General features: G+C 71.9%; 51 protein-coding genes, 3 tRNA genes and 3 pseudogenes (2 of these 57 running past the window's edge). 31 read left to right on the top strand and 26 right to left on the bottom strand.

What is annotated here, in order from left to right; genetic code table 11:
• From KV557_RS17435 to KV557_RS17400, 8 genes are all read right to left on the bottom strand, one after another.
• On the bottom strand, positions 1–1,054 hold the 5' portion of the coding sequence (locus tag KV557_RS17435) for a hypothetical protein (RefSeq protein ID WP_374106639.1). Its footprint begins 179 nt before the window's first position; only the first 1,054 of its 1,233 coding nucleotides appear in the window; it begins with the start codon at positions 1,052–1,054; its stop codon lies off the left edge, out of view.
• A gap of 161 nt (positions 1,055–1,215) precedes the next feature.
• Positions 1,216–2,394 carry an LPXTG cell wall anchor domain-containing protein gene (locus KV557_RS17430; RefSeq protein ID WP_218201183.1) on the bottom strand — a complete coding sequence of 393 codons (1,179 nt, stop codon included), beginning with the start codon at positions 2,392–2,394 and terminating at the stop codon, positions 1,216–1,218.
• 328 nt (positions 2,395–2,722) lie between these two features.
• Positions 2,723–3,274 (bottom strand): flavodoxin family protein, encoded by a 552-nt coding sequence (locus KV557_RS17425; RefSeq protein WP_218201220.1) that lies wholly within the window; start codon positions 3,272–3,274, stop codon positions 2,723–2,725.
• Positions 3,275–3,358: 84 nt separating this feature from the next.
• Positions 3,359–3,937 carry a GNAT family N-acetyltransferase gene (locus KV557_RS17420; protein ID WP_218201182.1) on the bottom strand — a complete coding sequence of 193 codons (579 nt, stop codon included), beginning with the start codon at positions 3,935–3,937 and terminating at the stop codon, positions 3,359–3,361.
• A gap of 85 nt (positions 3,938–4,022) precedes the next feature.
• Complete coding sequence (locus tag KV557_RS17415) at positions 4,023–4,985, bottom strand: NAD(P)-dependent oxidoreductase (RefSeq protein ID WP_308129940.1); 963 nt, start codon at positions 4,983–4,985, stop codon at positions 4,023–4,025.
• A 43-nt stretch (positions 4,986–5,028) separates the two neighbouring features.
• Complete coding sequence (locus KV557_RS17410) at positions 5,029–5,445, bottom strand: YunG family protein (RefSeq protein WP_218201178.1); 417 nt, start codon at positions 5,443–5,445, stop codon at positions 5,029–5,031.
• Between the two features lie 229 nt (positions 5,446–5,674).
• Positions 5,675–5,935 carry a heme-binding protein gene (locus KV557_RS42695; protein ID WP_308129939.1) on the bottom strand — a complete coding sequence of 87 codons (261 nt, stop codon included), beginning with the start codon at positions 5,933–5,935 and terminating at the stop codon, positions 5,675–5,677.
• 330 nt (positions 5,936–6,265) lie between these two features.
• Entirely contained in the window at positions 6,266–6,745 is a 480-nt protein-coding gene (locus tag KV557_RS17400) for a hypothetical protein (protein ID WP_218201176.1), read from the bottom strand.
• Between the two features lie 312 nt (positions 6,746–7,057).
• On the opposite strand from KV557_RS17400, the gene KV557_RS17395 reads away from it, so the two are divergent.
• The 3 genes from KV557_RS17395 (at position 7,058) to KV557_RS17385 (ending at position 9,986) form a co-directional block, all read left to right on the top strand.
• Entirely contained in the window at positions 7,058–7,840 is a 783-nt protein-coding gene (locus KV557_RS17395; RefSeq protein ID WP_218201175.1) for an alpha/beta fold hydrolase, read from the top strand.
• A 147-nt stretch (positions 7,841–7,987) separates the two neighbouring features.
• Positions 7,988–8,602, top strand: a complete 615-nt coding sequence (locus tag KV557_RS44080) for a hypothetical protein (RefSeq protein WP_218201174.1) — start codon at positions 7,988–7,990, stop codon at positions 8,600–8,602.
• Between the two features lie 259 nt (positions 8,603–8,861).
• The gene (locus KV557_RS17385; protein ID WP_218201173.1) at positions 8,862–9,986 is read left to right on the top strand and encodes a nucleotide disphospho-sugar-binding domain-containing protein; all 1,125 of its coding nucleotides are present in this window, start codon (positions 8,862–8,864) and stop codon (positions 9,984–9,986) included.
• Positions 9,987–10,053: 67 nt separating this feature from the next.
• On the opposite strand, the gene KV557_RS17380 is transcribed toward KV557_RS17385, so the two are convergent.
• Positions 10,054–10,124, bottom strand: a tRNA-Gly gene (locus tag KV557_RS17380).
• A 277-nt stretch (positions 10,125–10,401) separates the two neighbouring features.
• Between KV557_RS17380 and KV557_RS17375 the strand changes: the two genes are divergently transcribed.
• On the top strand, positions 10,402–10,623 hold the full coding sequence (locus KV557_RS17375) for a hypothetical protein (protein ID WP_218201172.1): 222 nt from the start codon (positions 10,402–10,404) through the stop codon (positions 10,621–10,623).
• A gap of 72 nt (positions 10,624–10,695) precedes the next feature.
• Positions 10,696–11,271 (top strand): dCTP deaminase, encoded by a 576-nt coding sequence (gene dcd / locus KV557_RS17370; protein ID WP_218201170.1) that lies wholly within the window; start codon positions 10,696–10,698, stop codon positions 11,269–11,271.
• Between the two features lie 97 nt (positions 11,272–11,368).
• Here the strand turns inward: dcd and KV557_RS17365 are convergent, their stop codons facing one another.
• The 4 genes and pseudogenes from KV557_RS17365 to KV557_RS17350 all read right to left on the bottom strand — a co-directional run bounded on the left by KV557_RS17365 (position 11,369) and on the right by KV557_RS17350 (position 17,122).
• A complete protein-coding gene (locus tag KV557_RS17365) occupies positions 11,369–12,259 on the bottom strand; it encodes a metal-dependent hydrolase (RefSeq protein ID WP_218201167.1) in 891 nt (296 codons plus the stop codon).
• 107 nt (positions 12,260–12,366) lie between these two features.
• Entirely contained in the window at positions 12,367–13,314 is a 948-nt protein-coding gene (locus tag KV557_RS44465) for a Yip1 family protein (protein WP_218201166.1), read from the bottom strand.
• Positions 13,315–13,512: 198 nt separating this feature from the next.
• Positions 13,513–14,586: pseudogene (locus tag KV557_RS17355) on the bottom strand (sugar phosphate nucleotidyltransferase); the annotation flags it as partial.
• A 313-nt stretch (positions 14,587–14,899) separates the two neighbouring features.
• Positions 14,900–17,122 carry a (Fe-S)-binding protein gene (locus KV557_RS17350; RefSeq protein ID WP_218201162.1) on the bottom strand — a complete coding sequence of 741 codons (2,223 nt, stop codon included), beginning with the start codon at positions 17,120–17,122 and terminating at the stop codon, positions 14,900–14,902.
• A 299-nt stretch (positions 17,123–17,421) separates the two neighbouring features.
• Here KV557_RS17350 and dnaK point away from each other — a divergent pair, with 299 nt between their 5' ends.
• From dnaK to KV557_RS17320, 6 genes are all read left to right on the top strand, one after another.
• Positions 17,422–19,272 carry a molecular chaperone DnaK gene (dnaK, locus tag KV557_RS17345; RefSeq protein ID WP_218201160.1) on the top strand — a complete coding sequence of 617 codons (1,851 nt, stop codon included), beginning with the start codon at positions 17,422–17,424 and terminating at the stop codon, positions 19,270–19,272.
• A complete protein-coding gene (gene grpE, locus KV557_RS17340) occupies positions 19,269–19,928 on the top strand; it encodes a nucleotide exchange factor GrpE (RefSeq protein ID WP_218201158.1) in 660 nt (219 codons plus the stop codon). Before dnaK ends, grpE begins: the two co-directional genes overlap by 4 nt.
• A gap of 226 nt (positions 19,929–20,154) precedes the next feature.
• Positions 20,155–21,303 carry a molecular chaperone DnaJ gene (dnaJ, locus tag KV557_RS17335; RefSeq protein ID WP_218201156.1) on the top strand — a complete coding sequence of 383 codons (1,149 nt, stop codon included), beginning with the start codon at positions 20,155–20,157 and terminating at the stop codon, positions 21,301–21,303.
• A 16-nt stretch (positions 21,304–21,319) separates the two neighbouring features.
• Complete coding sequence (locus KV557_RS17330; protein WP_218201218.1) at positions 21,320–21,826, top strand: heat shock protein transcriptional repressor HspR; 507 nt, start codon at positions 21,320–21,322, stop codon at positions 21,824–21,826.
• A gap of 211 nt (positions 21,827–22,037) precedes the next feature.
• On the top strand, positions 22,038–23,030 hold the full coding sequence (locus KV557_RS17325) for a helix-turn-helix domain-containing protein (protein WP_218201154.1): 993 nt from the start codon (positions 22,038–22,040) through the stop codon (positions 23,028–23,030).
• A gap of 587 nt (positions 23,031–23,617) precedes the next feature.
• Positions 23,618–24,244 carry a nucleoside 2-deoxyribosyltransferase gene (locus KV557_RS17320; RefSeq protein WP_218201152.1) on the top strand — a complete coding sequence of 209 codons (627 nt, stop codon included), beginning with the start codon at positions 23,618–23,620 and terminating at the stop codon, positions 24,242–24,244.
• A 14-nt stretch (positions 24,245–24,258) separates the two neighbouring features.
• On the opposite strand, the gene KV557_RS42675 is transcribed toward KV557_RS17320, so the two are convergent.
• The 4 genes from KV557_RS42675 to KV557_RS17305 all read right to left on the bottom strand — a co-directional run bounded on the left by KV557_RS42675 (position 24,259) and on the right by KV557_RS17305 (position 28,370).
• Positions 24,259–24,456: a LuxR C-terminal-related transcriptional regulator gene (locus tag KV557_RS42675; RefSeq protein WP_308129943.1), complete on the bottom strand. Its 198-nt coding sequence runs from the start codon at positions 24,454–24,456 to the stop codon at positions 24,259–24,261.
• 186 nt (positions 24,457–24,642) lie between these two features.
• Positions 24,643–25,575: a LuxR family transcriptional regulator gene (locus KV557_RS17315; protein ID WP_218201150.1), complete on the bottom strand. Its 933-nt coding sequence runs from the start codon at positions 25,573–25,575 to the stop codon at positions 24,643–24,645.
• Positions 25,565–26,671, bottom strand: coding sequence for a LuxR C-terminal-related transcriptional regulator (locus KV557_RS44075; RefSeq protein ID WP_308129938.1), 1,107 nt, complete (start codon positions 26,669–26,671; stop codon positions 25,565–25,567). The genes KV557_RS17315 and KV557_RS44075 overlap by 11 nt, the downstream gene beginning before the upstream one ends.
• A 589-nt stretch (positions 26,672–27,260) precedes the next feature.
• The gene (locus KV557_RS17305; protein ID WP_218201145.1) at positions 27,261–28,370 is read right to left on the bottom strand and encodes a TDT family transporter; all 1,110 of its coding nucleotides are present in this window, start codon (positions 28,368–28,370) and stop codon (positions 27,261–27,263) included.
• A 70-nt stretch (positions 28,371–28,440) separates the two neighbouring features.
• Between KV557_RS17305 and KV557_RS17300 the strand changes: the two genes are divergently transcribed.
• From KV557_RS17300 to KV557_RS17285, 4 genes and pseudogenes are all read left to right on the top strand, one after another.
• Positions 28,441–29,388 (top strand): LysR family transcriptional regulator, encoded by a 948-nt coding sequence (locus KV557_RS17300; protein WP_218201144.1) that lies wholly within the window; start codon positions 28,441–28,443, stop codon positions 29,386–29,388.
• Positions 29,389–29,492: 104 nt separating this feature from the next.
• Entirely contained in the window at positions 29,493–32,099 is a 2,607-nt protein-coding gene (gene clpB / locus KV557_RS17295; protein ID WP_218201142.1) for an ATP-dependent chaperone ClpB, read from the top strand.
• Positions 32,100–32,406: 307 nt separating this feature from the next.
• The gene (locus tag KV557_RS17290; RefSeq protein WP_218201140.1) at positions 32,407–32,967 is read left to right on the top strand and encodes a YbjN domain-containing protein; all 561 of its coding nucleotides are present in this window, start codon (positions 32,407–32,409) and stop codon (positions 32,965–32,967) included.
• Positions 32,968–33,098: 131 nt separating this feature from the next.
• Positions 33,099–33,872, top strand: a pseudogene (locus KV557_RS17285) (aminotransferase class I/II-fold pyridoxal phosphate-dependent enzyme); the annotation flags it as partial.
• A 239-nt stretch (positions 33,873–34,111) separates the two neighbouring features.
• On the opposite strand, the gene KV557_RS17280 reads toward KV557_RS17285, so the two are convergent.
• Both KV557_RS17280 and KV557_RS17275 read right to left on the bottom strand, forming a co-directional pair.
• A complete protein-coding gene (locus tag KV557_RS17280) occupies positions 34,112–35,455 on the bottom strand; it encodes a sensor histidine kinase (RefSeq protein WP_256177526.1) in 1,344 nt (447 codons plus the stop codon).
• A 7-nt stretch (positions 35,456–35,462) separates the two neighbouring features.
• Positions 35,463–36,131 carry a response regulator transcription factor gene (locus KV557_RS17275; RefSeq protein ID WP_218201137.1) on the bottom strand — a complete coding sequence of 223 codons (669 nt, stop codon included), beginning with the start codon at positions 36,129–36,131 and terminating at the stop codon, positions 35,463–35,465.
• A gap of 83 nt (positions 36,132–36,214) precedes the next feature.
• Between KV557_RS17275 and KV557_RS17270 the strand changes: the two genes are divergently transcribed.
• The 7 genes and pseudogenes from KV557_RS17270 (at position 36,215) to pyrE (ending at position 43,861) form a co-directional block, all read left to right on the top strand.
• Positions 36,215–37,828, top strand: coding sequence for a COG4705 family protein (locus KV557_RS17270; RefSeq protein ID WP_256177525.1), 1,614 nt, complete (start codon positions 36,215–36,217; stop codon positions 37,826–37,828).
• Positions 37,829–38,144: 316 nt separating this feature from the next.
• Positions 38,145–39,305 carry a pyridoxal phosphate-dependent aminotransferase gene (locus tag KV557_RS17265; protein ID WP_218201135.1) on the top strand — a complete coding sequence of 387 codons (1,161 nt, stop codon included), beginning with the start codon at positions 38,145–38,147 and terminating at the stop codon, positions 39,303–39,305.
• Positions 39,305–39,448 (top strand): annotated as a pseudogene (locus KV557_RS42665) (amidase); the annotation flags it as partial. The gene KV557_RS17265 and the pseudogene KV557_RS42665, both read left to right, overlap by 1 nt.
• A 480-nt stretch (positions 39,449–39,928) precedes the next feature.
• Positions 39,929–40,459 (top strand): DUF2617 family protein, encoded by a 531-nt coding sequence (locus KV557_RS17260; RefSeq protein ID WP_218201133.1) that lies wholly within the window; start codon positions 39,929–39,931, stop codon positions 40,457–40,459.
• Between the two features lie 139 nt (positions 40,460–40,598).
• A complete protein-coding gene (locus KV557_RS17255; RefSeq protein WP_308129937.1) occupies positions 40,599–42,236 on the top strand; it encodes a polyamine aminopropyltransferase in 1,638 nt (545 codons plus the stop codon).
• Between the two features lie 90 nt (positions 42,237–42,326).
• The gene (locus tag KV557_RS17250; protein WP_218201131.1) at positions 42,327–43,286 is read left to right on the top strand and encodes a hypothetical protein; all 960 of its coding nucleotides are present in this window, start codon (positions 42,327–42,329) and stop codon (positions 43,284–43,286) included.
• A gap of 38 nt (positions 43,287–43,324) precedes the next feature.
• Positions 43,325–43,861, top strand: a complete 537-nt coding sequence (gene pyrE, locus KV557_RS17245; protein WP_218201129.1) for an orotate phosphoribosyltransferase — start codon at positions 43,325–43,327, stop codon at positions 43,859–43,861.
• 81 nt (positions 43,862–43,942) lie between these two features.
• Here the strand turns inward: pyrE and KV557_RS17240 are convergent, their stop codons facing one another.
• Positions 43,943–44,662 (bottom strand): DedA family protein, encoded by a 720-nt coding sequence (locus KV557_RS17240; RefSeq protein WP_218201127.1) that lies wholly within the window; start codon positions 44,660–44,662, stop codon positions 43,943–43,945.
• A 322-nt stretch (positions 44,663–44,984) separates the two neighbouring features.
• On the opposite strand from KV557_RS17240, the gene fbaA reads away from it, so the two are divergent.
• Positions 44,985–46,007 carry a class II fructose-bisphosphate aldolase gene (fbaA, locus tag KV557_RS17235; RefSeq protein WP_218201124.1) on the top strand — a complete coding sequence of 341 codons (1,023 nt, stop codon included), beginning with the start codon at positions 44,985–44,987 and terminating at the stop codon, positions 46,005–46,007.
• A 70-nt stretch (positions 46,008–46,077) separates the two neighbouring features.
• Here the strand turns inward: fbaA and KV557_RS17230 are convergent, their stop codons facing one another.
• Both KV557_RS17230 and KV557_RS17225 read right to left on the bottom strand, forming a co-directional pair.
• Complete coding sequence (locus KV557_RS17230) at positions 46,078–46,497, bottom strand: DUF3151 domain-containing protein (RefSeq protein WP_218201122.1); 420 nt, start codon at positions 46,495–46,497, stop codon at positions 46,078–46,080.
• 70 nt (positions 46,498–46,567) lie between these two features.
• Positions 46,568–46,834, bottom strand: coding sequence for a hypothetical protein (locus KV557_RS17225; protein WP_218201120.1), 267 nt, complete (start codon positions 46,832–46,834; stop codon positions 46,568–46,570).
• An 18-nt stretch (positions 46,835–46,852) separates the two neighbouring features.
• Between KV557_RS17225 and KV557_RS17220 the strand changes: the two genes are divergently transcribed.
• Positions 46,853–47,221, top strand: a complete 369-nt coding sequence (locus tag KV557_RS17220; RefSeq protein ID WP_218201118.1) for a hypothetical protein — start codon at positions 46,853–46,855, stop codon at positions 47,219–47,221.
• Here KV557_RS17220 and KV557_RS17215 read toward each other — a convergent pair.
• The 4 genes from KV557_RS17215 to purS all read right to left on the bottom strand — a co-directional run bounded on the left by KV557_RS17215 (position 47,218) and on the right by purS (position 51,320).
• The gene (locus KV557_RS17215) at positions 47,218–48,045 is read right to left on the bottom strand and encodes a maleylpyruvate isomerase family mycothiol-dependent enzyme (RefSeq protein ID WP_218201116.1); all 828 of its coding nucleotides are present in this window, start codon (positions 48,043–48,045) and stop codon (positions 47,218–47,220) included. The genes KV557_RS17220 and KV557_RS17215 overlap by 4 nt on opposite strands.
• A gap of 76 nt (positions 48,046–48,121) precedes the next feature.
• Positions 48,122–50,392 (bottom strand): phosphoribosylformylglycinamidine synthase subunit PurL, encoded by a 2,271-nt coding sequence (purL, locus tag KV557_RS17210; protein WP_218201114.1) that lies wholly within the window; start codon positions 50,390–50,392, stop codon positions 48,122–48,124.
• Positions 50,392–51,069: a phosphoribosylformylglycinamidine synthase subunit PurQ gene (gene purQ / locus KV557_RS17205; protein ID WP_218201112.1), complete on the bottom strand. Its 678-nt coding sequence runs from the start codon at positions 51,067–51,069 to the stop codon at positions 50,392–50,394. The genes purL and purQ overlap by 1 nt, the downstream gene beginning before the upstream one ends.
• Positions 51,066–51,320 (bottom strand): phosphoribosylformylglycinamidine synthase subunit PurS, encoded by a 255-nt coding sequence (gene purS / locus KV557_RS17200; RefSeq protein ID WP_218201110.1) that lies wholly within the window; start codon positions 51,318–51,320, stop codon positions 51,066–51,068. The genes purQ and purS overlap by 4 nt, the downstream gene beginning before the upstream one ends.
• A 470-nt stretch (positions 51,321–51,790) precedes the next feature.
• On the opposite strand from purS, the gene KV557_RS17195 reads away from it, so the two are divergent.
• The 7 genes from KV557_RS17195 to KV557_RS17165 all read left to right on the top strand — a co-directional run.
• Positions 51,791–52,108, top strand: a complete 318-nt coding sequence (locus tag KV557_RS17195; RefSeq protein ID WP_030304494.1) for a histone-like nucleoid-structuring protein Lsr2 — start codon at positions 51,791–51,793, stop codon at positions 52,106–52,108.
• 156 nt (positions 52,109–52,264) lie between these two features.
• A tRNA-Gly gene (locus KV557_RS17190) sits at positions 52,265–52,337 on the top strand.
• A gap of 39 nt (positions 52,338–52,376) precedes the next feature.
• A tRNA-Gly gene (locus tag KV557_RS17185) sits at positions 52,377–52,449 on the top strand.
• A 176-nt stretch (positions 52,450–52,625) separates the two neighbouring features.
• Positions 52,626–53,639 carry an ABC transporter ATP-binding protein gene (locus KV557_RS17180; protein ID WP_218201108.1) on the top strand — a complete coding sequence of 338 codons (1,014 nt, stop codon included), beginning with the start codon at positions 52,626–52,628 and terminating at the stop codon, positions 53,637–53,639.
• Entirely contained in the window at positions 53,636–54,463 is an 828-nt protein-coding gene (locus KV557_RS17175; RefSeq protein ID WP_218201106.1) for an ABC transporter permease, read from the top strand. The genes KV557_RS17180 and KV557_RS17175 overlap by 4 nt, the downstream gene beginning before the upstream one ends.
• Positions 54,464–54,563: 100 nt before the next feature.
• Positions 54,564–55,793 (top strand): sensor histidine kinase, encoded by a 1,230-nt coding sequence (locus tag KV557_RS17170; RefSeq protein WP_218201103.1) that lies wholly within the window; start codon positions 54,564–54,566, stop codon positions 55,791–55,793.
• Between the two features lie 41 nt (positions 55,794–55,834).
• Positions 55,835–56,211, top strand: the 5' portion of a protein-coding gene (locus KV557_RS17165) for a response regulator transcription factor (RefSeq protein ID WP_218201101.1). It continues 244 nt past the right edge of the window; 377 of the gene's 621 nt are visible here — the first part of the coding sequence; its start codon is at positions 55,835–55,837; its stop codon lies beyond the right edge, outside the window.

The raw sequence follows: 56,211 nt of genomic DNA, 5'->3' as shown, positions 1-56,211 counted from the left end.
GGATGGCCAGCGTGCCGCCGTACAGCGCGGCCAGCGCGATCCAGCTCCACCACGGCACCAGCCGCTTCTGCCCGACCGCGTCCCAGAGCAGGGTGCCGAGCAGGATCGAGGCGGTGTAGTACGTGTAGACGCTGGGGTCGAGCAGGATCCGGGCGTTCGCGCCGACCAGCACGACGGCCGGCCAGCGACCGCGCCAGACCGCGATGCTGCCGAGGCCGAGGCCGAGCGCGAACTGGGTCGGGCGGTCCCACCAGGGGGTGGACGGGTCGGTCACGCCGAACCAGCGCAGCGCGGAGGCGGGCTGGTTGGGGATGGTGAACTTGGCGGCGGCGAGGGTGTCCAGGTTGCCGAGGTAGAACGGCAGCCAGGCGACCGCCACCAGCCCGGCGAACCAGAGCGCGGTGCGCAGCCAGTTGGGCCGGGGCAGGGCGAGGATCAGCGGGGCGAAGGCGATCGCCCAGGGCTTGGAGTCCACCGCGAGCGCCAGGAAGATCGCGACCTGGGTGGGCTTGCCGCGGGCGAGCGCGTGCGCGGCGAGGGTGGTGAAGAACAGCGCCAGCACGTCGTCCAGGTGCGCGAAGCGGACCGAGACCTCGACCCACATCGGGATGAACGCCAGTCCGGCGATCAGCAGGCGCTGCTGGAGCCGGCGGTGGTTGGTGCCGGTGCCGAGGTAGTACAGGGCGGCGGTGCGGCCGATCAGGACCAGCATCACCAGGCCGAGCGCGGACATCGCCGCCTCGGCCACCAGCTGGCCGATGTGCGGCGAGAGCGGCGCGGTGAGCCGGGCGGCGGCCAGGCTGACCGGGCCGATCTGCAGCTCGGGGTGGTGGGCATAGAGCGAGAGCCCGCCGTCGGGCTGCTTGCTGAAGAGCAGCTGCTCACCCTGGCGCAGGTAGTGCCAGGAGAAGCCGCCGCTGGGCTCGACCAGGAAGAACCAGAGCACCGTCCATGCGATCAGCAGCACGTGGTGTCTGCGGACCGGCAAGCCGGCGATCCGTCCCGTGTCGGCCTCGTAGTCGGTGGTGGTCCGTGCCGTGCGTGCTCCCCGCACCTGTCCCTCTCCCCGCCGGTTCCGCCCCCCTCCGGCCGGACATCCTATGTGACGGAGGAGTACCTTCCGCGCCGCCCGGGTGTCCGTCGGACGGACGGCCGGGCGGCGCGGCGGTACTCAGAAGGCGATCCCCCGAGGTCAGCCCTGGGTCAGCCCCTGGGTCAGCCCTGCTGGGCGGACTTGCGGCGGCGCAGCACCACGAGGGTGCCGACGCCGGCCACCAGCACGGCGCCGCCGGTCGCGGCGATGGCGGTGGTGTGATCGCCGCCACCGGTGGCGGCGAGGGCCTTGTCGGCGTTGTCGGCGGCGGCCTTGGCCTTGGTGACGCCGGCCGGGGTGATCTTCGGCGGGGTGACGGCCGGGACAGCCACCGGGAAGTCGATCGGCTGCTGGGCGTCGGTGCTGCCGCCGGCCGGGGCCGGGGCGGCGGTCGAGGCGGAGGCGGACGGCGACGCGGAGGTCGGCCCGGACGGCGAGCCGGTGGTCGGGGCCGGGGTGGTCGGCTCGGTGGTCGGCGTCTTGGTGGCCGTGGCCGTGGCCGTGGCGGTGGCCGTCGGCGAGTGGCTCGTGGTCGGCGTCGCGGTCGGCGAGTGGGTGGCCGTGGGCGAGCCGCTCGCGGTGGGCGAGTGGGTGGCCGTCGGCGAGGTGGTCGCGGTCGGGCTCGGCTTGCCGGTGGCGGTCGGGCTGGTGGTCGGGCTCGGCTTCTTGATGGTGAAGCCGGCGCCGCGGATGCCCTCGCAGCTGAAGCCGCCGTTGTCGGCCGGCAGGTGGCTGTCGTCGTCGAGCTCGGCGGAGTACACCACCGGGACGACTCCGGCCTTGCCGAGCGGGGCGTCCGTGGTGAAGGAGACCCGGACCTTGATCGTGAGGTTCTTGCCGCGGTTCACGACGAGCAGGTCGTCGTCGGTGGGGTTGCCGTCCGACCCGACGCTGCCGAGCATGATGAGGGCGGCGCTGTCGTCCTGGTTCCCGCCGCCGGGCGCGACCACGCCGGTCTGCCACCCCTCGCCGGGCAGCTGGTACTCGACCTTGAGGTCCTTCGCCTTGAGCGAGCCCGCCTTGTTCTTGAACTTCAGGAACGGGTAGAAGACGTCGTCGTGCTTGCTCGGGTTGTCGATCTTGTACGTGAACTCGCGGGCGTCGCCGCCGGCGATGAAGGTGTCCGGCACACCGTGCACCGAGAGCACGAGGTTCTGCTGCGCCGCCTTGTCGGCCTGCGGCGCGGCGGCGGACGGGGAGCCGGTGGCGCCGACGGCCATGGCGCCCTGGGCACCGGCCAGCACCATCGAGGACGCGAGCGCGGCGGCGCCGGCAAGGGCAAGAGTGCGACGTATGGGCAAGGGAGACCTCACGGGAGAGTCCGGGCGCGGCCCGGGGAGCGCGGTGGGGTGCGGCTGTTCGCACCGCGAACCCCCCGCGAAGCTTGAAAGTCCGACGGAGACTACCGAACGATCCGGCCAATCCGAAAGGCAGGTGTCACCCGCTGTCCCGCTCAACTGGGACGGCCGCCCGAATCGTCCAACTCCGTCACTCGGTAAGGCTTTTGGTCTTTGCCAAATGATGACCGGAGAGTGACGGGTACACGTCCGGAGGACCGTATCGTACGGCCCTCCGGTGGCGTTAATCCGACGGTCCCAAGCCAGCCGTCAGCCGGTCGTCAGTCGGCCGTCAGCCGGCGAAGAAGGACTTGGCGGCGACCAGCGCCCGCTCGTCGCGCAGCACGTCCCCCGGCCGGGTGCCGTTGCCGAGCAGCGCGCCGCCCCAGCGCATGCCCATGTAGTCGGCGGTCAGCCGGAGCGCGCCGATCAGCGGGTCGGCCTTCTCGTCCTCGGAGGCCAGGGCGGTGACGGCCCACATCGTGCCGCCGGCCATCCGGGCCCGGAAGTCCACGCCGGGCACCCGCAGCCAGGCCGACCAGTAGTCGAGGTAGAGCTTCGCACTGGTGGGCAGCGAGTACCAGTACAGCGGCGCGACGAAGACCAGGTCGGTGGCCTCCGACGTCGCGTCCAGCAGCGTCCGTTCGTGGCCGGCCGGCTCGGGGTAGCGGCCGTCCCCGGTGTGCCGCAGGTCGGCGAAGGGCGGCAGCGGGTGCTCGCTCAGCCGCAGCCAGCGCTGCTCCGCCCCGGCCGGCAGGCTCGCCTCGGCGGCCAGCCGGGCGAGCTGCTCGGAGTTCCCGTCGGTACGCGAACTGGCGGTGAGGAACAGGAACTTGCGCGGCATGTCGGTGCCGGACGGCTGATCGGCCATCGGTACTCCCCCAGTGAGGTGGTGCGGTCGGGGGTACGAGCGCGCGCCCGGGTCCGGTTATTCCGGGCCCGGCCGCTCTGGATCGACGAACGGAATCGGCCGGTCCGCGAACAGCCGCACCGGCTCGCCGAGGGACGGGTGCGGGCGCAGCCCGAGGTCGGCCAGTCCGAGCCGCTCGACGACCGCGCGGGAGCCGGCGTTGTGGTCGTGCACCCAGGCCGCGACCGGCCGGTCCGGCGCGTGCCGGTGGGCGGCGTCGACGGCGGCGCGGGCGAGCTCGGTGGCGTAGCCGCGGCCCCAGTGGGCCGGATCCAGGCGGTAGTAGAGGTTCCAGTAGCCGGTGGCCCGCTGGAACGAGGCGCCGCCGATGCCGATCACCGGGCCGTCGGCGCCGCCCAGCCGGGCCGTCCAGTAGCCCATGCCGTCGGACTCCCAGACGTCGACGGCCCGTTCGATCCAGGCCCGGGTGGTGCCCTCGTCCAGGTGCCGGCCCTCGGGGGCGTGCGACCAGGTGCGCGGGTCGTGGTTGATCACGTGGAGCGGGGCGAGGTCGGCGCGGCCGACGGCACACAGGTCCAGCCGGTCGGTGCGGACGCGCCGGGGTGCGCCGGAGCGGTCGTCGTTCGTGAGCGTCACGCCGGGATGGTAGGCGGGGCTCGACGCGCCGGGCACGCGGTTTTCGCAGCGGCTCGGTCCCGCAGTGGTTCAGTCTGGCGGCGACTCAGTCGGGCAGACCGGCCCGGCGGCGGGCGACGGCCGCGACGGCGGCCCAGTCCTTGTCGCCGTCCCCGTGCGCGAGCGCGTCCAGGAACGCGTCCCGCAGCACGCTGCCGAACGGGAGCGGGACGGTCGAGGCGGCCCCGGCGTCCAGGGCGAGGCCGACGTCCTTGAGGCCCAGCGGAAGCCGGAACCCGGCCGGCTCGTAGCGGCGTTCGGCCACCATCGCGCCGTAGCCGGAGTAGACCGGCCCGGGGAAGAGGGTGCCGGTGAGCAGCTCGATCAGGTCGGCCGGCCGGACGCCGTTGGCCTCGGCCAGGCTGCACGCCTCGGCCATCGACTCGATCGCGCAGGCCAGCAGGAAGTTGGCGCTGATCTTGGCGGTGTTGGCCTGGCGCGGGCGGTCGCCGAAGTGCCAGGTGCGCTGGCCCATCGCGGCGAACAGCGGCTCGGCGCGGGCCAGCAGCGCAGGCTCGCCCGCGGCCAGAATGTTCAGCTGTCCGACGGCGGCGACCGGGGGACGGCCGAGAACGGGTGCGGCGACGTAGCCGATGCCGTGCTCGGCGTGCGCGGCCTCGGCCCGCTCGGCGAGCGCGAGCGAGACCGTGGCCATGTTGACGTGCAGGGTCGCCCCGGCGCCTGCCAGCAGGACGGGGTCGAGCAGCAACCGCTCGACCGCCTCGTCGTTGGCGAGCATCGAGACGACCGTGTCGGCGGCGAACGCCTCGGCGAGCGTGCCGGCCGCCTCGGCGCCCTGGGCCACCAGGGCGGCGACCGGCTCGGGCGAGCGGTTCCAGACCCGGACGGCGTGGCCGGCCCGCAGCAGGCTGCCGGCCATGCCCCGGCCCATCGCGCCCAACCCGATGAACCCGATGGTCGTCCCGGTCGCCGCACCCGTCCCGTTCGCCGTATCCGTCGCCGTACTCGTCCCGGTCATCGCGCACTCCCATCGCCGCAGCCGCCGCACTCGCGGCCGACTGTACGTCAGACGGGCTCCGGCGCTGCGGACTTCACGCGCAGGCGCGCTCGGGCAGCCGCACCACCCGGCCACGCTCCAGCTCGATGGCCACCCGGTAGCGCAGCAGCTCGTACTGGACCTGGAGCCGGCCGCGGCGGGCCGGGCGGGCGACCGGGCGGCCGGGGCCCACCAGCTCGTCCGGCCCGAACTGCTCGCGGGTGAGGTCGACCTCGACGCCGGCGGCGGAGCGGTTCCACCAGTGCAGGTCCGTCCGGACGCCGCGGACGTGCACCTCGCCCATCATCAGCTCGCCGCCGAGCAGGTCGTGCACCACCATCACCGTCGCCCCGCTCTGGCCGCGGGCGGGATTGTCGGGACGCCAGTGGGCCAGGTCCTCGGGCGCACAGGTGTCGACACCCCAGGAGGAGCGGATCGCACGTTCGATGTCGTTGAGGGTCCACGCCGTCATACCGGGAAGCCTGCCACGGGCCACTGACACCGGCACCGGCTTTTCACCGGACCGCCTCGTGTACTGCAGTGACCTTCTCGATCTTCACCCGAACGGGGAGTTCCCGGGGCACGTCGTTCCGGTCCCCGTACGGCTCGGCGACCGCCACGCCGACGCCCGCCCCGCGATCCGGGACGGGCGTGGACGTGGGCGGGCCGTGGGGAGACCGGGGGCGCCCCCAGGGGGTGCGTCACTTCGCGAGCGCGGCCACCCCGGCCTGGGCGAACTGCTCGTCCAGGTCGCCGCTGGGCGCGCCCGCGACGCCGATCGCCGCGGCCGGAGCGCCCTTGAACTGCACCGGGGCACCGCCGGCCAGGAACAGCGTGCCCGGGATGTCCTTGAGGCGCTCCGGCCTGCTGCGCTGAGCGCTCGCCCGGTATCGCTCCGTACTTCCGCAGTGATCGGAATGTCGGATTCCGGACCCCCACCCACCAGCGCACCCGGCCCGCACGCGCCCCCCGCACGACCGCCGTACGCCCTGATGCGCCCACAAATACCTGGTGGCGCGCCGTCCCACCCTCCTGCCACGATTGTGGATATTTCGTGGATCTCACTATTGACAAACCAACCACGCGGTTTGTTACCGTAAAGACCAACGACGTCCCCGGGGGAGGGGGCTCGCCGGGGCCTGTGCGGACCGCTCTCGCCGGAGGGTGCCGCCAGGGGGGAGCGGCGAGCGACCGGGGAGTCGGGGGGAGCGGCAGCGCCGAAGCCGCGCGACGAGGCGGCGCGGAGCGAGTCCGGGGGGACTCGCTCCGCGCCTCCCCCGCCGGACGCCCCGTCAGGCGATCGCACTCCAGTGGGGGCAGCACACGTACGGCAGCGGCGCCCGGCCGCAGCCGCCCACGCCCTGCGCGATCGGCAGCCGCTCCGGTCGGGCCACTCCGGGCGAGCTCGCGGTCAGCCCCGCCTCGCCCAAGTCTCCGAAGTGCAGCGACAGTTGATAGCCGTCCGAGGTCGCGGCGGCCACCCCGGGCAGGTCCCGGCCGGCATTCAGCGAGGTGATCGTCCAGCCGCGCCGCCGCCAGTGCCGCTCCACCGCGCCGACCAGCGCCCCGCGCCGGGCCGCCGAGACGATGGTGAGGAAGTCCCGCCCCCGGGTGACGTACCAGCGGGGCTCCACTCCCTCCCCCGGCAGCGGCAGCCGGGTGCCCGCCCGGGGCGTCGCGCTCTGCCAGACCGGCATCGGCAGGATCGCGTCCAGGGTGTCCTGCAACAGCGTCTCGCAGCGTGCAGCAGAGGCGAGTTGATCGATCGTCACCTCTGCTGCGGGCCAAGCGGGCGGCAGGTCCGGCGCACAGCCCGGGCGGCCCGCCGGACATCCGACGTTCAGTTCGGCACCACCTGACAGCACAGAGCTCTCCGTACTCCTCCCGGTGTTCAGCCCGGGCAGGGATTCCGTCACTGCTTCGACGGCGGGCAGGCGGGATCAGTTCCGCCCCTACCGTTCCCACACTCCGAAGTGCACTGCACGGTACAGTTGAAGCACTGATCTGCACCGTGTAGTTTACTTCTTGTCGGCGAGGCGCCCAGAACCCCGCCCACCACCACCCGCCTCATGGAAGGACCCGCCATGCCCACCATCACCGTCGGCACCGCCCGCATCCCCTACCGCGTCGTCGGCGACGGCCCCGACACCCTCGTCCTGGTCCACGGCACCGGCCCCGGCTCCGCCATGTGGGACGGCCTGCTGAACTCCTTCACCGACCGCTACACCGTCCTGTTGCCCGACCTCTCCGGCAGCGAGGCCGCCGAGGACGACGGCGCCGAGCTGACCCTCGAAACCCTCGCCGCCCAGGTCAACGCCGTCATCGACGACGCCGGCCGCGGCCCCGCCGACGTCGTCGGCTTCTCGCTCGGCGCGGTCGTCGCCACCGCGGCCGCCGCCCTGCGCCCGGACCAGGTCCGCCGCCTCGTCGCCACCGCCGGCTGGATCAGCGCCGAACAGGACGAGTACCTGCGCGTCTCGCTCGCCACCTGGCTGTCGCTCGCCGACAACCCCGCCGCCTTCGGCCGCTACGCCACCCTCACCGCCTTCAGCCGCGGCTTCCTCAACCGGATCGGCCGCGCCGCCGTCGATGCCAACACCGCCTACATGCAGCCGACTTCCGGCACCCTGCGGCACATCGCCCTCGACCTCGGCCTCGACCTCGGCGCACTGCTCCCCCGCGTCCAGGCCCCGACCCTGGTGATCGGCTGCACCCAGGACGCCACCGTGCCGGTGGAGAACACCCGTCGGCTGCACGCGGCCCTCCCGGGCAGCGCGTACGCCGAGTTCGACACCGGGCACATCGTGCTGGCCGAGGAGACCGAGGCGTTCACCAGGACCGTCCGCGACTTCCTCGCCGCGGCCTGAACCGGCCCCCCGCCGGCGGCCTGAAGGGGTCCCCGACCCGCGGCCTGAAGGGGCCCCAACCTCGGACGAACGCTCGCGGCCCGAGCGCCGGATGCGAGAGACTGCGACGAACAGCCGCCACGCAATCGCCTCGGGAAAGACCGGTTCATGACGACTCCTCCGCCCCCGTTCGACCCGCCGGGCCAGCCCCCCGTCCCGCCGCCCCCGGTGGCGCCCCCGGGCATGCCGTCCCAGCCGCCGGCCGCGGGCGCCCCGGTCTACGGCTACCCCCACCCCGCCCCGGACTACGGCTACCCGCAGCCCGCCGCCGACTACGGCTACCCGCAGGCCGCCCCCGACTACGGCTACCAGCAGGCCCTGCCCGTCCCGGCCGCCGACGGCTACGGCTACCCCGAGCCCGCCGCCGCGCCGGCCCCCGGCCAGCCGCTGGTGACCATCGGCGACATCGCCGTGACCAGCACCGGCATCATCACCCCGGCCGGCCCGATTCCCCTCCGCGGCGCGGTCTGGACGGCCACCGACCTCTCCCGCACCGAGGAGCGGATCGCCCCGGCCGGCATCGTGCTCGCGATCATCTTCTTTTTCTTCTGCCTCATCGGCCTGCTCTTCCTCCTGATGAAGGAGCGCCGCACCGTCGGCCACGTCCAGATCACCGTCTCGGGCGCCGGCCGCTACCACACCACTTCGGTCCCGGTCAGCTCCCCGAACCAGGTGATGGACCTGATGAACCGGGTCAACTACGTCCGCGGCCTGAGCATGTGACGCGTACGGGCAGCCGCCGCCCCACCCGCTCCCGAGGAAAGCCGCAGCCACGACAGCTGCGGCTTTCGCCATGTCCGGCCGTTCTTCCGTCAGCCGCAGAGCACATCACAACCCCGCTGGCAAGACCTGTGGCAGAACGTCCGATTCCCGCATGCAGCGGTCGAAAGCGAATTGACTCGACGTCACGGTGCGAGGCGAGATGGCTGTGATCGCCGGCGCTTCGCACACAAGCGCGATCAGAAACGGCAAGGAGACGACCATGCGCATACTTCTCACCGGCCCGGCCGCGGCCGGCCACCTGTTCCCGATGGTGCCCACCGCCCAGGCCCTGCGCGCCGCCGGGCACGACATCCTGTTCGCCGCCTCGCGGCCGATGGACCAGATCCGGTCCGCCGGCTTCCCGATCGTCGAGATCGGCGACGGCCGCAGCATGCGGGAGCTGTTCGAGGAGGCCAACGACGGGCAGTTCAGCTACAACGGCGGCGGCGGCCTCACCCAGGACGGGCTCTTCGACCTGGCCGCCCGCGCCTTCGCCCACGCCGCCCGCCCCACCGTCGACGGCCTGCTGGACGCCGCCACCGCGTGGGGCGCCGACCTGCTCGTGCACGGCGCCTTCCAGGCCGCGGCCCCGCTGGTGGCGGCCAAGCTCAAGATCCCGTCGGTGCTCCACAACTACGGCATCCCGACCGGCCGCGACATCGTGGAGCGCCTCGCCGCCAACTTCACCGACGTCTACGAGCAGCACGGCGTGGCCGGCCCGGTCACGCCCACCTCGCTCAGCATCGGCCCGCTCGGCGGCGACCCGGACGGCCTGCGGATGCGCTACGTGCCCTACAACGGCGGTGGCGTCGTCCCGTCCGAGTTCCTCCGCCCGGCCGACCGCCCCCGGGTCCTGATCACCCTGGGCACCGTCGTCGCCGCCGTCGACGGCGTCAGCGCCATCGCCCGCCTGGTCGAGGCCGCCGCCTCGGTCGACGCGGACTTCCTGCTCGCCGTCGACGACGCCGACCTCGCCCCGCTCGGCACCCTGCCCGACAACGTCCGCGCCCTGCCCTGGGTGCCGCTCGCCGAGCTGGTCCGCCACTCGGACGCCGTGATCCAGCACGGCGGCGCGGGCACCACCGGCACCACCCTCAGCGCCGGCATCCCCCAGCTGCTGCTCCCCCAGGGCGCCGACAACTTCTTCGTCGCCGACGTCCTCACCGCCGCCGGCATCGCCCTGCGCTCCACCTCCGACACCGTCGACAGCGAGATCCTGACCCGCCTCCTCACCGACCCCGACCTCCGCGCGGCCGCCACCCGCGTCCAGGCCGAGAACGACGCCCTCCCCACCCCCGCCGCCATGGTCCCCACCCTCGAAGCCCTGGTGACCGAAGCCCGCTGAGCCACCCGGCGCCACCCGAAAAGCAAGAAAGCCGCAGGTCAGGTGACCTGCGGCTTTCTCCGTACGGAGCGGGCGACGAGAATCGAACTCGCGCTCTAAGCTTGGGAAGCTCATGTTCTACCATTAAACTACGCCCGCCTGATGAGCCGTCAGGGACCGCTCGATCGCCTTCACTGTACCCCATCCGTGACGCCGGTTGCACGGGTGGCCAGGGGACGTGGCGGAGCCGGGTGGGGCGGGGTGGGGGGCGTACTGTTTGGGCCGCGTGAGAGTGCTCCGGCGGGTGGGGTCGGGGGCGGCGAGCCATGGTGTGGAATGTCCGGAACATCCCCTAATGTGACGCTGTCCCGGGGCTCGGTCCGCCGGGGCGCGATGAGTACGGGTGAGTACTGGGTTAGGGATGGGAAGGGGATCGATGGAGCAGCGCGCCGTCGTTCGTTGTGCCGAGGGGCACCTGTTCAGCACCACCACGTTCCCGATGCAGAACCTCGGACCCGGCCGGCTGGGGCCCGGCCGGCTGATCCGCTGTCCGCAGTGTGGACGGCTGAGGAGTTCGGTGCTGGCCGACGTGCGGGAGCTGTCGGAGCCGCAACTGGCCCGGGCGCTGCGGCTGGCGGCCGCTGAGTTCCTGGCCTGACGGCCGGCGCGAGGACGGAAGGGGCCCCGGGCGGATTCGTCCGGGGCCCTGTCGTGCACGTAACCTCGAAGCGTGCTGCTCTCTGACAAGGACATCCGGACCGAGATCGACCTGGGCCGGGTCATGATCGACCCGTTCGACCCGGCGATGATCCAGCCCTCAAGTATCGACGTGCGCCTCGACCGCTTCTTCCGCGTGTTCGAGAACCACCGGTACCCGCACATCGACCCCTCCGAGGAGCAGCCGGACCTCACCCGGCTGGTCGAGCCGGACGGCGACGAGGCGTTCATCCTGCACCCGGGCGAGTTCGTGCTGGCCTCGACGTACGAGGTCATCACGCTGCCCGAGGACGTCGCGTCCCGGCTGGAGGGCAAGTCGAGTCTGGGCCGGCTGGGCCTGCTGACGCACTCCACGGCCGGCTTCATCGACCCCGGTTTCAGCGGCCACGTGACGCTGGAGCTGTCGAACGTCGCGACGCTGCCGATCAAGCTGTACCCGGGGATGAAGATCGGACAGCTCTGCCTGTTCCGGCTCTCCTCGCCGTCGGAGCACCCGTACGGCTCGGAGCGCTACGGCTCGCGCTACCAGGGCCAGCGCGGCCCGACGCCGTCGCGTTCGTACCTGAACTTCCACCGCACCAAGGTCTGAGCCACAGCGCTGAGCCTCAGCAGAGTACACGCACGGCGGGCGGCCACCCTCAGCGCGAGGGTGGCCGCCCGCGGCGTTGTCAGGCCGCTCCGGCCTCTCAGGCCCGCTTCGGGCGGGTGACGGCGACCAGCTCGGTGCCGTCCTCCGACAGCCGCAGCTCGGTGCGGAGCTCGGCCAGCTCGCCGAGGTGGTGCAGGTGGGTGCCGCCGCAGAAGATCTGCGCGCCGCCCTCGGGCAGCTCGCAGTGCCACTGGCGGCGGGCGGTGAGCTCGGGGCCGGGCACCTCGATGCGGACCGGGGCGTCGGCGGCGACCCAGGCGGCGAGCTGCGCGTTGACGGCCTCGGTGAGGGCGGGCAGGGCGTCGGCGAGGGCCGGGAGGTCCTCGGTGGCGTCCGCCGTGAAGCCCTTCTTCTTGAGCGACTTGCCGAGCCGGTAGGTGTCCGTGCTGGCCTCGGTGTCCATCACCGAGCCGGCCATCGCGAGGCTGTCGAAGTCGGGGTTGCCGAAGGCGTCGGAGCGGCCCGGGTCCTTGCGCCAGCGCGGGGCGAGTGCGGCGTTGAGGGCGAGGGCGAGCAGGTGGCAGCCGCTGTGCGAGGCGCTGAGGGCGGCCCGGCGCCCGGCGTCGACGGTGAGCACGACGGTGCGCCCGACGAGGTCGCCGGGGTCGGTCGTGAGGACGTGCAGGACCAGCCAGGACCACTCCTCGTCGCCGCGCCGCACCGGGATGTCGGCGCCGACCAGCGGGGCGCCGCCGTCCGGGCCGACCGCGCCGGTCAGGCAGTCGACGACGGCCAGCTCGGTGCCGTCCACGGTGAGGGTGCCGAGGTCGGCGGGCTGGTCGGGCCAGGTGTGGTCGAGCGGGTGGAACGGGGTGACCGCGGTGACGACGGCCCAGCGGCCGTCGGCCAGCGGGTGCACCGCGAGCACCGGGGACTCGCCGGTCACCGCCCCGGCCGGGAAGCTGACGTGGGTGGTGGGGAGGGTCATGCCTGGCTCCGGTGACGTCGAACGAGGAAGCGGGTGGACGGGCCCCGCCGGGCGGGACCCGTCCACCATTCTGCCGTCCGGTGCTCGGCCCAGGGTCGGCAGCTTGCTCAGCCCAGGGTCGGCAGCTTGATCAGGACCAGCAGCGCGACCAGCTGGACCGCCGCGGCGGCCGCCGCCTTGCCCCAGGGCAGGTCGTGCACCCGCCGGACCATCGTGGTCAGCAGGAACGCGCAGAACGCCCAGGTGGCCCAGCCGACGACCTGGACGACCGCGCTGCCGGACGGCAGCACCAGGGCGAACAGCAGCCGCGGCGCGTCGGTCAGCCAGCCGATCAGTGCGGCGAGGCCGACCGTCGACTTCCAGGGGCCGTCCCCGCCGAGCTGGCGGGCCAGGGCATAGGTGACCGCGCCGAAGATCGCGCCGGTGACGGTGAAGCCGATGGCAGCGGCGACCATGCCGGTCAGCGCGACGGTGAAGGTCGAGTTGACGATGTCGTCGTGGGTCAGGCCGATGCCGAGCACCGCGAGCGCGCCGTACAGCAGCGAGACGGTGAGGGCAGGGAGCCAGACCTGGTGGTCGCGGACGCGGTCGAAGGTCACGGCCGGGGCGCGGACGATGCCGGTCAGCAGCTCGCGCCAGTGCGGGCGCGGCCCGGAGACGTGCGGGGCGGACTGACCGCCGGCGCGGTAGACGGTGACGTTGTCCTGGCCGTACGGCGGCTGCTGGTGGTCCCCCTGGGGGTACCCGCCGCCCTGGTCGTAGCCCTGCTCGTAGTAGCCCTGGCCCTGGTAACCCTGGGTCGGGTACTCCTCGTGCGACGGCTGCGCCGCGTACGGGTCGCCGCCGGTCGGGAAGGCCCGGGTGTTCCCGGGCCGGTCGGCGGCGTACGGGTCGTGCCCGGCCGGGCCACCGCCCGCCCCCGGGTGCGGGGCCGTGAAGTACTCCGGTCCGTCCGTCTGCCCGTGCCCCCCGGGCGCCCCCGCCGGCGGCGGAGAGGCCGACCACCCGCCGTGGGGGTCGGCGCCCTGACCGCTGTCGTATCGATTACCAGCCACGTTCCGAAGGTACCCGTCCGGCCCAGTCCGCGTCGGCCCCGGACAGAGCCGGGGCCGGTTTGCAGCGAGCCTGAGACGAACGGGAGCGAGCCTGGACCGAAGGGTCCGAAACCCCTCCCGGGGCTAGCGCTGCGCGGTGACCGCCGGCCCGTGCACCGCGGCCGCCGCCGAGGCGCCCGCCGGACAGCCGCCCGGACCGGCCGAGGTGCGGACCGCGCCGACCGGCAGCAGTGTGCCGCAGGCGATCCGGATGCCGTTCGGCAGCTCGTTGTCGGACTCGACGATCGCACCGTCGCCGATCACCGCGCCATCCAGCGCGGAGCGATCGCCGACGGTGGCGAAGGCGCCCACGATGGAGTCCTTGACGAGGGTGTCCGGGCCGATCACCGCACCCGGCAGGATCACGCTGCCCTCGACGATCGCGCCCGCCTCGACCACCGCGCCCTCGGACACCACGGTGCCGCCGCTGAGCACCGCGCCGGGGTGGACGGTCGCGCCGGGCAGCAGCAGGGCGTCGCCGGTCGGCCCGGGGACGGCCGGGGAGTCGACCTTGCCGAGCACCAGGTCGGCCGAGCCGCGGACGAACGCGCCCGGGGTGCCGAGGTCCAGCCAGTACGAGGTGTCGACGACGCCGCGCAGCAGCGCGCCGGTGGCCAGCAGCTCGGGGAAGGTCTCGCGCTCGACGGACACCTCCCGGCCGGCCGGGATGCGGTCGATGACGGACCGGGTGAAGACGTAGCAGCCGGCGTTGATCTGGTCGGTGACGATCTGCTCGGGCGTCTCCGGCTTCTCCAGGAACTCCAGCACCCGCCCGTCCTCGTCGGTCGGCACCAGGCCGAAGGCGCGCGGGTCCTCGACCCGGGTGAGGTGCAGGGTGACGTCGGCCCCGGCGGCCACGTGGCCGTCGCGCAGGGCGGCGATGTCGACGCCGGACAGGATGTCGCCGTTGAAGACCAGGACCGGCTCGTCGGGGCCGCAGGTGAGCCCGGAGGCGGCGTTGCGGATGGCCCCGCCGGTGCCCAGCGGCTCGCGCTCGGTCAGGTAGACCAGCTCGATGCCGTACGGGGTGCCGTCCTGGAAGTGGTCCTCGAAGACCTCGGCGAGGTAGGAGGTTGCCAGCACCACGCGGGTGACACCGGCGGCCGCGGCGCGGGCCAGCTGGTGCGCGATGAACGGGACGCCTGCCACCGGCAGCATGGGCTTGGGGGTGTGGGTGGTCAGCGGACGCAGTCGCGTGCCCTTACCACCGACCAGCATGATCGCCTCGGTCATGGTCTGCGCTGTTCCCCTTGTGGTCTCTGCGGCCCGGCCCGGCGGGCCGATACCTCCGTCGGTGGTCTGGATCCGTCCGGTCATCTGCCCGGATCGGGTCGACCGGCCCGGGGGCCGGTCTGGCCTACTGTATTTCCTTCCAACCGAATGCCCGTCCGGCGGCCGTGCGATTGGCATCACGTGCCTGCGGCCGATGGAGCACAGCGGATGGAGCGCAGCCGCCGCACCGAGGCCCCAAAAGCCCGGCCCGGCGGGCGCTTTCGCGGCGACCGCCGGGCCGGGCAGTTGTAGCAGAACTGTCGAACAGAAGACGCTACGCGTCCACGGTCGCGGGCTCCTCGGCCTCGGCCGGCGGGGTCGCCTTGACCGAGTCGAGCAGCAGCTGGGCCACGTCGACCACCCGCAGGTGCTCCTTGGCCGCGCCCTCGTTCTTCTTGCCGTTGACCGAGTCCGAGAGCATCACCAGACAGAACGGGCAGGCGGTGGAGACGATGTCCGGGTTGAGCGACAGCGCCTCGTCCACGCGCTCGGTGTTGATCCGCTTGCCGATGCGCTCCTCCATCCACATGCGGGCACCGCCGGCGCCGCAGCAGAAGCCGCGCTCCTTGTGCCGGTGCATCTCCTGCTGGCGCAGACCCGGAACCTTGTCCATGATCTCGCGCGGCGGGCTGTAGACCTTGTTGTGGCGGCCCAGGTAGCAGGGGTCGTGGTAGGTGATCAGGCCCTCGACCGGGTTCACCGGGATGAGCTTGCCCTCGTCGATCAGGTGCTGCAGCAGCTGGGTGTGGTGGATGACCTCGAAGTGGCCGCCCAGCTGCGGGTACTCGTTGGCGATGGTGTTGAAGCAGTGCGGGCAGGTGGCGACGATCCGCTTGACCGGAGCGTCCTCCAGGGCCGCGTTCAGCGTCTCGACGTTCTGCGCGCCGAGCATCTGGAAGAGGAACTCGTTGCCCAGGCGGCGGGCGGAGTCACCGGTGCAGGACTCCTCCTTGCCGAGGATCGCGAACTTCACGCCCGCGGTGTGCAGCAGCTCGGCGAAGGCCTTGGTGGTCTTCTTGGCGCGGTCCTCCAGGGCGCCGGCGCAGCCGACCCAGTAGAGGTACTCGACCTCGGCCGGATCGATGTCCTCGCCGATCACCGGCACCTCGATGCCGGTCTCCTTCTTGAGCTCCTTGACCCAGTCCAGGCGGGCCTTGGTGGCCATGCCCCACGGGTTGCCCTTGTTCTCCAGGTTCTTGAGCATCGTCCCGGCCTCGGTCGGGAACGAGGACTCGATCATCACCTGGTAGCGGCGCATGTCGACGATGTGGTCGATGTGCTCGATGTCCACCGGGCACTGCTCGACGCAGGCGCCGCAGGTGGTGCAGGACCACAGCACGTCCGGGTCGATGACGCCGTTCTCTTCGGCGGTGCCGATCAGCGGGCGCTCGGCCTCGGCGAGAGCCGCCGCCGGGACGTCCTTGAGCTGCTCGGACGTGGCGGTCTCGTTACCCTCCATGTCCTTGCCGCCCCCGGCCAGCAGGTACGGCGCCTTGCCGAAGGCGTGCTCGCGCAGGCCCATGATCAGCAGCTTCGGCGAGAGCGGCTTGCCGGTGTTCCAGGCGGGGCACTGCGACTGGCAGCGGCCGCACTCGGTGCAGGTGGAGAAGTCGAGGATGCCCTTCCAGGAGAAGTGCTCGACCTGGGAGACGCCGAAGACGGCGTCCTCGGCCGGGTCCTCGAAGTCGATCGGCCGGCCGCCGGAGGTCATCGGACGGAGGGCGCCGAGCGCGGTGCCGCCGTCCTCCTCGCGCTTGAAGTAGATGTTGAAGAACCCGAGGAAGCGGTGCCAGGCCACACCCATCGAGGGGTTGATGCCGATGGTGGTCGCCCACGCGAACGAGATGCAGATCTTCAGCATCGCGAACAGGTAGATCAGGTTCGCCAGCGTGCCGTGCGACAGCCCGCTGAGCGCGGAGACCAGTGGGTACGAGACCAGGTGCTCCGGCCCGTACGAGTCGACGCCTTCGAGGGCGCCCTCCAGCGCGCGCAGCATCAGGATGCAGATGCCGATGCCGAGGATCGTGTACTCGACGTAGAAGGCCTGCCAGGCGATCGAGCCGGCGAAGCGCGACTTGCGGCCGGACCTCGACGGCAGGCTCATCAGCCGGATCACCATCAGGGTCAGGATGCCCAGCGTGGTCAGGGTGCCGACCAGCTCGACGAAGAGCTGCCAGATCATCCAGCGGCCGATGATCGGCAGCGCGAACTCGGCGTCGAAGAGCTGGCCGAAGGCGTTGACGATGGTCAGCACCAGGCTGAAGAAGCCGACCGCGACGAACCAGTGGGCGATGCCGACGATCCCCCAGCGGTTCATCCGGGTGTGGCCGACGAACTCGATCGCGACGGTCTTCACCCGCTGGACGGGCTGCCCGAAGCGGGTGGAGTCCGGCTGGCCGGTTCTCACCACCTTGAAGATGTACAGCGCCGCACGGGCGGCGAGCGCGGTACCGATCACGAACGTGACCAGCGAGATGACGATCGCTGCTAGCTGCATCGGCTCTCCGTCTCCTGCGGCTTCCTGTTGAGCAGTCTCTGGGGTTCTACAAAGCGAGTGTACTCGTCGGTAACTTGCCGGGCCGACGGCCCGGACAATACCGCTCGTTAACAGTTCTCCAGAAGGTTCTCAAGCTATGGCGGCAGTCACGTAAGTCCACACTCGCCGCACACTCCACGCCACCGGGGCCACGTGACGCAGCAAAGTTGAGCGACCAGGACTCATAGCTGTTGACGCCACCCGTCGGATGGTGCATCCTTGAGCCTGTAAAGCTCAACTCTTCCGTGGAGGTATCTACGATGGCACGCGCGGTCGGCATCGACCTCGGCACGACGAACTCGGTCGTCAGCGTTCTGGAGGGTGGCGAGCCCACCGTCATCACGAACGCCGAGGGCGCGCGGACCACGCCGTCCGTCGTCGCTTTCGCAAAGAACGGCGAGGTCCTGGTCGGCGAGGTGGCCAAGCGCCAGGCGGTCACCAACGTCGACCGAACCATCCGCTCGGTCAAGCGCCACATGGGCACCGGGTGGAAGATCAACCTGGACGGCAAGGACTTCAACCCCCAGCAGATCAGCGCCTTCATCCTGCAGAAGCTGAAGCGGGACGCCGAGGCCTACCTGGGCGAGACCGTCACGGACGCCGTCATCACCGTCCCGGCGTACTTCAACGACTCCGAGCGGCAGGCCACCAAGGAGGCCGGTGAGATCGCGGGCCTCAACGTCCTGCGCATCGTCAACGAGCCGACCGCGGCCGCCCTCGCCTACGGCCTGGACAAGGACGACCAGACCATCCTGGTCTTCGACCTCGGCGGTGGCACCTTCGACGTCTCCCTGCTGGAGATCGGCGACGGGGTCGTCGAGGTGAAGGCCACCAACGGTGACAACCACCTCGGTGGCGACGACTGGGACCAGCGCGTCGTCGACCACCTGGTCAAGGTCTTCCAGTCCGGCCACGGCGTCGACCTGTCCAAGGACAAGATGGCCCTGCAGCGTCTGCGCGAGGCCTCCGAGAAGGCCAAGATCGAGCTGTCCTCGTCCTCCGAGACCTCGATCAACCTGCCCTACATCACGGCCTCCGCCGAGGGCCCGCTGCACCTGGACGAGAAGCTCACCCGCGCCCAGTTCCAGCAGCTCACCGCCGACCTGCTGGAGCGCTGCAAGGTCCCGTTCCACAACGTGATCAAGGACGCCGGCATCTCGCTCTCCGAGATCGACCACGTCGTCCTGGTCGGTGGCTCGACCCGTATGCCGGCCGTCGCCGAGCTCGTCCGCGAGCTGACCGGCGGCAAGGACGCCAACAAGGGCGTCAACCCGGACGAGGTCGTCGCCATCGGCGCCTCGCTCCAGGCCGGTGTCCTCAAGGGCGAGGTCAAGGACGTCCTGCTGCTCGACGTCACCCCGCTGTCCCTCGGCATCGAGACCAAGGGCGGCATCATGACCAAGCTGATCGAGCGCAACACCACGATCCCGACCAAGCGCTCGGAGATCTTCACCACGGCCGAGGACAACCAGCCGTCCGTGCAGATCCAGGTCTACCAGGGCGAGCGCGAGATCGCCGCGTACAACAAGAAGCTCGGCATGTTCGAGCTGACCGGCCTGCCGCCGGCGCCCCGCGGCCTGCCGCAGATCGAGGTCACCTTCGACATCGACGCCAACGGCATCATGCACGTCGGCGCCAAGGACCTCGGCACTGGCAAGGAGCAGAAGATGACCGTCACCGGCGGCTCCTCGCTGCCGAAGGACGAGGTCGACCGCATGCGCCGCGAGGCCGAGCAGTACGCGGAGGACGACCACAAGCGCCGCGAGGCCGTCGAGACCCGCAACTCCGCCGAGCAGCTCGTCTACTCGACCGAGAAGTTCATCGCCGACAACGCGGACAAGCTCCCGGCCGACGTCAAGACCGAGGTCGAGACCGCCATCGGCGAGCTCAAGGAGGCCCTGAAGGGCGAGGACATCGCGAAGATCCGCGAGGCCTCGGAGAAGGTCTCCACCACCGCCCAGAAGCTCGGCCAGGCCCTCTACGCCAACGCCGACGCGGCCGGTGCCGCCCCGGCCGGCGACTCCGCCGCCCACGGCAAGGACGACGACGTCGTCGACGCCGAGATCGTGGACGACGAGAAGCACGACAAGCCCAAGGGCGGTGCGGCATGACCAAGCCGCAGGGTGGCAAGCCCGGCGACGACTCCGCCGAGGAGGCCGTGATCAAGGCCGCCGAGGAGGCTGTCGCTGCCGGTGCTTCGGACTCCTCGGATGCCGCGGGTGCGGCGGGTGCCTCCGGCGCCTCGGGTGCCGACGACCTCGCCACCGCCAAGCGTGAGGTCGCCGAGCGCACCGCCGACCTCCAGCGCCTCCAGGCCGAGTACCAGAACTACCGCAAGCGGGTCGAGCGGGACCGGCTCACGGTCCGCGAGATCGCGGTCTCCAACATCCTGGAGTCCCTGATCCCGGTCCTCGACGACATCGGCCGGGCCCGCGAGCACGGCGAGGTGACGGGCGGCTTCAAGTCCGTCGCCGAGTCGCTGGAGACGGTCGTCGCCAAGCTGGGCCTCCAGCAGTTCGGCAAGGAGGGCGAGCCCTTCGACCCGACCATGCACGAGGCGCTGATGCACAGCTACTCCTCGGACGTCACCGAGGACACCTGTGTGCAGATCCTCCAGCCCGGCTACCGGATCGGCGAGCGGATCATCCGCCCGGCGATGGTCGCGGTCGCGGAGCCCCAGCCGGGCACCCAGACCACGGCCGGCCCGGACGCCGACGCGGCCAAGTCCGGCGAGTCGGACAAGACCGACGGTGGCTCGGACAGCTGACAACCTGTGACAGCTGACAACCAGTGCGCTGCGGAGTCGTACGCCGGCCAGTACGGCGGCCGGCTCCGCAGCGCGCTGTCGGCAGCGGCCCACGGCGGCCAGGCTGTTGACAGCGCAGTGACGATGGACATCGGGAGGTGGCGGAGGCCGTGAGCGAGCGCAGCGAGCGAACCGTCAGAAGGTGCACGTGGCGCGAAGCGGCTGCCGAGCGAAGCGAGGTGGGCGCATGAGCGGCAAGGACTTTGTCGAGAAGGACTACTACAAGGTCCTCGGCGTGCCCAAGGACGCCACCGCCACCGAGATCAAGAAGACCTACCGCAAGCTCGCGCGCGAGTTCCACCCCGACGCCAACAAGGGTGACGCCAAGGCCGAGGAGCGGTTCAAGGACATCTCCGAGGCGTACGACGTCCTCTCCGACGAGAAGCGCCGCAAGGAGTACGACGAGGCCCGCAGCCTCTTCGCCAACGGCGGCTTCCGTTCCGGCGGCCCCGGCACCGGCAGCTACAGCTTCGACTTCGGCGACCTCTTCAGCGGCAGCCAGGGCGGCGGGGGCGGCGGCATCGGCGACGTCTTCGGCGGCCTCTTCAACCGGACCGGCCGGCAGGCCCAGCCCCGGCGCGGCGCCGACGTCGAGACCGAGGTCACCCTCTCCTTCGAGGAAGCCGTCGACGGCGCGACCGTCCCGCTCCGGATGACCAGCCAGGCCCCGTGCCGCAGCTGCAACGGCACCGGCGCCAAGTCCGGCACCACCCCGCGGGTCTGCCCGACCTGCGTCGGCGCCGGCACCGTCAGCCGCGGCCAGGGCGCGTTCGCGCTCTCCGAGCCCTGCAAGGACTGCCGCGGCCGCGGCATGATCGTCGACGACCCGTGCACCGACTGCCACGGCAGCGGCCGGGCCAGCTCCGCCCGCACCATGCAGGTCCGCATCCCGGCCGGCGTCCAGGACTCCCAGCACATCCGGCTCAAGGGCAAGGGCGCCCAGGGCGAACGCGGCGGCCAGCCCGGCGACCTCTTCGTCACCGTGCACGTCGACGCGCACCCGGTCTTCGGCCGCAAGGGCGACAACCTCACCGTCACCGTCCCGGTCACCTTCCCCGAAGCCGCCCTCGGCGGCACCATCGAGGTGCCCACGCTCAACGGCCCCGCGGTGAAGCTCAAGCTGCCCCCGGGCAGCGCCAACGGCCTCACCATGCGCGCCCGCGGCAAGGGCGCCACCCGCAAGGACGGCACCCGCGGCGACCTCCTCGTCACCGTCGAGGTCGTGGTGCCGCAGCACGTCACCGGCGACGCGCTGAGCGCCCTGGAGCAGTACCGCGAGGCCACCGCCTCCGACGACCCACGAGCCGCCCTGTTCCGGGCGGCGAAGGGAGCGTGACGACCAGATGACCCCGATGACGCCCGACAGCCCGATCGGCCCCGGCCTCGGCGAGGGCCTGCCCACCGACGGCCGCCGCCCCCGGCGGACGGCGGCGCCCCCGCAGTACGTGCTCACCGAGGACACCCCGGTGTACGTGATCTCGGTCGCCGCCGAACTCTCCGGCCTCCACCCGCAGACCCTCCGCCAGTACGACCGCCTCGGCCTGGTCAGCCCCGACCGCACCGCCGGCCGCGGCCGCCGCTACTCCGCCCGCGACATCCAGCAACTGCGCGACGTCCAGCGGCTCTCCCAGGACGAGGGCATCAACCTGGCCGGCATCAAGCGGATCATCGAGCTGGAGAACCAGGTCACCGCCCTCCAGGCCCGCATCACCGAACTGGCCGACTCCCTCGAAGGCGCCGCCGCCGCCCTCCAACAGCGCGAGGCCGCCGTCCACGCCTCCTACCGCCGCGACCTCGTCCCCTACCAGCCCCCGACCCCCCAGTCGAGCGCCCTGGTCGTCTGGCGCCCGAAGCGCTGACCTGGCTGTACAGCCCTCGCCGCCGGCTCCCTCCTGTTCGGGGGGTGCCGGCGGCTTGCGTGTGGTGAGAGAGTGCTGTACCGGGCAAGCACGGTCGATCTGCCTGCGACAAGGTATCTCGCCAGCTCAATCATGAGCGCCGTTTAAGATCCTTGCCACAGAAGACGACAGTCGCGTTGACTACTTATCCGGTCAACACAAGGAGCCGAAGATGAGTGGGCGAGAGCACGCAGGGACAGTACCCAGCGCATCACGCATCCTGTCCGAGGACGCCCGAAAGCTCTATCTGAAGGCCGTGAACGAAAACGGTCGCCTCACTCGGAGCGCAAGTTCGACTGCCGAAACCCCGGCCCTTGAGGAATTGCTGGACCTCGGACTGCTGATTCCCGATAGCGATGAGCCCGGCGCACTGCTGGCCGTCGACCCGGCACAACTCGCCAGCAGTCTGAGTTCGTCATGGCAACGTCAGGCCCTGGATTTGCTTTCGAGGGCGGTGGCACTACCAGCAGATCTCAGCGATCTCGCCGAGGCCTTCCACGCTCCGGACACCACCGGCGGATCGATCGAGTATGTCCGCGGGAAAGCCCTCATTAATCAGCGGCTTCAACAGTCGGCGGCTGCCGGAGTCATGGAAGGACTTTCCATGCAGCCGGGCGGCCCAAGGCCGGCAGAAATGCTTTCCTCGTTCCTGGAGCGCGACCTCGACATCCTGCGGCACGGCGCCTCAATGCGAACGATCTACAATGCCAGCACTCGGTACCACCAGCCGACACGGGACTACGTGGCGCAGCTGACCAAGGAAGGGTGGCAATTTCGAACTCTCGACGAGCCGTACGCCCGACTGATTATCGTGGACCGCAGAGTGGCCGTCATCCCGGTCGTCGACGACAGCCTGGCTGCCTTTGTCTACGATCCGGCTGTCATCAATTTTCTGATCGAGGAGGTCTTCGAGCGGAGCTGGAGCAGGGCGCTGGAATTCGACGGCGATCGCGCCGTACCGCACCAAGTGGTATCCCGACTCCGGCAGACCATAATCGACCTGCTACTCGCCGGAACCAATCATCGGGTCATCGCACGGAGGCTCGGCATAAGCGAGCGCACCCTCGCCCGCCATATCGCAGAAATGCGGGAGGAGTACAACGTCGACTCCCTCTTCCAGCTCGGTTATGTTCTTGGCCGCTCCCCAAGGCAACAAACAGACTGAGAATCGACCACCGAGGAGAAGACTCCCGCCGTCCCGGCGAATCCCGCGCTTCTACCTGCTCCCGTCCGGCCAGGAAGCGCCTTTACCTCGATTCAGCCCCAATGCAGGTCGTCCGCAACAACCGCCATTGCGGTGATCCTGGGGGCACTGGCCTGCCCATGGTCCGGCGAGAGAAAGCCACCGGCCAGCACAGCTATGCCGAGGAGCATCGGAAGCGCAACCTTACGGACGAGTCGGCGCATGTGAGACACGGACCCACCCTCCTACTCTCAAGAGCTCTGCGAGCTGGACCAATAGCACTGGCGTCCACATGATGCCGCAAGTTCCGCAAGAGTGTCATCTCCCCTACCCCAACGAGAGCGTCATCTCTCTGCCAGGCATCCAGATGACAGGGCGGGACGCTGGACGCGACCGCAGGCACTGATAGACGATCAGTTCGCTCCCAATGGTCCAGCTCAGATAGCAGACTTGCCGCTGTACCGTCAATTATCCGCCAGATCTCCCCGGATCTTTGAAGCAGTAACTACTGTCCCCAGCGCCTGCCGGCACCGCATCCACCACCCGGTCGGCCTTCCCCCGGAGTCGACATGACCGAGCCCTACCTGCGTCACCACGACAGCCAGGCCCCCGAGGGCCGGCGTGCACGTGTGTTTCTGGCCGCGCCGCTGATGCGGTTGACCGGGCCGGCGGACAGTGTGGTGACGCTTGCCAGCCGGACGCGGCTGACGACGCTTCGCACCACGCTGCTCCGCAGCGGTGCCGCCGTGTACAGCGCGCACCACAGTGACGCCTGGACCGTCGCCGGGCGGGCGCCGGAGCCGCGGGTCCCGTCGGACTTCCGGGCGCTGCAGTCGGCGGACCTGGTGTTCGCCTACGTCGGGGCACCGCTGTCGGCCGGGGTGAGCCTGGAGCTGGGGTGGGCGTCGGCGCTGCGGAAGCCGATCGTCCTCCTCGTCGACGAGGCCATCACGCACAACCCGCTGATCGCCACCATCGAGCAGGTCGCCCCCGTCCTGCCGCTGGTCTTCGACGACACCTGGTCGCAGGAGGCCCTCAACCACACGGTGGAGACCGCGCTCGACTGGGCCGGCATGGCACTGTCCCTGCGCGAGGGCTTCTGGACCGCCCCCGGCGAGCAGTTCAACGTCCCCCGCCAGCAGCCCCCCGTGGCCGGCCGCGTCGGGTACTGGCCCTCCGGTGCCGCCACCGGCTGAGCGGTGGCGCTCACTCACCGGACTCCCCCGTCCGGGCTCCCCGCATCTGCCGGCCCAGTTGGAACAGCGTCTCCGCGTCGTAACAGCTCACGCAGCCGGGCGATGTGGCCGGCCACCGTCCGCTCGCTCAGCCCCAGGCGGCCGGCGATCGCCCGCTGCCTGAGCCCCTTCGCCAGGAGGTGGCTGACCTGCTCACCGATCCGGGCAGCCACCGAGCGCGGATTGACGGCGCAGAAGAACCCGTCCGACACGTACGGCTTGAGCAACCCCAGGTCGAGCAACGCCTGGACCGCTTCCGTGTCCCGCTGCGGACGTCGGCGATGCGGATACGGCCGCCCGCGCGCAGGACCGCGCCGTACAGCTCGCGGGCGGCGGCGTCGGGAAGCTGTCGGTCGTGGTCAGTCATCCCGCTCCCCCCGTAGTTGCCAGCCGAGTTGGAAGAGGGTCTGGGCGCCGTAGCGGTCGCGGAGGCGGGAGATGTGGGCGGCGACGGTGCGTTCGCTGAGGCCGAGGCGGGTGGCGACGGCGCGTTGGGTGACGCCGCGGGCGAGCAGGCGGCCGATGCGGATGGTGGTGGGGGGTGGGGGGTTGAGGTGGTGGTCGGCGGGGGTGGCGCGGGACCAGTCGCGTTCGAAGTGGGCGACGAGGAAGGCGATGGCGGCGGGGTCGGTGAGGAAGGCGGCCCGGGTGGCGTCCTCGGCGGCGGGGATGACGGCGACGGTGCGGTCGAAGATCATCACGCGCTGGTAGGGCTCGTTCAGGACGCGGACCTGGGCGCCCTGGCCGGTTCTGAGCAGGATCTGGCGCTGGGCCGTGCGGTCGGTGACGGTGACGGGCTGGTAGAGGATCCGCATGGCACAGCCGCGTTTGAGGAGGGCGAGGTCCTGGGCGAGGGCCATCCGCAGGACGTCGAGGGGGCGCCGGCCGGGCTGGGCGGCCAGGAACTCCTCCTTGCAGTCGGAGAGGAGTTCGGTGATGCGTTGACGGATGTCGGCGTTGCCCTCGATGTGGGTGGCCTCGCCGGTGCGGGAGGAGGCGCGCGGGACGGCGTCGTAGGCCCGGGTGAGCGGCGCGAGGGCCGTCGGGAGGCTCTCGGTGTGGACGAGGAGGCGGGTGGCGCGGGTGCGGAGTTCGGTGCCGAGGCGGTCCCCGACGGCGCGCGGGTTGACGGCGGTGTAGCCGGTGGCGGTGGGGGTGAGCAGGCCGCGGGCGACGAGGACGGCGAGGGTGGGGCGGTCGGCGGGGGCGAGGTCGTCGGGGCGCAGGTGCCCGCCGCGGCGGACGGTGGCGAGGTAGAGGGCCCGCTCGGCCGCGGTGGGCTCATCGGTCATCGCGGGAGCCTCGCATCAGCCAGCCGAGCTGGAAGAGGGTCTGGGCGCCGTAGCGGTCGCGGAGGCGGGAGATGTGGGCGGCGACGGTGCGTTCGCTGAGGCCGAGGCGGGTGGCGACGGCGCGTTGGGTGAGGCCGCGGGCGAGCAGGCGGCCGACCCGGTCGGGGGTGCTGCGGGCGGGGCCGTGGCCGAGGGCGGCGGCGGCCTCGGTGGTGTCGGCGCGGGCCCAGTCGCGTTCGAAGGCGCCGACCAGGAAGGTGATGGCGGCGGGGTCGGTGATGAACGCGGCGGTGCTGTTGTCGTCGTTGGCGGAGATCACGGCGACGGTGCGGTCGAAGACGATCAGCCGCTGGAAGGGCTCGTCGAGGATGCGGATGAGCGAGCCGTGCCGGGTGACCTCGTCGGCGTAGGCGAGGGCGGCCTGGTCGGCGAAGGCGACCGGCTGGTAGATGGTGCGCAACGAGCAGCCGCGCTGCAGGAGTTGGACGTCCTGGAGGAGGGCGACCTGGAGGGTGTCGGCGGGCCGGTGGCCGGGCTGGGCGGTGAGCACCTCGGTGCGGCAGTCGGAGACGAGCTGGGAGATCCGCTGGCGGATGTGGACGTGGCCCTCGACGTAGACGGCGCCGCCGGCCCGGCCGGGCGGGCGGGGCATGGCGTCGTAGGCCCGGGTGAGGCTGTCGAGGGCGCCGGGGAGGTTCTCGGCGCGGACCAACAGCCGGGTGGCCTCGCTGCGGAGTTCGGCGCCGAGGCGGTCGCTGACGGAGCGTGGGCTGACGGCGGTGTAGCAGGCGTCCATCGCGTTGGGCATCAGCAGGCCGATGTCGACGAGCTGGTGCAGGGCGGTGCGGTCGGTCTCGTGGACGCCGGTGAACGGGATCCGGCCGCCGGCGGCGAGGATCGACAGGTACAGCTGGCGGGCGGCCTCGTCGGGTTCTCCCGCGCCGGCGAGCCCGCCTGCGAAGGCGGCCGAACTCGCCTCCGTCAAGCCGGCCGTGCTCCCGTCCGCGAAGCCCACCGCGTTCCCGTCCGTGAGGTCCCCCGATCCCCCGTCCGCGGACTCGCCGTGGTCCGGAGCGACCGCCGGTTCCGCCGTCACGTCGCACACTCCCTGCCGGACGCCTGTCGGATGTGCTGTGCCCCGTGCCCGGCGTCCCCGATCGCGGGTGCTCATCGGCCACGGTATCCGGCGGTCGGCGGACCCCTGGGGCCCGGGTGCCGTCGCACCCGGGAGACCCAGGGGCCCGCCGTTGCCACGCCATACCAAGGCGCTTCCGGCGAGGCGGAGCAGCAACGCCTCGCCGGATCCGGTTCCGGGTGCCATCACCACACATGGCGTCCCGGCCGGTTGCTCTTCCCCCCGTTATGCAGGCACGGGACGTCCTGCATTCGCATTTGAAGAGCAAGTCGCCACCATCGGGCTGCGGTTGCCCGGACGGCTTGACGTGACTCCACCATCACAGCGTGACGGCCGGTGAACAAGTGCCACCCGAGTGCATGTTCTCGCAATTGCAGCTATCCGCACTACGGGGCTGCCGCGAGGGGCCGGGCGGTGGTTCGGATTCCGGTAAACGCCAAGGCCGGGAGGGTATACGGACGATCGCGGTGGGCGGTCAGATGCGACCTGCGCGTTCCTGCAGCAGGTCGGTTCCCGCGACCGGCGCGGGAACCGACCCCCCCAGCAGGGGTCACCGCGCCAGCAGCCGCCCACGCGCCAGCCCGGTGGCGGTGCCGGTCGCGGCGGCCGCCCAGGCGGCGGCCAGCAGCACGTACAGCCCGACGGACAGCGCGCTGAACCCGCCGAAGCCGGTGTGCCGGGCGAGCGCGGCGGTGCCGGTGACGCAGGTGCCGATCGGGAAGGTGGACGCCCACCAGGTCATCGCGAACGGCATGCCCGCCCGCCGGGCCCGCAGGTTGGCGGTGAGCGCGACGGCCAGCCAGAGCATCGCGACGCCGATCACCGCGACGCCGTACAGCTCGGCGAGGTCGAGCATGGCGGGCGCCAGCGCGGGCAGCACCGGGCGGGCGGCGTCGGCGAGCTGGTGGACGGCGGTGACGGACTGGCCGAGCGGCCCGAGCACCAGGAACAGCGACGGGGTGAGCGCGAGGGCCGGCAGCTTGCTGTGGAAGAGCCCGGTGAACACCACCGGCAGCAGCACCAGGGTGGCCAGCAGGCCGATGCCGAACAGGGCCCAGCAGCCGTACAGCATGGCCTGCTGCGGCTGGCCTGCCGGCAGGTGCGGGATCAGCGCGGGACCGGTGGCCGAGGCGACCAGCGGGGCGACCACGGGCAGCAGCCAGGTGGGGTTGGCCTCCAGCGCGGACACCGGGTGCCGGGTGATCATCAGGTACGGGATGCCGCCGGCCACGGCCAGCGCGTACAGGGTGCCGACGCCCCAGAGCACGGCGTCGACGGCGACGGCGGGGCCGGTGCCGATGACCCGGGAGCCGAGCAGCAGGGTGCCGAGGCCGACCGAAAGCAGGGCCATCGGCGGGCAGCCGTAGAAGACCGCGGTGGCCGGGTTGTCCAGCAGCTGGGCGCGGGCGGCCTCCCGGTGCCGGGTGAGGTGCACCACCCGGGCCGCGACCAGCACCAGCAGGGCGGCCAGCGCGAGCGCCCACAGCACCTCGCCGAAGCCGGTCAGCCCGGGCGGGCGCACCGGCAGGACGGCGGCGCCGTTGCCGAGGATCGCGGTGCCCATGACGGCGGCGTACCAGTTGGGGCCGAGCTGGGCGAGATCGAGCCGGGTGCGGGCGGCGGGGCGGGTGAGCGGGCGGACATCGGCCAAGGTGGACATGGACCCACCGTCCCTCCGGAAGCCGGCCACCGGTAGCGCCCGGCGTTCTATGAGGACATAGCCTGAACCTATGACCAGCACCCCGCGCACGCTCTCCCCGCGCGTCCCCGAACTCGGCGCCCTGGAGCTGCTGCTCGCGGTGGCCCGGCTGGGCAGCGTCGGACGGGCGGCGGCCGAGCTGGGCGTCAGCCAGCCGACCGCCAGCGCCCGGATCAAGGGCATGGAGCGGCAGATCGGCGTCCCGCTGCTGGAGCGCTCCCCCCGGGGCAGCCGGCCGACCGAGGCGGGCCGGCTGGTGGTCGAGTGGGCCCGGCAGGTGGTGGAGGCGGCGCAGGCGCTGGACGCCGGGATCGACGCGCTGCGCGAGCGGCGCGACGCCAAGCTGACGGTGGTCGCCAGCCTGACCGTCGCCGAGTACCTGATGCCGGGCTGGCTGATGGCGCTCTCCGAGGCCAGTCCGGGGACGGCGGTGACGCTGCGGACGGCGAACTCGGCGGAGGTCGCCGGGCACGTCCTGGCCGGGGACGCGGATCTCGGCTTCGTCGAGGGCCCGTCCACCCCGCCCGGGCTGGCCGGCGCGGTGGTGGCCGCGGACCGGCTGGTGGTCGTGGTGGCGCCCGGCCACCCGTGGACGCGCCGCCGGACGCCGCTGACCGGGCCCGAGCTGGCGGCGACGCCGCTGGTGCTGCGCGAGCCCGGATCGGGCACCCGGGAGGTGCTGGAGGCGGCGCTGGCGCCGTACGGGGGCGCGGCGCGGCCCCGGCTGGAGCTGGCCTCGTCGACGGCGCTGAAGGCGGCGGCGATGACCGGCGCGGGGCCGGTCTGCCTGAGCGAGCTGACGGTGGTGGAGGAGCTGGCGACCCGGCGGCTGGTCGCGGTGCCGCTGGCGGCGGGGCTGGACCTGCGGCGCCCCCTGCGGGCGGTGTGGCCGGCCGGGCAGCGGCCGACCGGTCCGGCCCGGGAGCTGCTGGTGCTCACCCGGCGGGCCTCCGGGCCGCTCGCCGAAAAGCAGGCGTGAGCGGAATGGAACGTGAGCTGGGGAGAACTTGAGCGGAATAGACTCAACTTAGTGCATGCTGTACCCAGCAGGACTGAAGGACGACGAGGGAGGAACCCCCAGCAGTGGACGCCAGCAAGTTCACCACCAAGACGCAGGACGCCCTGTCCGCCGCGATCCGGCAGGCCGGTGCGGCCGGGAACCCGGACGTCAAGCCGGTGCACATCCTGATCGCCCTGCTGGAGCAGCCCGAGGGTATCGCCAGGCCGCTGCTGGAGGCGGTCGGCGCGGACGTCGCGCGGACCGACGCGGAGGCGCGCCGCCAGCTGACCGCGCTGCCCAGCGCGAGCGGCTCGACGGTCGCCGCGCCGCAGCTCGCCCGGGACACCCTCGCGGTGCTCACCGAGGCCGGCAAGCGCGCCGACGACCTGGACGACCAGTACGTCTCCACCGAGCACCTGATGGTCGGCCTGGCCGCCGAGGGCGGGCCGGTCGCCGAGGTGCTGGTGCGCCAGGGCGCGACGCCCAAGGCGCTGCTGGCCGCGTTCAAGGACGTGCGCGGCAGCGGCCGGGTCACCTCGCCGGACCCGGAGGGCACCTACAAGGCGCTGGAGAAGTACGGCACCGACCTGACCCAGGCCGCCCGGGACGGCAAGCTCGACCCGGTGATCGGCCGCGACCAGGAGATCCGCCGGGTCGTCCAGGTGCTCTCGCGTCGCACGAAGAACAACCCGGTGCTGATCGGCGAGCCCGGCGTCGGCAAGACGGCCGTGGTCGAGGGCCTGGCGCAGCGGATCGTCGCCGGTGACGTGCCGGAGTCGCTGCGCGGCAAGCGGCTGGTCGCGCTGGACCTCAGCGCGATGGTCGCGGGCGCCAAGTACCGCGGCGAGTTCGAGGAGCGGCTGAAGGCCGTCCTGAACGACATCAAGCAGAGCAACGGCCAGGTCGTCACCTTCATCGACGAGCTGCACACCATGGTCGGCGCGGGCGCCGGCGGCGACTCCGCGATGGACGCCGGCAACATGCTCAAGCCGATGCTGGCCCGCGGCGAGCTGCGGATGGTCGGCGCCACCACGCTGGACGAGTACCGCGAGCGGATCGAGAAGGACCCGGCGCTGGAGCGCCGCTTCCAGCAGGTGCTGGTCGGCGAGCCCAGCGTGGAGGACTCGATCGCCATCCTGCGCGGCCTCAAGGGCCGGTACGAGGCGCACCACAAGGTGCAGATCGCGGACGCCGCCCTGGTCGCCGCGGCGACCCTGTCCAACCGGTACATCACCTCCCGCTTCCTGCCCGACAAGGCGATCGACCTGGTCGACGAGGCGGCCTCCCGGCTCCGGATGGAGATCGACTCCTCCCCGGTCGAGATCGACGAACTCCAGCGCTCCGTCGACCGGTTGCGGATGGAGGAGCTGGCCCTGGAGAAGGAGTCGGACCCGGCCTCGGTCGACCGGCTGGTCCGGCTGCGGCGCGATCTCGCAGACAAGAACGAGCAGTTGAGCGTCCTGACCGCCCGCTGGGAGCAGGAGAAGAAGAGCCTCAACCGGGTCGGCGAGCTCAAGGAGCGCCTGGACGACCTGCACGGCGCCCTCGAACGGGCCCAGCGCGACGGGGACTTCGAGCGTGCGTCGAAGCTGATGTACGCCGAGATCCCGGCTGCCGAGAAGGAACTCACCGACGCCCAGGAGCGCGCCGCGGACCAGGATGCGTCCGCCTCCATGGTCAAGGAAGAGGTCGGCCCGGACGACGTGGCCGACGTCGTCGCCTCCTGGACGGGCATCCCGGCCGGCCGCCTGCTGGAGGGTGAGAGCGCCAAACTCCTGCGCATGGAAGAGGAGTTGGGCAAGCGCCTGATCGGCCAGACCGAGGCCGTGCAGGCCGTCTCCGACGCGGTGCGCCGCACCCGCTCCGGCATCGCCGACCCGGACCGCCCGACCGGCTCGTTCCTGTTCCTCGGCCCGACCGGCGTCGGCAAGACCGAACTCGCCAAGGCCCTGGCCGACTTCCTGTTCGACGACGAGCGGGCGATGGTCCGGATCGACATGAGCGAGTACGGCGAGAAGCACTCGGTCTCCCGCCTGGTCGGCGCCCCGCCCGGGTACGTCGGCTACGAGGAGGGCGGCCAGCTCACCGAGGCGGTCCGCCGCCGCCCGTACAGCGTGGTGCTGCTGGACGAGGTGGAGAAGGCCCACCCGGAGGTCTTCGACGTGCTGCTCCAGGTGCTGGACGACGGCCGGCTCACCGACGGCCAGGGCCGCACGGTGGACTTCCGCAACGCGATCCTGATCCTCACCTCCAACCTGGGCAGTCAGTTCCTGGTCGACCCGGCCACCCCGGAGGACAAGAAGAAGGAGCTGGTGCTGGAGTCCGTCCGGGCCGCGTTCAAGCCGGAGTTCCTCAACCGGCTGGACGACATCGTGGTCTTCGACCCGCTGGGCACCGCCGAGCTGAGCCGGATCGTCGACCTCCAGGTGGCCCGCCTCGGCGAGCGGCTGCGCGAGCGGCGGCTCACCCTGGAGGTCTCCGCGGCCGCGCGCGACTGGCTGGCCCTCACCGGGTACGACCCGGCGTACGGCGCCCGCCCGCTGCGGCGGCTGGTGCAGTCCGCGATCGGCGACCAGCTGGCCCGGGCGATCCTCTCCGGCCAGGTGCACGACGGGGACACCGTCCTGGTCGAGCGCGACGAGGAGAACGACCGCCTCACCGTCCGTGCGCGCGGGCCGCTGGAGAAGTAGCCGGTAGGCACGTGCGGGCCGTCCTCTCCGGCGAGGGGGCGGCCCGTCGCGCTATGGCCCCGACAGCCCGTCAGCGCCTGCTGGTTGGCACGATCAGCTGCTCCCGGTACATGGCCGACTACCTGCAGATCTTCCGGCCGCTGCAACCCGGCGCAGGCCCGTCCGTACGCACCTGTACGGGCCCGAAACGAAGATCGGCCGACGGCCGGGTACCTCTGTGAGGCAGGGCCCGAATGAGGCAGGATGGGAGGTGGAAAGGGCGGCCTCTCATTGCCGGCCACCACGTGCACTGAGGAAGAGGACCCCCATGAGCATCGACCCGTCGTCCATCCCGTCGTTCGGCGCCCCCCAGGGCGGCCAGCCCGGCGGCCAGGGGCGGCCGGCCGGTCCGCCGCCGATCGTCGTCCCGGACCAGAACCTGGTGGCCCAGCTGCTCGACCAGATGCAGCTCAAGCACGTCGTGGACGAGGAGGGCGACCTCACCGCTCCCTGGGAGGGCTTCCGCGTCTACTACATGTTCCGCGGCGAGCAGAAGGAGCTCTTCGCGGTGCGCGCCTTCTACGACCGCGCGTACCCGCTGGAGAAGAAGACCGAGATCCTCGACCTGATCGACGAGTGGAACCGCGAGACCCTCTGGCCGAAGGTGTACACCCACACCCACGAGGACGGCGTGGTCCGCCTGATCGGCGAGGCCCAGATGATCGTCGGCACCGGCGTCAACCTGGACTACTTCGTCACCACCACCGCCAACTGGACCCAGGCCGCGGTCGGCTTCGAGCAGTGGATGGTCGAGCGCCTCGGCCTGCAGAACGAGATCGAGGGCGAGGAGGGCGACGGCGAGGCCCCCGAGGGCACCGACGAGGCCTGATCCCGCCCCAGGGCATCCCCAGGGCATCACGAACGGCCCGCCACCGAGTACACACCCGGTGGCGGGCCGTTCTTGTCCCGGGCCCCCGCCTGCCCCAGGATGGGGCCGACGACCACGCGGGAGGAGCCGTAATGGGTACGAGGCCGCTGCTGAACCGCCGGCTGGCGGGCATGGGGACGACGATCTTCGCCGAGATGTCGGCCCTCGCCACGGCCACCGGGTCGATCAACCTCGGGCAGGGCTTCCCCGACACCGACGGACCCGACGAGGTCCGCGAGGCCGCCGTCCGGGCGCTGCGCGAGGGGCGCGGCAACCAGTACCCGCCCGGCCCCGGCATCCCCGAGCTGCGGCAGGCCGTCGCCGAGCACCAGCAGCGCTTCTACGGGCTGTCGTACGACCCCGACACCGAGGTGCTGGTCACCGCCGGCGCCACCGAGGCCATCGCCGCCGCCCTGCTGGCGCTGCTGGAACCCGGCGACGAGGTCATCGCCCTCGAACCCTTCTACGACTCCTACGCCGCCTGCATCGCCATGGCCGGCGCCACCCGTGTCCCGCTCACCCTGCGCGCCCCGGACTTCCGCCCCGACCTCGACCGGCTCCGCTCGCTGATCACACCGCGCACCCGGCTGCTGCTGATCAACACCCCGCACAACCCCACCGGCCTCGTCCTCACCGCCGACGAGCTCGCCACGATCGCCGCCCTCGCCGTCGAACACGACCTCCTGGTGATCACCGACGAGGTCTACGAGCACCTGGTCTTCGGCGCCGCCCACCACCCGATCGCCGCCCTGCCCGGCATGCGCGAGCGGACCGTCGCCATCTCCTCCGCCGGCAAGACCTTCTCCTTCACCGGCTGGAAGGTCGGCTGGGTCAAGCCCTGTTCGCCTACCTATTCGCTGGCGAGGTGAACACGCGTCCGCAGCTGTCAGAGCGCGACCTTGGCCGCGCCCGACGAGCCTGAGCCGAGAGGCTCATGCCCCGCTCAATGCCGAACCGTGCGACGGAGGTGATCGCATTCGTCGCTCCCCGCGATTCGTACCTCACCGGCATCACCATCTCGGTCGACGAAAGTATCCGCCGACCCTCTGCAAGGGAGTCGGCGGTACCGATTCGACGCCTTGGCCGATGCCCCTCTCCGCGTCGGTCAACCTGCGGGAAGTGACACCACGAACCTCGCGCCGTCTGGCGAGGGTGCGAGGGTGATGTCGCCCCCGGCGGCGCGGGCAAGGCGGCGGGCCAGGGGGAGGCCGAGACCCGCGCCGTCGTGGCCGTCGCCCGGGTGGGCGCGGCGGCCCGCCTCGAAGACCGCTGCTCCCACCGACTCGGGTACGCCGCAGCCGTCGTCGACCACCGCCACCAGCACCCCGCCGGGCCGCCGCTCGGACTCCACGGTGATCCGGTGCACCGCGTAGCGGCGAGCGTTGTCGAGCAGCGGGGTGAGGATGCGCTCCATGAGTGCGGCGGGGACGCCGGCGGTCGCGCCGTCGCCGACCACGGTGATGGGCGGGGCCTCGGGGTGTTCCTCGCGGCTGCGCCCGGCCAGTGCGCGGGCCACGTCGTCCACGGCGCAGCGGCCGGGTACCTGGTCGGTGCGGGTGCGGGCCTCGGAGAGCAGGGTCTCGCAGATCCGCTGCATCTGGGCCGCGGCGGCGGCGATGGCCTCGTGCGAGGCGCACTGGTCGTCAGCGTTGCGGGGGCGGGCGGTGAGCCAGTCGGTCTCGGCGGTGATCCTGGCCAGGGGGGTGCGCAGTTCGTGGGAGAGCTCGGCCGTCAGCTGTTGCTCGTGGCGCAGCATCGCGGCCTGCCGGTCGAGGAGCTGGTCGAGGTTGCCGGCGAGCCCCGCGAGCTCGGCGAGGTGACCGTCGGCGCCGAACCTCTGGGTGGTGCCGTGCTCGCTCCACTCGGAGGCCTGGGCGCTCATCTCGCTCACCGGCCGCAGGGCCCGGCCGACCACTGTGCGGGTCACGAGGTAGATGCCGGCGAGCAGCAGTACGCAGAGCCCTATCGAGCCGGCCAGTGCCGACTGGGCGGTGAAGCGGTAGGCGTCCAGGCCGACCGAGGCGACGACTGTGCCCACCTGTCGGCCCCCTGCCATGACCGGCAGTGCGTACAGCCGGAAGGCGTGCGGTTCGGAGGTGTCCGTGAAGGTCTCGCCGTTTCCGGCCAGGTGGTCCGCGCGGTCCTGGAGCGTGCTCGATGCGCTGGGGCGCTGGATTGCCGTGGCGCCCTGGTAGATCCAGATGCCCACGTCGAGAGCCTGGTCGTCGGCCGGCTCGCGCTCCACGATCCGCCCGTCCGGCTGGGCCTCCATGGTCGCGGCCACCGCCACCGCGCGGGTGCGCACCAGGTCGTCGGCCTGCTGGCGCAGGCGCGCGCCCAGCTCCACGTTGAAGACGGCGGTGAGCACGGCGACCCAGATCGCGGTGGTGGCCAGCGCGACCAGGGCGAGGCGGCCGCGCAGGGTGGCGGGGGCTCTCATGACCTTCATGTGGTCCTCATGCGAAGCGGTACCCCACGCCGCGCGCCGTCAGGATGCCCCGCGCGCTGCCCGCCTCGCGCAGCTTGCGCCGCAGGCGCACCAAGTACTGGTCCAAGGTGTTGTCACTGACCTGGGCGCCCTCGGGCCACCCCGCCCGCAACAGCGTCCGCCTGCGGACCACCGCACCGGGGGCGGCCATCAGGCAGGCCAGCAGCCGGAACTCGGTCGGGGTGAGTGCCACCGACTCGCCGCTCGTGGATTCCAGCACGTGCGCGACCGGGTCCAGCCGCAGGCCGTCGACCTCCACACCGGGCTCGCGCCCGTTGCGGCGGATCGCGGCGCGTACCCGGGCCGCGAGCTCGGTCAGGTGGAAGGGCTTGGCGAGGTAGTCGTCGCCCCCGGCCGAGAAGCCCGACAGCCGGTCGGCCAGCGCGTCATGGGCGGTGAGGAAGAGTACGGGCGCGTCGAAGCCCGCCGCGCGCATGGCGTGGCAGACGTCACGCCCGTCGGAGTCGGGCAGACCGATGTCCAGGACCACGGCGTCCACCCGGTCGTGGACCACGCGCAGCGCGCCCGCCCCGTCGGTGGCGGTGAGCACCTCGAAGTGCTCCTCGCGCAGGCCTCGGGCGAGCACGTCGCGGAGTCCGTGGTCGTCCTCCACGACCAGCACGCGGTAAGCAGTCATGCAGGCCAGTATTGCCCGGCCGGTGCGTATCCCCGAACCGGTGCTCAGGTTGTGTTCAGGTCCGGGATGCAAGCCTCGCCCCCATGGCTACCACCACGGAACGGCTCTCGGCCACGCCCGACGCCCGACGGATGCTGAACAAGGTCCCCGAGGTCACGATCTGGTTCTGGGTCATCAAGATCCTGTGCACCACGGTCGGCGAGAGCTTCGCCGACTGGATCAACACGACTCTCGGTGTCGGCCTGATCAACACCTCATTGATCTTCACCGCCGTGCTGGCCGGTGCCCTGGGCTGGCAGCTCAGCACCAAGCGCTACGTCCCGTTCGTGTACTGGCTCACCGTCGTGGTGCTGAGTGTGACCGGAACCCTCTACACCGACATCCTCACCGACAGCCAGGGCGTCCCCCTCGCGGTGAGCAGCAGTGTGTTCGCCGGCGTCCTCGCCGTCGTCTTCGGGATCTGGTACGCCCGCGAGCGGACCCTGTCGATCCACAGCATCGTCACCCGCCCCCGAGAGCTCTTCTACTGGCTCGCGGTCCTGGTCACCTTCGCCCTCGGCACCGCGACCGGCGACTGGACCCTGGAGCTCACGGGCTGGACCCCGGGCGTCTCCGTGCTCCTTCCGCTCGGGTTGATCGCGGCCATCGTGCTCGCGTGGCGCCTCGGCGCGAGCGTGGTGCTCTCCTTCTGGCTGGCCTACATCCTCACCCGCCCGCTCGGCGCCAACCTCGGCGACTGGCTCGCCTCGCCCGGCAGCGACGGCGGCCTGGGCCTGGGGACGGCGGTGACCAGTGTGGTCTTCCTGGTCGCGATCCTCGCGACCGTCCTCTACCTCACCCGCAGCCGCAGCGACGTCATCGAGACCCACCCCCAGGCCGCCGGGGTGGCGAACCCGGTGCGCGAGCGGATCATGCTCGGCTACTACGCCGTCGTGGCGGTCGCCACCGCGGCGCTCCTGGTCTGGGCGAACCATCAGCCGCACGCGGCTCCGGTCGGCGAGGGTGACGGCCCCGCACCCGCGTCCGCCCCACTCACCCCGGAGCAGGCGACCTCATCGTTCCCTCCCGCTGACATCGCCAACTTCCGTACGATCACCGCTGACACCCTGGCCAAGCTCAACTCGGGCGACCAGGCGGCCGTGACCACCCGGGTCACCGACCTCGAAAAGGCCTGGGACGACGCCCAGCCCACCCTCGAACCCAAGAACCAGCAGGCCTGGACCTTCCTCGACGGCGAAATCGACCACGTCCTCAAGGCGCTACGCGCCTCGAACCCGGACAAGGCCACCGAGGCCGACGCTCTCAACACCCTCCTCACCTCACTCAGCTCGACGCCCCCGCAGTCACCCACGGCTGCGGCCGGCGCGGCCGGCACCCCCGCACCCGCGACCACTCCTCCCGCTCCGAAGCCGGCGACGGCATCGTTCCCTCCCGCTGACATCGCCAACTTCCGTACGATCACCGCTGACACCCTGGCCAAGCTCAACTCGGGCCACCAGGCGGCCGCCACCACCCGGGTCACCGACCTCGAAAAGGCCTGGGACGACGCCCAGCCCACCCTCGAACCCAAGAACCAGCAGGCCTGGACCTTCCTCGACGGCGAAATCGACCACGTCCTCAAGGCGCTACGCGCCTCGAACCCGGACAAGGCCACCGAGACCGACGCTCTCAACACCCTCCTCACCTCACTCAGCTGAGCGACGCCGCTCCGGGACACGCCCTGAGCGCGGAGTGCCCGTCGGAGCGGACCGGCGGGCACTCCGGGCTGCGGCTGTGGCCGTAGACCGTCTCGGCCAGACACATCATGGTGATCTCGGTTCCGGGGCCGCGCTGCCAGGAGTAGACACTCAGCCATTCGATGCCATGCACGTGCGACCTGTCACGGGCAAGTCGACAGCAGAACTCGGAGTGACGCAGAGCCAGTACGGCACCCTCCGACACTCAGGGCAAGCTTGTCCCCCGCTACGTCCTGCCCCGAGGATGGTCCCGACTACGAGCCGCAAGGAGCCGCTGATGGGTACCAGGCCGCTGCTGAACCGCCGACTGGCCGGCATGGGCACGACGATCTTCGCCGAGATGTCCGCACTGGCGGTCGCCACCGGGTCGGTCAACCTCGGCCAGGGCTTCCCCGACACCGACGGGCCGCGCGAGATCGCTCAGGCCGCCGCCGACGCCGTCCTCTCCGGCAAGGGCAACCAGTACCCGCCCGGCCCCGGCATCCCCGAGCTGCGTACCGCGATCGCCGAGCACCAGCAGCGCTTCTACGGCCTGTCCTACGACCCCGACACCGAGGTCCTGGTCACCGCCGGAGCCACCGAGGCCCTCGCCGCCGCCCTGCTCGCCCTGCTCGAACCCGGCGACGAGGTGATCGCCTTCGAGCCGTTCTACGACTCCTACGCCGCCTGCATCGCCATGGCCGGCGCCGTGCGCGTCCCACTGACCCTGCGTCAACCCACCTTCCGCCCCGACCTGGACGAGCTGCGCTCCCTCATCACCCCGCGCACCCGCCTCCTCCTGATCAACACCCCCCACAACCCCACCGGCCTCGTCCTCGACCCTTCCGAGCTCGCCGCCATCGCCGAACTCGCCGTCGAGCACGACCTGCTGGTCATTACCGACGAGGTCTACGAACACCTCGTCTTCTCCGGCACCCACCACCCCCTCGCCGCCCTCCCCGGCATGCACGAGCGCACCGTCTCCATCTCCTCCGCCGGCAAGACCTTCTCCTTCACCGGCTGGAAGGTCGGCTGGGTGACGGCGAGCCCGGCCCTCGTCTCGGCCGTCCGCACCGCCAAGCAGTACCTGACCTACGTCAGCGCGGGCCCCTTCCAGTACGCCGTCGCCGAGGCGCTCCGGCTCCCCGACGACTACTTCGACACCTTCCGGGCCGACCTGCTGCGCAAGCGCGACCTGCTGGCCGACGGGCTCTCCGCCGCCGGTTTCCGGGTCTTCAACCCCGAGGGCACCTACTTCATCACCACCGACATCACCCCGCTGGGCGAGAAGGACGGCATCGAGTTCTGCCGTGCCCTGCCCGAGCGCTGCGGCGTCGTCGCGATCCCCAACGCCGTCTTCTACGACGACAGCGAGGCCGGCCGGAGCCTGGTCCGGTTTACCTTCTGCAAGAAGGACGAGGTCCTCGCCGAGGCGGTGTCCCGGCTCCGGCGCCTCTGAGCCCGCCCGCCAGCGCCGCCGAGCTCGTGAAACTGACGGGGAGTTGGCTGAAGATCCGGCACTCATGGGCCGAATTCCTGGACGAGCACCCGCCGTTGCTCGGACTGGTGTTCACCGAACCCCCGATCGAGCCGGTCCTCGACCGGCTCGGAGCCTCGCACCGATCGACCCGCAACCTCGATCCTGATGATTCGTCAACTCGCCATCCATATATGCCAGGTTGATGCCTGAGAGGCAATCGCCTCCGCCTCCTTGGCATACCCCGCCGCCCGCCCGGCCCGCTGCCCGGCGGGCGGCGGCGCATGCGGTGCTCGTCCGGCGCACAACCGGCGCGCGCGGCGCACAACCCGGCACATGGGGCGCGTGCTGTGCAGACTCGCACACCGGATCGATCAGAGCCGGGAAGCAGGTGTGCTCGAAACGGTGAATGCTTGACAAAGTTGGGTAAATCACCGACGGACCCGGCGTATTCATGCTTCTCTGCTGCTGAATCTCCAGCCGGAATCCTTCCTTCCACGGTCGGCCGCGCCCAGGGCCGCACAGCCACGAACAGCCTCGCCATCGCCTAGGCCTAGTCGCTGCTGCTCGGCGGGCGCGCACGGAGCTGAAACGCGGAGCCGAGCATGCTCACCACACTGCAGACCTCCTACACGGATACCCGGGCCGGTGACCTGGCCTGGTGCCTGGGCGGCGAACTTCTGCCCGCTCTCGCGGTCCGCGACCTGAGACTCGACGGCACCGGCCGCCCCGGCACGTCCGGCACCCTCCAGCTGCGGCTGCTCGGCGCCTCCCACCAGGTGGTCGTCGTCGCCGGCCCGGACGAGTGCCTGGAGACCGTCGCCTGCCTGCCCAGCCGCCGCACCCCGCTGCCCGCCCGGGTGGCCAAGCAGGTCGGCAGCTGGGAGTACGAGTTCGCGGCCCGGATCGAGGCGCTGCCGCCGCACGACTTCGCGGCCCGCGCCCAGGAACTGCTGGCCCTGGTCGAGGGGCATCCGCGCGGCCTCGCCGGGATCTTCCCGGGCGACCCGAGCGCCTTCACCGCGCTGGTCACCCAGGGCGGCGCGGACCGGCTGCTCTGGCGCACCTGGCACGCCTACCCGCAGGAGGGGCAGCTGGTCTGCACCCGGTCCTCGCTCGTGGTGCCGCAGCCATGAGCAACAGCGGCCGCGGCGGGAGCACCGAACCCGTCATAGCCTTTGAATCGCACGCAGGAACGATTCGTCAACGGGACGTCCCGCACTGTCCGTCGGATGGGTGCAGCTATCCGTCCCGAACGTCGCCTAGCGTTTGTTCGTGATCAATCATCCGGCCGGTCCGCCCACGCACCCGGGCGTGGACCTCGACGACGCCAACCCACCCAGGCTCGCGCGGAACCTCACCCCGCTGCCCGCCCGCCGTCGGTCCCGGTTGCGCTCCCACCCCCGGCTGGCCCGCCTGACCGTCCTGCTCGCCACGTTCGTCTGCGCGGCCTGCGGACTCGTCTACGAACTCGAACTCGTCGCGCTCGGCGACTACCTGCTCGGCGACACGGTCACCCAGACCTCCGTCGTGCTCTCCGTCATGGTGTTCGCGATGGGCCTCGGCTCCCTGCTCGCCAAACGCCTCACCCGCCGACCCGCCACCGCCTTCGCCCTCGTCGAATGCGCCCTCGCGCTCACCGGCGGACTCTCCACCCTCGCGCTCTACTCCTGCTGGGCGTGGATCGGCCGCTACCAGGCCGCGATGGTCGGCCTCACCTGCCTGATCGGCATCCTCATCGGCGCCGAGATCCCGCTCCTCATGACCCTCATCCAGCGCATCCGCCGCGAGGACGCCGGCCGGGCCGCGGCCGACCTGTTCGCCGCCGACTACGTGGGCGCGCTCATCGGCGGCCTCGCCTTCCCGTTCCTCATCCTGCCCAGCCTCGGCCCGGGCACCGGCGCGCTCGTCACCGGCGCCGTCAACGCCGTCGCCGGCGCCGCCGTCGTGCTCTGGCTCTTCCGCGAAGAACCCGCGCCCCGGATACGACTGCTGCTCTGGGGCGGCTGCGGGCTCGTCCTCGCCGTCCTCACCGGCGCCGCCGCCGGCTCCGACGCCATCGAACGCGCCGCCCGGCACGCCCTCTACGGCGCCGACGTCCGCTACGCCACCCACAGCCACCACCAGGAGATCGTCCTCACCGGCCCCGCCGAAGGACCCCTCCGGCTCTACCTCGACGGACGGCTCGCCGTCTGCGGGCCCGACGAGTACCGCGGCAGCGAAGCCCTCGTCCACCCCGCCATGGCCGCCGGCCCCGACACCCGCGTCCTCCTGCTCGGCGGCGGCGACGGGCTCGCCCTCCGGGAGGTCCTCCGGCACAGCGGGGTCCGCTCGGTGCAGATCGTCGACGCCGACCCCGAACTCACCCGCCTCGCCCGCACCGACCCCGGCCTCGCCGCCCTCACCGGGCGCTCCCTGGACGACCCCCGGGTGCAGACCGCGGCAACCGACCCCATGAAGTGGCTGCGGCGCGGCACCACCGCCGACCACGCCTACGACGTCGTCCTCGCCGACCTGCCCGCACCCGCCGACGGCGGGCCGGTGAAGTTCCACTCCCAGGAGTTCTACGGCCTCGCCACCCGGCTGCTCTCCCCCGGCGGCCGGATCGCCGTCCGGGCCGGCGGCGACCAGCACGGCCTCTGGCAGATCGAGTCCGGGCTCAGGGCGGCGGGCCTGCGGACCGTGCCCTACGCCGTCCAGGGCAGCGCCACCGCCGGCTGCAGCCCCGGCGCGCCGGACGGCAGCCAGGACTTCCTCCTCGCCTCCGCCGCCCAACCCGCACTCACGCTGGCCCCCGACGCCCCACCGCCCCGCGCCCTCACCCCCGACACCCTCCGCACCTCGGCGGCCCGCCTCACCACCCTCCGCCCCACCCACCCCCCGGCCGCCCTCACCCTCCTGGGGCCCCGCTGACCGACCCGGGCGGCGAGGCGGGTGGGGCGGGGGAAATCGGGTGGGCCGTAGGTGGGGACCGGGCGGGGTTGGGTCGGTAGGCTCCGTGGCATGGAGCATGAGGTTGTCGTCCCAATGTCCGCCGAGCTGGTGCGGCAGGCCTTGCAGGATCCGGCGCTGCTGGCGCGGAGTGTGCCGGGCCTGAGTACCGAGCCCGCGGCCGTCGGTGCGGGGGCGGCCGAGGAGATCGGGGGCCGGCTCAAGGTGCGGATCGGCGGCTCCACCATCACGTACAAGGGCGTGCTGTCACTGATCGAGGGCCGTGAGGGCGTCCTGACCGTGCTCGCCGAGGGCCAGGAGGCCCGTGGCAGCGGCGAGGCGACGGCCACCGTCCGGGTGAGCGTCGTCGACGGCGCCGAGGACGGCACCGCCGTGATCCGCTTCACCGGCGACCTCAGCGCCACCGGACGCCTCACCGAGTTCGACGAGGACACCCTCACCGCCACCGGCCGCCGCCTCCTGGACCGTTTCGCCGCCGCCCTCGCCTCCCCGGAGGCAGAGTCGGAGGCAGAGTCGGAGGAGGAGACCGACGAGGAGGCGGGGGGCGAGGACGCCGAGGCGAGCGTCCTGTTCATCGAGGAGCGCCAGGACGAGCCCGGCGACGACCTCGACGACGACCTCTCCGACCTCATCGCCTTCTCCGACGCCGATGCCGAGCGCTTCGGCCTCCCCACCGGCGGCGCCGACGAGCACGAGGACGGCGTGGCCGAGGAGATCCCCGCCGAGCTGCCGTTCGAGTACGAGGAGGAGCCGGTGAGCGGCCCGGTGCGCCGCAGCATCGTCGGCCGCTCCGCCGAGGAGGTGGACCACGCCCCGCCGCGCGGGCGCTACGCCCCGGCTCTGCCGGCCCGCAGCGCCCGCGCCCGCGCGGCGTCCCGCTGGGGCGGCGAGGCGGGCGGGATCGTCGTGCCGGGCCCCGGCGGCCGCAATGCGATGCCGTGGGTGATCGGCGGCGGTGTGGCCCTGCTGGGCGGCGCCGTGGTGCTGGCGAGGGCGCTGCGCCGCCGCTGATGCGCACGGGCCCCCTGAGGCACCTAGACTGAACGCTCATGAGCAACGACCGCGACGCCCTGCTGGCACAGATCAAGGACAAGGCCGTCGTGCACGGCAAGGTCACCCTTTCCTCCGGCAAGGAGGCCGACTACTACGTCGACCTGCGCCGGATCACGCTGGACGGCGAGGCCGCCCCGCTGGTCGGCCGGGTGATGCTGGACGCGACCTCGCACCTGGAGTACGACGCCGTCGGCGGCCTGACCCTGGGCGCCGACCCGGTGGCCGCCTCGATGCTGCACGCCGCCGCCGCGCGCGGGCAGCGGCTGGACGCGTTCGTGGTCCGCAAGACGGGCAAGGCGCACGGCCTGCAGCGCCGGATCGAGGGCCCGGACGTGAAGGGCCGCCGCGTGCTGGCGGTCGAGGACACCTCCACCACCGGTGGCTCGGTGCTGACCGCCGTCGAGGCGCTGCGCGAGGCGGGCGCCGAGGTGGTCGGCGTCGCGGTGATCGTCGAGCGTGGCGGCGCCGCCGCGGTCGAGGCCCAGGGCCTGGAGTACGTGACCGCCTACACCGCGGCCGACCTGGGTCTCTGAGACCTGCACACATCCGAGCACGACAGAGGGCCCGGTCCTGTTTCACGTGAAACAGGACCGGGCCCTCTTTGCTGCAGGTGCTCAGCCCCGCCGGTGGCGCCCGGCACCGCTCTGCACGGTGTCGCCGACGGCGGTCTCCTCGCCGCCCGCCTTCTTCTTCCTGCGCTCCCGCACGACCTCGATGAGGATCGGCGAGATCGACAGCAGGACGATCAGCAGCACCGCCGGGATCAGGTACTTGTCGATCACCGGGGCGAGCGCGTCACCGAAGAAGTAGCCGATCAGCAGCATGGACTCGGTCCACAGCACACCGCCGATGACGTTCCACAGGAAGAACGTCCGGGCCGGCATCTCCAGGGTGCCGGCGACGGGGTTGAGGAAGGTGCGGACGATCGGCATGAATCGGGCCAGTACGACGGCCTTGCCGGGTCCGAACTTGGTGAAGTACTCCTCCGCCTTCACCACGTACTCGCGGCGGAAGATCTTCGAGTCTGGCTTGTCGAACATCCTGGGCCCGACCTTCGCCCCGATCAGATGCCCGAGCTGGGCGCCCGCGACCGCCGCCACCGGGGCGCCGATGAGCAGGACCGCGATGGGCAGCTTGGCGCCTTGGCCGAGCACCGACGAGGCCGCGTTGGAGGCGGCGACACCGGCGATGATCAGCAGGGAGTCGCCCGGGAAGAAGAACCCGACCAGCAGGCCGGTCTCCGCGAAGATGATCGCGAGAAGCCCGATGGCGCCGAGGGACGAGATCAGTTGTTTGGCGTCGAGCAGGTTGACGGCCAGCTGGTTGTAGTCCACGGGCGCAGGATAGCGGGCGTACCTTGACGGCAGCTGCCGACCGGGGCCGTTCGGGCGACCCGCGGACCCCCGAGGGCCGGAATTCCGACTGGCGGGCTCATGCTGACCTGCGCGCACGAGTCTGGGAAGATGGCACAGGCTTCCGGTCCGCGGTCGCAAATACCCTCGTTGTCGTACCGCGGTGGTCGCCTCGAACCTGGTACCGGAGCAGCCGGACCCGCAGAGCCGCGCGTCGGCGGCCGGTACCCCGGAGTCGTCACGAAGGCGTACACAGCGTCGGACAGCACCGTCCGTACGCCGCAACCCGACAGGAGCGGATCGCATGCCCATCGCAACTCCCGAGGTCTACAACGAGATGCTGGACCGGGCCAAGGCGGGCAAGTTCGCCTACCCGGCCATCAACGTGACCTCGTCGCAGACCCTGCACGCCGCGCTGCGCGGTTTCGCCGAGGCCGAGAGCGACGGCATCATCCAGATCTCGACCGGTGGCGCGGAGTTCCTGGGCGGCCAGCACAAGAAGGACATGGTGACCGGCGCCGTGGCGCTGGCCGAGTTCGCCCACATCGTGGCCGCCAAGTACGACATCACCGTCGCGCTGCACACCGACCACTGCCCGAAGGACAAGCTGGACGGCTACGTCCGCCCGCTGCTGGCGATCTCCGCCGAGCGCGTGGCCAAGGGCCGGAACCCGCTGTTCCAGTCGCACATGTGGGACGGCTCGGCCGAGACCCTGGCGGACAACCTGGCGATCGCCCAGGAGCTGCTGGCCCAGGCCGCCGCCGCCAAGATCATCCTTGAGGTCGAGATCACCCCGACCGGCGGCGAGGAGGACGGCGTCTCGCACGAGATCAACGACGAGCTGTACACCACCGTCAACGACGCCGTGCGCACCGCCGAGGCGCTGGGCCTGGGCGAGAAGGGCCGCTACCTGCTGGCCGCCTCGTTCGGCAACGTGCACGGCGTGTACAAGCCGGGCAACGTCGTGCTGAAGCCGGAGCTGCTGCGCGAGCTGCAGGACGCCATCGGCAAGCAGTACGGCAAGACCGACCCGTTCGACTTCGTCTTCCACGGCGGCTCGGGCTCGACCGCGGAGGAGATCGCCACCGCGCTGGAGAACGGCGTCGTGAAGATGAACCTGGACACCGACACCCAGTACGCCTTCACCCGCCCGGTCGCGGACCACATGTTCCGCAACTACGACGGTGTGCTGAAGGTCGACGGCGAGGTCGGCAAGAAGAACACCTACGACCCGCGCACCTGGGGCAAGCTGGCCGAGGCGAGCATGGCCGCCCGCGTGCTGGAGGCCGCTCAGCAGCTGCGTTCGGCCGGCAACCGCCTGAAGTGAGCGCGGTAGCCGCGTAAACGCGTGTGCCCCCCGGTGGTCGTCCACCGGGGGGCACATCCGTCTGCGGCTGCTACTGCTTCAGTGCGGCGTACGCTTCCTCGCTGCTGTCCTTCAGGAACTGCCAGCAGCGGGCCTCCTCCTCGGTGTCCTTGATCGCGCCGGCGGCGCGGGCCAGGCCCGCGAGGCAGCGCAGGAAGCCGCGGTTGCCGCGGTGCTCCCACGGCACCGGCCCGTGGCCCTTCCAGCCGCTGCGGCGCAGCGCGTCGAGGCCGCGGTGGTAGCCGGTGCGGGCGTAGGCGTACGACTCGACGTAGCGGCCGGCCGCGTAGGCGTCGTCGGCGAGCATGGCCCAGGCCAGGCAGAACGCCGGGTAGTCGGCGGCGACCTGGGTCGGCGAGGCCGACTCCTCCGCCAGCATCTTGTAGGGCTGCTCGTCCTCCGGCAGAAGCGTCGGTTCGGGGCCGTCGAGAAGATTCCTGTGAATCGCCATGCAGGCAGTCTGCCATCCGAGGCTCAGGGGTCAACCGCCGTCGCGCGATCGGCCTCGGCCGCGCAGCGCCTCAGTGCCGGACGGTGACGACGATCTTGCCGATCTGGCCGTTGGCCTCCAGGTGGCGGTGTGCGTCGGCGACCACCACGTGCGCGGCGCCGGCCGCCCGCAGCTGGGCCGCCTTGGCCGCTGTCCGGGGGACGGCGCCGAGGGCGGCGGCGAGGGCGGCGGCGATCTGGATCGCGGCGACGGCCCGGACGGCAAGGACGGGCCCGCGGTCGACGGCAACTGGGGCGACGGTGTGCCGGCCCAGCCCTGGCCCCCGGACCGGACCCACCCGCCGTCCATGCCGTCGATGCCGGCCAGTCCCCCGCGCGCGGAGATCCTCTGCCACTACCAGGTCGGCCAGGCCCGGGTGGACATCGAGCTCATGGCCGTCCCGCAGAGCGGATACGGCGTCAACATGCTGCTGCCGCGGATCCGGGCCGCCGCACTGCTCGACACCCAGCAGCTCCAGCAGTTCGCCGCCGAGCAGCCCGGCCCCGGGCAGACGAAGCTGGTCCCGGGGCAGGGCACCGCCGCGATCGCGCGGATCACGCCCAAGGGCGAGGGCGACCTCGTCCTGTTCCTCTCCCAGAACCTCCGCGCCGCCGATCCGGAGCCCTCGCTCACCGGCGAGCCGCTGCGCAGGGCCGCCGAGACCCTGGCCGGCCAACTGCGTTAGCCCAGGACCGGCAGGTACGCCCGCAGGTCGCTGCGCTCGCCGGAGGCGGACACGGTGGCGGCGTCCACGGCGGCGGCCCATCCGGTACGGCCGGTGGCCAGCCGGATCCAGGTCAGCGGGTCCGTCTCGACCACGTTGGGCGGGGTGCCGCGGGTGTGCCGGGGGCCCTCGACGGCCTGGACCACAGCGTACGGCGGGATCCGCAGCTCGACGGAGCCGCCCGGGGCCCGGGCGGCGAGGGCGTCGGCGAGCAGCCGGGTGACGGCGGCGACGGCCTGGCGGTCGTGCGGGAAGCCGTCGAGGCCGAGCGCGTCGGCCAGGTCGTCGGCGTGCACGACGGTCTCCACCAGCCGGGTCACCAGCATGTCGGAGAGCGCCATCGAGCCCAGCCGGATCTCGAACCTCCGCTGCGGGTCCCGGACTTCGGCGCCCGCCAGCAGGTCGGTCAGCCCGTTCGCGGCCCGCTCGAAGGCCGCCGCCACCGCGGCCGGATCCCCGCCGAACTCGCCGGCGGCCTGCGCCCGCGCCTGCTCGTCGAGCAGCGGCGCCACCGTGCCGACCGCGGCCACCCACCCCAGCAGGTCCAGCGGCGGCCGCCCCTCCTGCGGATCGTCGACGTGCGCCGGCACCCAGTCGATCTGCACGGCGAGGTGCGCGATCAGCTCGCGGACCGTCCACTCCCCCACCCGGGTCGGCCGGGCCAGCAGCTCCTCGGCGTCGGCGCGTTCGCAGAGCTGCCGGACGGCATCGCGCAGCGCGCCGGTCTGCGCCGTCAGGGCGGCGATCACCTTGGCGGGCTGGTACGTACGGGACTTGGCAGGCATGGCCCCCAACATACGCCGACGGGCGGACGGTTCAGTCGAACCGTCCGCCCGTCGGATCACGCAGGTCAGGCGGGCGTCAGGCGAGCAGGGCCTCGATGACGCCGGTGTGGGCGTCCTTCAGCTCGGCCAGCGAGACGGTGAACTGGCCCTGGACGTCCAGGCTTTCGCCGTCCACGACACCGATCCGGGTGGCCGGCAGGCCCCGCGCGGTGCACATGTCGTTGAACCGGAGCTCCTCGCTGCGCGGCACCGCCACGACGGCGCGGCCGGCCGACTCGGAGAACAGGAGCACGAACGGGTCCATGCCCTCGGGCACGATGATCCGCGCGCCGTGGCCGCCCTTGAGGCAGCTCTCCACGAGCGCCTGGCCGAGGCCGCCGTCGGAGAGGTCGTGCGCGGCGTCGATCATGCCGTCGCGCGAGGCGGCGATCAGGATGTCGCCGAGCAGCCGCTCGCGCTCCAGGTCGACCTTGGGCGGCAGACCGCCGAGGTGGTCGTGGACCACCTGCGACCAGGCCGAGCCGCCGAGCTCGTCCGCCGTGTCGCCGAGCAGGTAGAGCAGCTGCCCCTCCTCGGCGAAGGCGACCGGGGTGCGCCGGGTGACGTCGTCGATGACGCCGAGCACCGCGACCACGGGGGTCGGGTGGATGGCGACCTCGCCGGTCTGGTTGTACAGCGAGACGTTGCCGCCGGTGACCGGGGTGCCGAGGGCCAGGCAGGCGTCGGCCAGGCCGCGGGTGGCCTCGGCGAACTGCCACATGACGTCCGGGTCCTCGGGGGAGCCGAAGTTGAGGCAGTCGGAGACCGCGAGCGGCTTGGCGCCGCCGGCCGCGACGTTGCGGTACGCCTCGGCGAGGGCCAGCTGGGCGCCGGTGTACGGGTCCAGCTTGGCGTAGCGGCCGTTGCCGTCGGTGGCGACCGAGACGCCGAGGTTGGTCTCGTCGTCGATCCGGATCATGCCCGAGTCCTCGCCGGACGCGAGCACGGTGTTGCCGAGCACGTAGCGGTCGTACTGGTCGGTGATCCAGGACTTGGAGGCCTGGTTCGGCGAGCCGGCGACCTTCAGCAGGTCGGCCTTGAGGCCCCCGCCGGTGGTCGGGCGGGCCAGCCGCTCGCCGGTGGGGGCGTCGGCCTGCAGCGCGTCCTGCCAGCTCGGGCGGGCGTACGGACGCTGGTAGGTCGGGCCCTCGTGGGCGACGGTGCGCGGCGGCACGTCCACGACGAGCTCGCCGTGCCAGAAGATCTCCAGGCGCTCGCCGTCGGTCACCTCACCGATGACGGTGGCGATGACGTCCCACTTCTCGCAGATCTCCAGGAAGCGGTCGACCTTGTCGGGCTCGACGATGGCGCACATGCGCTCCTGCGACTCGCTCATGAGGATCTCCTCCGGCGAGAGCGTGTGGTCGCGCAGCGGCACGGTGTCCAGCTCGATCCGCATGCCGCCGGAGCCGGCCGAGGCCAGCTCGCTGGTGGCGCAGGACAGGCCGGCGCCGCCGAGGTCCTGGATGCCCTTGACGAGCTTCTCGCCGAAGATCTCCAGGGTGCACTCGATGAGCAGCTTCTCCTGGAACGGGTCGCCGACCTGGACGGCCGGGCGCTTGGCCGGCTTGGTGTCGTCGAAGGTCTCGGAGGCCAGCACCGAGACGCCGCCGATGCCGTCGCCGCCGGTGCGGGCGCCGTACAGGATGACCTTGTTGCCGGCGCCGGAGGCCTGCGCGAGGTGGATGTCCTCGTGCTTCATGACGCCCACGCACAGCGCGTTGACCAGCGGGTTGCCCTGGTAGCAGGAGTCGAAGACGACCTCGCCGCCGATGTTCGGCAGGCCCAGGCAGTTGCCGTAGCCGCCGATGCCCGCGACGATCCCGGGCAGCACGCGCCGGGTGTCCGGGTGGTCGGCCGCGCCGAACCGCAGCGGGTCCATGACGGCGACCGGGCGGGCGCCCATCGCGAGGATGTCGCGGACGATGCCGCCGATGCCGGTGGCCGCGCCCTGGTAGGGCTCGATGTACGACGGGTGGTTGTGCGACTCGACCTTGAAGGTGACCGCGTAGCCCTGGCCGACGTCGACCACACCGGCGTTCTCGCCGATGCCGACGAGCATCGCGTCAGCACCTGGAGTCCCGGCGGCCGGCTTCTTCTCGCCGAACTGCTTCAGGTGGACCTTGCTGCTCTTGTACGAACAGTGCTCCGACCACATGACCGAGTACATCGCGAGTTCCGCCCCGGTCGGGCGGCGGCCGAGAATCTCCCGGATCCGCGCGTACTCGTCCTCCTTGAGGCCGAGTTCGGCCCACGGCTGGGCCGCGTCCGGGGTCTGCTCGGCGTTCTTGACGGTGTCGAGACTCATCAGGCGTTCACCAGCTGCTTCAGAACGGAAGTGAAGAAGCCCAGGCCCTCGGTGGTCGGACCGGTGAGCGGCTCCACGGCGTGCTCCGGGTGCGGCATCAGGCCGACGACATTGCCGGCGGCGTTGGTGATGCCGGCGATGTCGCGGTACGAACCGTTCGGGTTGACGTCGAGGTAACGGGCGACCACCCGGCCCTCCGCCTCCAGTTCGTCCAGCACGTGCGCGTCGGCGACGAAGCGCCCCTCGCCGTTCTTCAGCGGAACGACGATTTCCTGGCCCGCCGAGTAATCCCGGGTCCACGCGGTGCCGGCGTTCTCGATCCGCAGCTTCTGGTCGCGGCAGACGAAGTGCAGCGAGTCGTTGCGGGTGAGCGCGCCGGGCAGCAGGTGCGATTCGCACAGCACCTGGAAGCCGTTGCAGATACCGAGGACCGGCATTCCGAGCTTCGCCTGCTCGATGATGGTGTCCATGACCGGCGAGAAGCGGGAGATGGCCCCGCAGCGCAGATAGTCGCCGTAGGAGAATCCGCCCGGCAGGACGACGGCGTCGACCTGGTGGAGATCCTTGTCACGGTGCCAGAGGGCGACCGGCTCCGCGCCGGCCAGGCGGACCGCGCGCTGGGCGTCGCGGTCGTCGAGGGAACCGGGGAAAGTGACGACGCCTACGCGGGTGGTCACTTCGCCTCCTCCTCGACCCGGACGGTGAAGTCCTCGATCACGGTGTTGGCGAGAAAGGTCTCGGCGGCTTCGCGGATACGGGCGAGCGCGGCGTCGTCGACCGGGCCCTCCAGCTCCAGCTCGAAACGCTTGCCCTGGCGAACGTCGGCGATCCCGGTGAATCCGAGACGGGGCAGTGCGCGCTGCACCGCCTGTCCCTGGGGGTCGAGGATCTCCGGCTTGAGCATGACGTCGACTACGACGCGTGCCACTGGCACTCCCGGTGGTGTCTTCGTGAGGCGGGGGAACTCCAGACTACCGGGGGTTTCGGGCGGGGATTGCTGGCCGGGGAGGGCGACGCGCGTAGACCCGAGACCCTTACGCCGCAAGGGATCCGGGCCCACGGACCCCCCACCCTGCGCGCCCCATTTCAGCGGATTCGGTGGCCCGCCGGAGAACCCCCGAAGAACACCCGAATACGGCACTCCGGGACAGAACCGCCCGTCCCGCGCCCCGGTATCCGGTAGTCCGACGAAGAGACGTGAATATCCGGAAAAGAAAGCCGGACTCTTCGATTTCGACCAGCTTCGGGTGCAGAATAGGGCCACCTGTCGCGGCAAGTGCTGCGTATCCGGCGGGCCACCGGGCCTGCCCGTATGCGCTTGCGCGAGTGGTGCACATCAGGCCCCCGGGGGCGCATCCCGCGTACCGACGGCCGAATTGCCCGAGAGGATTGACACCCATGGCTCAGCGTGTAGTTGTCACGCTCTCCGACGACCTGGACGGCGGCGCCGCCGCGGAAACCGTCCACTTCGGCGTCGACGGGAAGTCGTACGAGATCGACCTGTCCGTGGACAACGCGGAAAAGCTGCGGGAGGCCCTCGCTCCGTTCGTCGCGGCCGGCCGCCGGCAGAGCCGCACCGGAAAGTCCTTCCGCCGCACCGCCCTGACCCCGGACCCGGCCGCGGTCCGCGCCTGGGCCCAGTCGCGCGGAATGGAGCTGCCGGCCCGCGGCCGCATCCCCAAGCACGTGTACGAGGCGTTCGCCGAGGCGAACTGACCCCGCCGGAGCCTCCCGGCCCGCGCCCGGAGGCTCCGCGGTCGCCCTGCCCGGCCCAAAAGGGTGGGGCGACCACCCCGAACGATGCTGTAGAGTATTCCTCGTCGCCGCAACGGAGAGATCCCAAGAGGCGGCCGGTGCCCCACCAGGCACCGTGCGGACGTGGCTCAGTTGGTAGAGCATCACCTTGCCAAGGTGAGGGTCGCGAGTTCGAATCTCGTCGTCCGCTCGCAGTGCGCGAGCACAGCACAACTCAATAGTTTGACCTGCGGACGTGGCTCAGTTGGTAGAGCATCACCTTGCCAAGGTGAGGGTCGCGAGTTCGAATCTCGTCGTCCGCTCCGAAACGAAGGGCCCCCTCGATCGAGGGGGCCCTTCGGCATTTCCCCGCAGAACAGCCACGGAACCGGTGCGAACCCCACCCATGACATTTGTCACCGCCGACCCGTGGATCCGCATCCCCTTCCCATGACGGCGCGCACTGACCGCGCGACCGGGGCGGCGGAAGGCTGGAGCCATGGAAACGAGCCAGCCCCCGGCCCCCTCCGGGCACGTGATCGAGGTCACCGACCTGCACCGCCACTACGGCACCGGCGCCACCGGCTACCACGCCGTCCGCGGCGTCGACCTGGCCGTCGGCCGCGGCGAGCTGTTCGCCCTGCTCGGCACCAACGGGGCCGGCAAGACCTCCACCATGGAGCTCATCGAGGGCCTGGCCGCGCCCAGCGGCGGCACCGTCCGGGTGCTCGGCCGCGACCCGTACCGGGAGCGCGCCGCCGTCCGCCCGCGGATCGGCATCATGCTCCAGGAGGGCGGCTTCCCCGGCGAGCTCACCGTGGCCGAGACCGGCCGCACCTGGTCCGGCCTGACCAGCGGGGCCCGGCCGATCGACGAGGCGCTGGAGCTGGTCGGCCTGGCCCACCTCCGCGGCGTCCGGGTCAAGCAGCTGTCCGGCGGCGAGCGCCGCCGGCTAGACCTCGCGATGGCACTGCTCGGCCGCCCCGAGGTGCTCTTCCTGGACGAGCCCAGCACCGGCCTCGACCCGGAGGCCCGCGCCGCTGTCTGGCGGCTGGTCCGCGAACTGCGCGCCCAGGGCACCACGGTGCTGCTCACCACGCACTACCTGGAGGAGGCCGAGGAGCTGGCCGACCGGCTGGCCATCATGCACGGCGGACAGGTCGTCACCACCGGCACGGTCGCCGAGGTGATCGCCGGCCGGCCGTCCCGGATCGCCTTCGAGCTGCCCGAGTTCACCGGAGCCTCACTGCCGCTGCTGGCCGGAGCCGAACTCACCGTCGACGGCCGCAAGGTCACCGTGCAGACCACCGGCCTCCAGAGCACCCTCTACGACCTGCTCGGCTGGGCCCAGCACCACGGCATCGCGCTCGGCGCGCTGGACGCCCGCAGCGCCTCGCTGGAGGAGGCCTTCCTCGCCATCGCCTCCGAGGCCGCCCACCAGCCCCCGCCGCAGAACCCCGACGTCCCCACCACCCGCACCGCCCGCCGCCGCCTGATCGGATCCGCCCGATGACCACCGCCGTCCCCACCGCCGCCGGCCCCCGGAGCACCACCTTCCGCCGCCTGGTCTCCCTCGGCCGGGCAGAGGCCACGCTGCTGCTGCGTAACCGCTCGGCCCTGTTCACCGCCCTGCTGCTGCCGCTGGTGATGATCGGCGGACGGCGCAGCATGCTCAAGCAGCAGGCCGGGTCCCACCCCGGCCTGGACATCGACGCGCTGCTGATCAACGGCACCATCGGCGGGATCCTGGCGTTCGTCGTCTACTACAACCTGACTGCCGCGTACGTCGGCCGCCGCAACGAGCTGGTGCTCAAGCGGCTGCGCACCGGTGAGGCCCGGGACATCGAGATCCTGGCCGGTACCGCGGTGCCGTCGGTGAGCCTCGCCCTGCTGATGAGCGCCGTGGTCGCCGTCGGCGGCGCCGCCGTCCTGAAGCTCGGCGCGCCGGTGAACCCGCTGCTGCTGGCCGCCGGGCTGGCCCTGAGCATCGGCATCATGATCGCGCTGGCCGCCCTCACCAGCGCCTTCACCAAGACCGTCGAGACCGCCGGCATCACCACCCTCCCGCTGCTGCTGATCTCCCAGTTCGGCTCCGGCCTGTTCATTCCGCTGGAGGTCATGCCCGGCCGGGTGGCCGACTTCTGCCGCCTGCTGCCCACCACCCCGGGCTACCAGCTGATCCGCCTCGGCTGGACCGGGACCGACGGCTCGGCCCCCGCCACCGGCTTCGCGGGCACCTGGTCCACCGCCGCCCCGCACCTGGTCACCGGCGCCGTCTGGCTGGGTCTCGCGGTCTGGGGCGCGGTGCGCTACTTCCGCTGGGAATCGCGCCGCTGACGCTCCGGCGGCTTGCTCCACGGAATCCGAAGGACATGTCCCCGTTCCACCTCTGATAAGAAGGCAGCGGCACGATCGTGATCAAACGGGGAGAAATGCGATGGATGTCCGGGGGCCGGTCCGCCGGTGGAAGGGCTTCGGCAAGCCGCAGCGCGCCGAGCTGTACTTCCGCTGGTCCCTCTACCTGATGGCGTGGTTCATGCTTCCGGTGAACCTGCTGGTCAGCGCCTCGCCCGCGAACCCCCCGCACGCGGCCGGCGTCGTCCAGGCCACCCTGGTCCTGTCGCTCGCCTCCGTCCTGGTCACCCTCCGGGCGTACCGCACCTCGCTCGACCACTACCTGCACCGGCCGAGCGAGTACCTGCGCTGGCTGGCCGTCAACACCACACTCACGGTGGCCGGTTCCTGGGTCGTCCTGCTGCTCGGCCCCTCGTCCGGCGGGTCGACGAATCCCCAGGGACCGCCGTTCACCGCGGTGGTCGCCGCCGCCCTGCTGGGCGCGGCCGTCGGCCCGATGAGTGTGGGCCTGCCCCTGCGCAGGGCCTGCCTCGCCGGACTCGGCACGGTGGCGCTGGTCGCCCCCGCGATGGTGCTGGCCGGCATCAGCGCGGCCACCACGACCGGTCTGCTGATCGGGACGCTGTTCGGCCTGGCGATCCTGATCGGCAGCTGCCGCAGCTTCGCCTGGGTGACCGCCATCGTCTGGGAGCTGGACACCGCCCGCGAGGCGCAGTCCCGGCTCGCCGTCGCCGAGGAGCGGCTGCGGTTCTCCCGCGACCTGCACGACGTGATGGGCCGCAACCTCACCACCATCGCGCTCAAGAGCGAGCTCGCCGTCCAACTCGCCCGCCGCGGACGCCCGGAGGCCGCCGACCAGATGGCCGAGGTGCAGAAGATCGCCCAGGAGTCGCAGCGCGAGGTCCGGGACGTCATCCGCGGCTACCGCACCGCCGACCTGCACGCCGAGGCGATCGGCGCCCGCGCGGTGCTCCGCGCCGCCGACGTGGCCTGCGAGATCGACCTCGGCGAGAACCCCGACGAACTGCCGCCGCCGGTGCAGTCGGTGCTCGGCTGGGTGATCCGCGAGGCCACCACCAACGTGCTGCGGCACAGCGAGGCCGGCCGCTGCCTGATCCGGCTGCGCCGGGAGGACGGCCGGGCGGTGCTGGAGCTGGAGAATGACGGGGTGCCCGCCGTCCCGCTCCCCTCCCAGGGCAGCGGCACCGGGCTGCGGGGGCTGCGCGAGCGGCTGGCCGCCCACAACGGCGAGCTGACCGTCCCGGAGGCCGCGCCGGGCATCTTCCGGATGCTCGCCGCCGTTCCGCTCTGACGTCCCGCTCCGAACCCTTCGACAGCGAAGAAGGCCCGCCGATGACCGACACCCCGCCCGTGCGCGTCCTGCTCGCCGACGACGAGCACCTGATCCGGGGCGCCCTGGCCGCGCTGCTCTCCCTGGAGGACGACCTCACCGTGGTCGCCCAGGCCGGCTCCGGCCCGGAGGCGCTGGCGATGGCGCAGGCGCACCGCCCCGACATCGCGGTGCTGGACCTGCAGATGCCCGGCAAGGACGGCATCGAGGTGGCCGCCGAGCTGCGCCGGCTGCTGCCGGACTGCCGCTGCATGATCGTCACCGGCCACGGCCGCCCCGGCTACCTGAAGCGGGCGCTGGAGGTCGGGGTGCGCGGCTTCCTGCCGAAGACCGTCTCGGCGGCCGACCTGGCCGGAATCATCCGGACCGTCCGGGCCGG

The sequence above is a fragment of the Kitasatospora aureofaciens genome (assembly GCF_019192735.1).
GTDB lineage: Bacteria > Actinomycetota > Actinomycetes > Streptomycetales > Streptomycetaceae > Kitasatospora > Kitasatospora aureofaciens_A.
This window is presented reverse-complemented; position numbering and strand designations above follow the sequence as displayed.

What these genes read in the sequence shown, in the direction of transcription:
- KV557_RS17330 (WP_218201218.1), top strand. Translation starts at nt 21,320, where the DNA reads ATGACGCCCGACAGCCCGATCGGCCCCGGCCTCGGCGAGGGCCTGCCC.
- KV557_RS17215 (WP_218201116.1), bottom strand. Translation starts at nt 48,045, where the DNA reads ATGCCTGCCAAGTCCCGTACGTACCAGCCCGCCAAGGTGATCGCCGCC.
- dnaK (WP_218201160.1), top strand. Translation starts at nt 17,422, where the DNA reads ATGGCACGCGCGGTCGGCATCGACCTCGGCACGACGAACTCGGTCGTC.
- dnaJ (WP_218201156.1), top strand. Translation starts at nt 20,155, where the DNA reads ATGAGCGGCAAGGACTTTGTCGAGAAGGACTACTACAAGGTCCTCGGC.
- KV557_RS17410 (WP_218201178.1), bottom strand. Translation starts at nt 5,445, where the DNA reads ATGACGGCGTGGACCCTCAACGACATCGAACGTGCGATCCGCTCCTCC.
- KV557_RS17280 (WP_256177526.1), bottom strand. Translation starts at nt 35,455, where the DNA reads ATGAAGGTCATGAGAGCCCCCGCCACCCTGCGCGGCCGCCTCGCCCTG.
- KV557_RS17170 (WP_218201103.1), top strand. Translation starts at nt 54,564, where the DNA reads ATGGATGTCCGGGGGCCGGTCCGCCGGTGGAAGGGCTTCGGCAAGCCG.
- KV557_RS17385 (WP_218201173.1), top strand. Translation starts at nt 8,862, where the DNA reads ATGCGCATACTTCTCACCGGCCCGGCCGCGGCCGGCCACCTGTTCCCG.
- KV557_RS17305 (WP_218201145.1), bottom strand. Translation starts at nt 28,370, where the DNA reads ATGTCCACCTTGGCCGATGTCCGCCCGCTCACCCGCCCCGCCGCCCGC.
- KV557_RS17175 (WP_218201106.1), top strand. Translation starts at nt 53,636, where the DNA reads ATGACCACCGCCGTCCCCACCGCCGCCGGCCCCCGGAGCACCACCTTC.
- KV557_RS17365 (WP_218201167.1), bottom strand. Translation starts at nt 12,259, where the DNA reads ATGACCCTCCCCACCACCCACGTCAGCTTCCCGGCCGGGGCGGTGACC.
- fbaA (WP_218201124.1), top strand. Translation starts at nt 44,985, where the DNA reads ATGCCCATCGCAACTCCCGAGGTCTACAACGAGATGCTGGACCGGGCC.
- KV557_RS17320 (WP_218201152.1), top strand. Translation starts at nt 23,618, where the DNA reads ATGACCGAGCCCTACCTGCGTCACCACGACAGCCAGGCCCCCGAGGGC.
- KV557_RS17350 (WP_218201162.1), bottom strand. Translation starts at nt 17,122, where the DNA reads ATGCAGCTAGCAGCGATCGTCATCTCGCTGGTCACGTTCGTGATCGGT.
- KV557_RS17195 (WP_030304494.1), top strand. Translation starts at nt 51,791, where the DNA reads ATGGCTCAGCGTGTAGTTGTCACGCTCTCCGACGACCTGGACGGCGGC.
- KV557_RS17425 (WP_218201220.1), bottom strand. Translation starts at nt 3,274, where the DNA reads ATGCCGCGCAAGTTCCTGTTCCTCACCGCCAGTTCGCGTACCGACGGG.
- KV557_RS17270 (WP_256177525.1), top strand. Translation starts at nt 36,215, where the DNA reads ATGGCTACCACCACGGAACGGCTCTCGGCCACGCCCGACGCCCGACGG.
- KV557_RS17325 (WP_218201154.1), top strand. Translation starts at nt 22,038, where the DNA reads ATGAGTGGGCGAGAGCACGCAGGGACAGTACCCAGCGCATCACGCATC.
- KV557_RS17230 (WP_218201122.1), bottom strand. Translation starts at nt 46,497, where the DNA reads ATGGCGATTCACAGGAATCTTCTCGACGGCCCCGAACCGACGCTTCTG.
- purL (WP_218201114.1), bottom strand. Translation starts at nt 50,392, where the DNA reads ATGAGTCTCGACACCGTCAAGAACGCCGAGCAGACCCCGGACGCGGCC.
- KV557_RS17395 (WP_218201175.1), top strand. Translation starts at nt 7,058, where the DNA reads ATGCCCACCATCACCGTCGGCACCGCCCGCATCCCCTACCGCGTCGTC.
- KV557_RS17275 (WP_218201137.1), bottom strand. Translation starts at nt 36,131, where the DNA reads ATGACTGCTTACCGCGTGCTGGTCGTGGAGGACGACCACGGACTCCGC.
- KV557_RS17375 (WP_218201172.1), top strand. Translation starts at nt 10,402, where the DNA reads ATGGAGCAGCGCGCCGTCGTTCGTTGTGCCGAGGGGCACCTGTTCAGC.
- KV557_RS17220 (WP_218201118.1), top strand. Translation starts at nt 46,853, where the DNA reads ATGCCGGCCAGTCCCCCGCGCGCGGAGATCCTCTGCCACTACCAGGTC.
- KV557_RS17265 (WP_218201135.1), top strand. Translation starts at nt 38,145, where the DNA reads ATGGGTACCAGGCCGCTGCTGAACCGCCGACTGGCCGGCATGGGCACG.
- KV557_RS17300 (WP_218201144.1), top strand. Translation starts at nt 28,441, where the DNA reads ATGACCAGCACCCCGCGCACGCTCTCCCCGCGCGTCCCCGAACTCGGC.
- KV557_RS17180 (WP_218201108.1), top strand. Translation starts at nt 52,626, where the DNA reads ATGGAAACGAGCCAGCCCCCGGCCCCCTCCGGGCACGTGATCGAGGTC.
- KV557_RS44080 (WP_218201174.1), top strand. Translation starts at nt 7,988, where the DNA reads ATGACGACTCCTCCGCCCCCGTTCGACCCGCCGGGCCAGCCCCCCGTC.
- pyrE (WP_218201129.1), top strand. Translation starts at nt 43,325, where the DNA reads ATGAGCAACGACCGCGACGCCCTGCTGGCACAGATCAAGGACAAGGCC.
- KV557_RS17260 (WP_218201133.1), top strand. Translation starts at nt 39,929, where the DNA reads ATGCTCACCACACTGCAGACCTCCTACACGGATACCCGGGCCGGTGAC.
- grpE (WP_218201158.1), top strand. Translation starts at nt 19,269, where the DNA reads ATGACCAAGCCGCAGGGTGGCAAGCCCGGCGACGACTCCGCCGAGGAG.
- KV557_RS17315 (WP_218201150.1), bottom strand. Translation starts at nt 25,575, where the DNA reads ATGACCGATGAGCCCACCGCGGCCGAGCGGGCCCTCTACCTCGCCACC.
- KV557_RS17250 (WP_218201131.1), top strand. Translation starts at nt 42,327, where the DNA reads ATGGAGCATGAGGTTGTCGTCCCAATGTCCGCCGAGCTGGTGCGGCAG.
- KV557_RS17290 (WP_218201140.1), top strand. Translation starts at nt 32,407, where the DNA reads ATGAGCATCGACCCGTCGTCCATCCCGTCGTTCGGCGCCCCCCAGGGC.